General features: G+C 68.0%; 47 protein-coding genes (2 of these 47 only partly in view). 17 read left to right on the top strand and 30 right to left on the bottom strand.

Annotated elements, in window-relative coordinates:
* Nucleotides 1-391, bottom strand: the start of a protein-coding gene (locus KOR34_RS06245; protein ID WP_228714525.1) for a sugar transferase. Its footprint begins 719 nt before the window's first position; 391 of the gene's 1,110 nt are visible here — the first part of the coding sequence; the start codon lies at nt 389-391; its stop codon lies off the left edge, out of view.
* A 299-nt stretch (nt 392-690) separates the two neighbouring features.
* Here KOR34_RS06245 and KOR34_RS06240 point away from each other — a divergent pair, with 299 nt between their 5' ends.
* The 4 genes from KOR34_RS06240 (at nt 691) to KOR34_RS06225 (ending at nt 7,856) form a co-directional block, all read left to right on the top strand.
* Nucleotides 691-1,479, top strand: a complete 789-nt coding sequence (locus tag KOR34_RS06240; protein WP_146563188.1) for a GGDEF domain-containing protein — start codon at nt 691-693, stop codon at nt 1,477-1,479.
* Nucleotides 1,480-1,624: 145 nt separating this feature from the next.
* Nucleotides 1,625-4,669: a DUF4332 domain-containing protein gene (locus KOR34_RS06235; RefSeq protein ID WP_146563186.1), complete on the top strand. Its 3,045-nt coding sequence runs from the start codon at nt 1,625-1,627 to the stop codon at nt 4,667-4,669.
* Between the two features lie 715 nt (nt 4,670-5,384).
* Nucleotides 5,385-6,296, top strand: a complete 912-nt coding sequence (locus KOR34_RS06230) for a hypothetical protein (protein WP_146563184.1) — start codon at nt 5,385-5,387, stop codon at nt 6,294-6,296.
* A gap of 267 nt (nt 6,297-6,563) precedes the next feature.
* Entirely contained in the window at nt 6,564-7,856 is a 1,293-nt protein-coding gene (locus KOR34_RS06225) for a hypothetical protein (protein WP_197531189.1), read from the top strand.
* 174 nt (nt 7,857-8,030) lie between these two features.
* Here KOR34_RS06225 and KOR34_RS06220 read toward each other — a convergent pair whose 3' ends face one another.
* The gene (locus KOR34_RS06220; RefSeq protein WP_146563180.1) at nt 8,031-10,547 is read right to left on the bottom strand and encodes an arylsulfatase; all 2,517 of its coding nucleotides are present in this window, start codon (nt 10,545-10,547) and stop codon (nt 8,031-8,033) included.
* 315 nt (nt 10,548-10,862) lie between these two features.
* Here KOR34_RS06220 and KOR34_RS06215 point away from each other — a divergent pair, with 315 nt between their 5' ends.
* Nucleotides 10,863-13,193 (top strand): serine/threonine-protein kinase, encoded by a 2,331-nt coding sequence (locus tag KOR34_RS06215; protein WP_146563178.1) that lies wholly within the window; start codon nt 10,863-10,865, stop codon nt 13,191-13,193.
* A gap of 43 nt (nt 13,194-13,236) precedes the next feature.
* Here the strand turns inward: KOR34_RS06215 and KOR34_RS06210 are convergent, their stop codons facing one another.
* The gene (locus KOR34_RS06210; RefSeq protein ID WP_146563176.1) at nt 13,237-14,286 is read right to left on the bottom strand and encodes a glycoside hydrolase family 43 protein; all 1,050 of its coding nucleotides are present in this window, start codon (nt 14,284-14,286) and stop codon (nt 13,237-13,239) included.
* A 209-nt stretch (nt 14,287-14,495) separates the two neighbouring features.
* Between KOR34_RS06210 and KOR34_RS06205 the strand changes: the two genes are divergently transcribed.
* Both KOR34_RS06205 and KOR34_RS06200 read left to right on the top strand, forming a co-directional pair.
* Nucleotides 14,496-15,893, top strand: coding sequence for a glutamate decarboxylase (locus tag KOR34_RS06205; RefSeq protein ID WP_146563175.1), 1,398 nt, complete (start codon nt 14,496-14,498; stop codon nt 15,891-15,893).
* Between the two features lie 30 nt (nt 15,894-15,923).
* Complete coding sequence (locus tag KOR34_RS06200; RefSeq protein ID WP_146563173.1) at nt 15,924-16,775, top strand: hypothetical protein; 852 nt, start codon at nt 15,924-15,926, stop codon at nt 16,773-16,775.
* Here the strand turns inward: KOR34_RS06200 and KOR34_RS06195 are convergent.
* The 4 genes from KOR34_RS06195 to KOR34_RS06185 form a co-directional block, all read right to left on the bottom strand.
* A complete protein-coding gene (locus KOR34_RS06195; RefSeq protein WP_146563171.1) occupies nt 16,772-17,524 on the bottom strand; it encodes a DUF3826 domain-containing protein in 753 nt (250 codons plus the stop codon). The two genes, KOR34_RS06200 and KOR34_RS06195, sit on opposite strands and share 4 nt — an antisense overlap.
* Nucleotides 17,525-17,662: 138 nt before the next feature.
* On the bottom strand, nt 17,663-17,827 hold the full coding sequence (locus KOR34_RS26460; protein WP_197531188.1) for a hypothetical protein: 165 nt from the start codon (nt 17,825-17,827) through the stop codon (nt 17,663-17,665).
* 126 nt (nt 17,828-17,953) lie between these two features.
* Nucleotides 17,954-18,151, bottom strand: a complete 198-nt coding sequence (locus KOR34_RS06190) for a cold-shock protein (protein WP_146563169.1) — start codon at nt 18,149-18,151, stop codon at nt 17,954-17,956.
* Between the two features lie 397 nt (nt 18,152-18,548).
* Complete coding sequence (locus KOR34_RS06185; RefSeq protein WP_146563167.1) at nt 18,549-18,785, bottom strand: hypothetical protein; 237 nt, start codon at nt 18,783-18,785, stop codon at nt 18,549-18,551.
* A 373-nt stretch (nt 18,786-19,158) separates the two neighbouring features.
* Here KOR34_RS06185 and KOR34_RS06180 point away from each other — a divergent pair, with 373 nt between their 5' ends.
* Nucleotides 19,159-19,905: a hypothetical protein gene (locus KOR34_RS06180; protein WP_146563165.1), complete on the top strand. Its 747-nt coding sequence runs from the start codon at nt 19,159-19,161 to the stop codon at nt 19,903-19,905.
* Complete coding sequence (locus KOR34_RS06175; protein WP_146563163.1) at nt 19,853-20,461, top strand: transglutaminase-like domain-containing protein; 609 nt, start codon at nt 19,853-19,855, stop codon at nt 20,459-20,461. Before KOR34_RS06180 ends, KOR34_RS06175 begins: the two co-directional genes overlap by 53 nt.
* 9 nt (nt 20,462-20,470) lie before the next feature.
* On the opposite strand, the gene KOR34_RS06170 is transcribed toward KOR34_RS06175, so the two are convergent.
* Nucleotides 20,471-20,971 carry a methylated-DNA--[protein]-cysteine S-methyltransferase gene (locus KOR34_RS06170; RefSeq protein ID WP_146563161.1) on the bottom strand — a complete coding sequence of 167 codons (501 nt, stop codon included), beginning with the start codon at nt 20,969-20,971 and terminating at the stop codon, nt 20,471-20,473.
* Nucleotides 20,972-21,244: 273 nt separating this feature from the next.
* On the opposite strand from KOR34_RS06170, the gene KOR34_RS06165 reads away from it, so the two are divergent.
* Complete coding sequence (locus KOR34_RS06165) at nt 21,245-21,988, top strand: hypothetical protein (RefSeq protein WP_146563159.1); 744 nt, start codon at nt 21,245-21,247, stop codon at nt 21,986-21,988.
* A 223-nt stretch (nt 21,989-22,211) separates the two neighbouring features.
* On the opposite strand, the gene KOR34_RS06160 is transcribed toward KOR34_RS06165, so the two are convergent.
* The 3 genes from KOR34_RS06160 to KOR34_RS06150 form a co-directional block, all read right to left on the bottom strand.
* Complete coding sequence (locus KOR34_RS06160; RefSeq protein WP_146563157.1) at nt 22,212-23,879, bottom strand: sigma-70 family RNA polymerase sigma factor; 1,668 nt, start codon at nt 23,877-23,879, stop codon at nt 22,212-22,214.
* Between the two features lie 109 nt (nt 23,880-23,988).
* A complete protein-coding gene (dnaG, locus tag KOR34_RS06155) occupies nt 23,989-26,001 on the bottom strand; it encodes a DNA primase (protein ID WP_146563155.1) in 2,013 nt (670 codons plus the stop codon).
* A 104-nt stretch (nt 26,002-26,105) separates the two neighbouring features.
* Entirely contained in the window at nt 26,106-27,368 is a 1,263-nt protein-coding gene (locus KOR34_RS06150; RefSeq protein WP_146563153.1) for a S1C family serine protease, read from the bottom strand.
* A gap of 253 nt (nt 27,369-27,621) precedes the next feature.
* Between KOR34_RS06150 and KOR34_RS06145 the strand changes: the two genes are divergently transcribed.
* Together KOR34_RS06145 and aat are read left to right on the top strand one after the other, a co-directional pair.
* The gene (locus tag KOR34_RS06145; protein ID WP_146563152.1) at nt 27,622-28,740 is read left to right on the top strand and encodes an ATP dependent DNA ligase; all 1,119 of its coding nucleotides are present in this window, start codon (nt 27,622-27,624) and stop codon (nt 28,738-28,740) included.
* 61 nt (nt 28,741-28,801) lie between these two features.
* Nucleotides 28,802-29,512, top strand: coding sequence for a leucyl/phenylalanyl-tRNA--protein transferase (aat, locus tag KOR34_RS06140; protein ID WP_146563150.1), 711 nt, complete (start codon nt 28,802-28,804; stop codon nt 29,510-29,512).
* Here aat and KOR34_RS06135 read toward each other — a convergent pair.
* The 4 genes from KOR34_RS06135 to KOR34_RS06120 all read right to left on the bottom strand — a co-directional run bounded on the left by KOR34_RS06135 (nt 29,509) and on the right by KOR34_RS06120 (nt 33,395).
* Nucleotides 29,509-30,423: a CHAD domain-containing protein gene (locus KOR34_RS06135; RefSeq protein ID WP_146563148.1), complete on the bottom strand. Its 915-nt coding sequence runs from the start codon at nt 30,421-30,423 to the stop codon at nt 29,509-29,511. The two genes, aat and KOR34_RS06135, sit on opposite strands and share 4 nt — an antisense overlap.
* 49 nt (nt 30,424-30,472) lie before the next feature.
* Nucleotides 30,473-31,402 carry a sugar phosphate isomerase/epimerase family protein gene (locus tag KOR34_RS06130; RefSeq protein ID WP_146563146.1) on the bottom strand — a complete coding sequence of 310 codons (930 nt, stop codon included), beginning with the start codon at nt 31,400-31,402 and terminating at the stop codon, nt 30,473-30,475.
* A 37-nt stretch (nt 31,403-31,439) separates the two neighbouring features.
* Entirely contained in the window at nt 31,440-32,600 is a 1,161-nt protein-coding gene (locus KOR34_RS06125) for a trans-sulfuration enzyme family protein (RefSeq protein WP_146563144.1), read from the bottom strand.
* Nucleotides 32,601-32,702: 102 nt separating this feature from the next.
* The gene (locus KOR34_RS06120) at nt 32,703-33,395 is read right to left on the bottom strand and encodes a methyltransferase family protein (RefSeq protein WP_146563142.1); all 693 of its coding nucleotides are present in this window, start codon (nt 33,393-33,395) and stop codon (nt 32,703-32,705) included.
* Nucleotides 33,396-33,796: 401 nt separating this feature from the next.
* Here KOR34_RS06120 and KOR34_RS06115 point away from each other — a divergent pair, with 401 nt between their 5' ends.
* Nucleotides 33,797-35,386, top strand: coding sequence for a DUF1570 domain-containing protein (locus tag KOR34_RS06115; protein WP_146563140.1), 1,590 nt, complete (start codon nt 33,797-33,799; stop codon nt 35,384-35,386).
* 19 nt (nt 35,387-35,405) lie between these two features.
* On the opposite strand, the gene trpS is transcribed toward KOR34_RS06115, so the two are convergent.
* The 12 genes from trpS to KOR34_RS06055 all read right to left on the bottom strand — a co-directional run bounded on the left by trpS (nt 35,406) and on the right by KOR34_RS06055 (nt 46,808).
* Nucleotides 35,406-36,377, bottom strand: a complete 972-nt coding sequence (trpS, locus tag KOR34_RS06110) for a tryptophan--tRNA ligase (protein WP_146563138.1) — start codon at nt 36,375-36,377, stop codon at nt 35,406-35,408.
* An 89-nt stretch (nt 36,378-36,466) separates the two neighbouring features.
* Complete coding sequence (locus KOR34_RS06105) at nt 36,467-37,402, bottom strand: dihydroorotate dehydrogenase (protein ID WP_146563136.1); 936 nt, start codon at nt 37,400-37,402, stop codon at nt 36,467-36,469.
* A 119-nt stretch (nt 37,403-37,521) separates the two neighbouring features.
* On the bottom strand, nt 37,522-37,740 hold the full coding sequence (locus KOR34_RS06100) for a hypothetical protein (RefSeq protein WP_146563134.1): 219 nt from the start codon (nt 37,738-37,740) through the stop codon (nt 37,522-37,524).
* A 364-nt stretch (nt 37,741-38,104) separates the two neighbouring features.
* Nucleotides 38,105-38,554 (bottom strand): HU family DNA-binding protein, encoded by a 450-nt coding sequence (locus tag KOR34_RS06095; protein WP_146563131.1) that lies wholly within the window; start codon nt 38,552-38,554, stop codon nt 38,105-38,107.
* Between the two features lie 431 nt (nt 38,555-38,985).
* The gene (locus KOR34_RS06090; RefSeq protein ID WP_146563129.1) at nt 38,986-39,417 is read right to left on the bottom strand and encodes a YkgJ family cysteine cluster protein; all 432 of its coding nucleotides are present in this window, start codon (nt 39,415-39,417) and stop codon (nt 38,986-38,988) included.
* Nucleotides 39,418-39,463: 46 nt separating this feature from the next.
* Entirely contained in the window at nt 39,464-40,618 is a 1,155-nt protein-coding gene (locus KOR34_RS06085) for an aminotransferase class V-fold PLP-dependent enzyme (RefSeq protein WP_146563128.1), read from the bottom strand.
* 23 nt (nt 40,619-40,641) lie between these two features.
* Nucleotides 40,642-41,658 (bottom strand): GTP 3',8-cyclase MoaA, encoded by a 1,017-nt coding sequence (gene moaA / locus KOR34_RS06080; RefSeq protein WP_146563126.1) that lies wholly within the window; start codon nt 41,656-41,658, stop codon nt 40,642-40,644.
* On the bottom strand, nt 41,655-42,089 hold the full coding sequence (locus KOR34_RS06075) for a molybdenum cofactor biosynthesis protein MoaE (RefSeq protein ID WP_146563124.1): 435 nt from the start codon (nt 42,087-42,089) through the stop codon (nt 41,655-41,657). Before KOR34_RS06075 ends, moaA begins: the two co-directional genes overlap by 4 nt.
* A gap of 9 nt (nt 42,090-42,098) precedes the next feature.
* Nucleotides 42,099-42,344, bottom strand: coding sequence for a MoaD/ThiS family protein (locus KOR34_RS06070; RefSeq protein WP_146563121.1), 246 nt, complete (start codon nt 42,342-42,344; stop codon nt 42,099-42,101).
* The gene (locus tag KOR34_RS06065; protein WP_146563119.1) at nt 42,341-45,268 is read right to left on the bottom strand and encodes an anaerobic glycerol-3-phosphate dehydrogenase subunit C; all 2,928 of its coding nucleotides are present in this window, start codon (nt 45,266-45,268) and stop codon (nt 42,341-42,343) included. Before KOR34_RS06065 ends, KOR34_RS06070 begins: the two co-directional genes overlap by 4 nt.
* 119 nt (nt 45,269-45,387) lie before the next feature.
* A complete protein-coding gene (folE, locus tag KOR34_RS06060) occupies nt 45,388-45,939 on the bottom strand; it encodes a GTP cyclohydrolase I FolE (protein WP_197531467.1) in 552 nt (183 codons plus the stop codon).
* A gap of 185 nt (nt 45,940-46,124) precedes the next feature.
* The gene (locus KOR34_RS06055; protein WP_146563118.1) at nt 46,125-46,808 is read right to left on the bottom strand and encodes an LON peptidase substrate-binding domain-containing protein; all 684 of its coding nucleotides are present in this window, start codon (nt 46,806-46,808) and stop codon (nt 46,125-46,127) included.
* 190 nt (nt 46,809-46,998) lie between these two features.
* On the opposite strand from KOR34_RS06055, the gene nth reads away from it, so the two are divergent.
* The 3 genes from nth to nadE are packed head-to-tail and all read left to right on the top strand — an operon-like array spanning nt 46,999 to nt 50,342.
* Nucleotides 46,999-47,691 carry an endonuclease III gene (gene nth, locus KOR34_RS06050; protein ID WP_146563116.1) on the top strand — a complete coding sequence of 231 codons (693 nt, stop codon included), beginning with the start codon at nt 46,999-47,001 and terminating at the stop codon, nt 47,689-47,691.
* Nucleotides 47,692-47,744: 53 nt separating this feature from the next.
* Nucleotides 47,745-48,302, top strand: coding sequence for a dCTP deaminase (dcd, locus tag KOR34_RS06045; RefSeq protein WP_146563114.1), 558 nt, complete (start codon nt 47,745-47,747; stop codon nt 48,300-48,302).
* 45 nt (nt 48,303-48,347) lie between these two features.
* On the top strand, nt 48,348-50,342 hold the full coding sequence (nadE, locus tag KOR34_RS06040) for an NAD(+) synthase (protein WP_146563112.1): 1,995 nt from the start codon (nt 48,348-48,350) through the stop codon (nt 50,340-50,342).
* A gap of 302 nt (nt 50,343-50,644) precedes the next feature.
* Here the strand turns inward: nadE and rlmKL are convergent, their stop codons facing one another.
* Nucleotides 50,645-52,843, bottom strand: a complete 2,199-nt coding sequence (rlmKL, locus tag KOR34_RS06035; protein WP_146563110.1) for a bifunctional 23S rRNA (guanine(2069)-N(7))-methyltransferase RlmK/23S rRNA (guanine(2445)-N(2))-methyltransferase RlmL — start codon at nt 52,841-52,843, stop codon at nt 50,645-50,647.
* A gap of 162 nt (nt 52,844-53,005) precedes the next feature.
* Between rlmKL and KOR34_RS06030 the strand changes: the two genes are divergently transcribed.
* The gene (locus KOR34_RS06030; protein ID WP_146563108.1) at nt 53,006-53,923 is read left to right on the top strand and encodes a peptidylprolyl isomerase; all 918 of its coding nucleotides are present in this window, start codon (nt 53,006-53,008) and stop codon (nt 53,921-53,923) included.
* 34 nt (nt 53,924-53,957) lie between these two features.
* On the opposite strand, the gene KOR34_RS06025 is transcribed toward KOR34_RS06030, so the two are convergent.
* Entirely contained in the window at nt 53,958-54,428 is a 471-nt protein-coding gene (locus KOR34_RS06025; protein WP_197531187.1) for a TraR/DksA C4-type zinc finger protein, read from the bottom strand.
* A gap of 105 nt (nt 54,429-54,533) precedes the next feature.
* A protein-coding gene (locus KOR34_RS06020) for a beta strand repeat-containing protein (RefSeq protein ID WP_146563104.1) crosses the window boundary here: on the bottom strand, nt 54,534-56,783 show its 3' portion. The gene runs 2,226 nt beyond the window's last position; only the last 2,250 of its 4,476 coding nucleotides appear in the window; its start codon lies beyond the right edge, outside the window; it ends in the stop codon at nt 54,534-54,536.

Below are 56,783 nucleotides of genomic sequence, written 5' to 3'. Positions count from 1 at the left end.
CAATCTGGCAGTCGGGCCTTCCGTCATCGTCCCTTAGGAATGCGGACACCTCGGCCGCCACAACTTCCGCGCCCTCGCGTGGGGTGTCGGGCAGCAGCAGCCCGAGCCTGCCGTCGGGCCGCCAGCCCGCTGCGTCGGTCTGGCGCAGCCGCTCCGCCAGGTAGCCCTCCAGGATCGACACCCGCCGGGGCTGCCGCATCGCTTCCGTGAGCGATAGCGATACCACCGAAAGCACCGAACCGTTACGATCGACGCGCATCCGCTCGCACTCGGCGGCCCGCGACCAGAGGCCGGGCGAAAGGAAGTAAGAGTTTTCAGGAGGGCGATGCGCAGGGCGGGGACGCAGCCGCATCAACCAGGCGGGTAAGATCATCAGGTGCAGACGTGTCACAGGAGGGATTACGACCTCCTGTCACTGACGGGCGCCCCAAATGAGCTCCAACCCGAATCCTGGCAGGGGCGTTCGTCCCGCTTGCAGTGGCCGCACCGAACGCATAGCGAGCCTGATTGGCTCGCCGCCCTCGGTGCTCCACCCGGACACTCCCCCCCCAGGCGACGCAGACATCCTATTCAACGCGATCCCGATTATAGTTACGAAATACCCAGTGTCGATTTTCGCCCGTCTGATCCGGTGAAAAATGCTATACCTTTAATAGCATTACGCGCCGCTCCTCCCCTCACCTCCCAGGCATGCCGACCCCCCGCCCCGAACCCGACGGCGGTACGCCGCACTCACTCCCTTGGGAAGCGTGGCGGCACGCGTCCGACGGCGTTGCGATTGCAACACCGGACGGTCGATCCGTTCTAGCGCACAATCCTGCGTTCGAGCGACTCTGCCAGCACCTCAACCTCACGCCGCAGCAGTGCTTAGACGCGTTAGCGGCCGAGCTCGCCACGCTGTCGCCGAAGGGGTTCTGCTGGCGTGAGCTGCATTTCCCCGCCGCGGGCCTTCTGCGGGTCGGTCTGATGCGTCAGCACGGCGAGCCGCCGACGGTGCTCCTCATGCTGCCGGCGCCGGCCCACGATCCTGATATCGTCACCGGGTTGGCGGATCGCCGCCGCTTGGAGGAAGAGCTCGAAGCACGATTCCACGGCGGTCGACCGTTTGCGCTGCTGTTCGTCGATCTAGACGGGTTCAAGCTGGTGAATGACGAGTTGGGGCACGTCGCCGGCGACCTCGCCTTGCGCGAGATCGCGCAGCGGATGCGCGAGTCGCTCCGTGAGAGGGACATCGTTGGCCGCTACGGCGGCGACGAGTTCGTCGTATTGCTGGACGGCGCCGTGCAGCCCGAGGACCTCGAGCTGATCGTGCAGCGGATCGAGGACGCCGCCGCGCAGCCGCTCGAGTCGGTGCCCGGCGCCGGCCCGCTCTCGGCCAGCATCGGCTGGGCGTTCTCTGCTGACGGCTACCAGCGTCCTGCCGACATGCTCGACACGGCCGACCGCCGGATGTACGCCAACAAGCGGCAGGAGTGCTAGCACCCCTTCCCGCGGCGACCCGGCCAATCTGCGTAGGCTGGCGGACAAGATTGGCATCGCCAGCCTAGCGTCGATCGCGCAGAATAGGCGCTCCCGCGGAGGACCCACTCCCGCTCCTAGCAATGAATGCCGAGGACCGTTGATCATGAGGATCACCCGTCTGCAGCTGGACGACCGCAATCACGAGCCGCTCATCGAGGCGGCCGGCGTTTCCGACTCGCTCAACACCATCCCGCTCGCCGCCGACAACCACGGCGACTCCCTCCTCGACATGCTGCACGTCGTGCTCTACGGGCACGGCGGCCTCACGCGCAAGCCCAACTTCGACGCCGCGTTTGGCGAGGTCGACCTGGCCGCCGACGCCGGCCGCTTCCGCCTGCGGCGGGTCCGCAACCAGGACTCCGACGAGCGATTCACCGTCAGCCGCCTGGACGGTGGCCAGACCCCGCCCCACATCATCGAGCGGCTGCTGTGCGACCTGCCGGTCGGCGTAGTGCAGCGGGTGTTCCACGCCAACGGCCGCCGCGGCGACCAGCTCAGCGAGCTGCTCAGCGAGGAGGTCGCCGCCGCGTTCCTCGACCTGGACCGCGGCCAGTCTGCGACCGCCCCCGCAACTCCCCGCGAAGACGCCAACCGCGCCGACCTGCTCCGCCGCCGCGACGAGCTGGCCCTCGCGATCGAGGACCTGCTGGCCGAACGCCGCGGCCGCAGCGCCGACGCCGAAGAGGAGCTGCGCGAGCTGGAAGCCGACGCAGAGCGGCTGCTCCAGCGCCGCGAAACGGTTGACCGCCGCCGCATGGCGGTCGAGACCGAGCTCTCCTCGATCGAGACCCGCCTCCGCTACCAGGCGATCTCCGAAACCGTCCACCGCGAGCACGATGGCGCCGACCACGCCGCCAACCTCGGCCCCCAGCTCGACGAGCTGGAAAGCCAGATCGAGCGCTGGCGGCAGACGCTGGCCGAGTTGGAGCTCCGCGAGTCGCACGTCCGCTCCGAGCTGGCCGCCATCCATCCGGACGACGCCTCGCCCGCCATCTCGCTGGCCGACCAGCGGGCCGGCCTGGCGGTCGCCCGCCGGCTGATGCAGGACCTCGAGGGCGAGGTCGCTCGGCTGGCCCGCGCGGCCGACTCCCAGGCGTGCGTCTGCCGCGACGCCCACCCCCGCATCAACCCGCTCGCCGAAACGCTCCGCAACCAGATCGACCGGCTGACCGACCTGGCCGACCAGCAGCAGCGGGCCTACCACGCCCAGCAGCTCAAGGCCGAGGCCGAGCACCTCACCCGCAGCCAGCTCGACCTGCAGCGTCAGCTCGACCACCTGCTGACCCGCCGGCAGGAGCTGTACCGCACCACCCGCGCCAAGCGGACCGAGCAGGACCTGCTGCCCGCCGTGGCCGGTGCCTGCTGCCCGCAAACCCGCCAGGAGCTGGAGGCCGAGCTCGCCGAGCTGCAGAGCGAGCTGACCGCCATCAACGAGTCGCTAGAACGCCTGACCCGCAAACGCCGCGAGCTCGAAGACGAGCGTGACCGGCTGCTCTCCTCCAGCAAGCTCGAGTCGCTCCAGCGCGAGCTGGCCGACGCCGAGCGTCGCCTGGCACGCGCCGAGTCGCTCCCCTCCCGGCCCGACGAGGGACCCAACCGCTGGCGCGCGTCCGAGCTGTTCGCCCGCCTGACCGACGGCCAGTGGGTTGGCCTGCGGCTGGTGATGAACGGCCGCGAGCTGGCCGCCACCGACCAGCTCGGCCAGCAGCGGCTCGCCCGCGAGCTCGACCCGTCGGTGCGGCGGCTGGCTTCGCTGGCGCTGCGGCTGTCGCTGGTCTGGACCGCCGGCCAGCGGGGCGTCCGCCTGCCGCTGATCCTCGACGAGCCGTTCGCCGGCCTGACCCGCGACCAGATCGCGTCGCTCGCCACCACGCTCGACGATTTCGCCCGCGCCGGGCGGCAGCTGTTCGTCGGCACGGCCGACGCCGACGCGCTCGCGCGGTTCGCCTCGCTCGGCGCCCACAGGCTGGGACTGGCGGCCAAGTCCTCGCGCCGCGAGTTCGTTGTCGAGGCCGCGGCCCCGCAGCCGGCCGCCAAGCCGGTCACCGGACCGGTGCGGCACGTGTCGACCACCGAGCACGTCGAAACCTCCGAGTACCTCCTCTCGCCGGACGACAAGATCGAGCGGTTCCCGGTCCCCATCCACGACCGCGAGACCGTGTTCCTCCGCTCCCGCATCCGCACCGTGAGCGATTTGCTCGGCGCCGACCCCAGCGCCGTGGCCGAGGAGCTGGACCGCGACGACGTCACGGCCGAGCTGGTCGCGCTGTGGCAGACGCACCTCGGGTTCGTCTGCTTCGTGCCGCACCTCTCGTTCGACGACGCCGTCGTATTGACCGGCGCCGGCTGCTACGACGTCGACCAACTGGCCGACGCGTCGGCCGACGAGCTGCTCAAGCAGGTCGACGCGTACCTCACCAGCGACCGGGGCCGCCGCCACACCGACCGCGGCTACCGCTTCGACGCCGACCGCGCCCGCCGCTGGGTCCGCGACGCCCGCCGCGGCCGCGACCGCTGGCAGACCTCCGCCGCCTGGAGCGGCTGGCAGCGCTGTCGGGGTGAACGCCGCCAACGCGTCAGCCACAACAACTCGGCCAGCAGCCGCGGCGGCTCCCGCAACGGCGCCGCGTCCAGCAGCGGGCACCTGAGGCTCCGCACCGAGGCGCCGCACCACAACGGCGCCGCGCACGCCCCGAAGAAGCCGAAGAAGCTCAAGTTCTACCTCGAGACCTCCAGCCCGATTGTCGACGCGCCGTCCATCGGCCCCAAGACCGCGGCCAAGCTGCAGAAGGCCGGCGTCCGCACGGTCGGCGACCTGCTCGACGCCGACCCGGAGCTGCTGGCCGACAAGCTCGACTCCAGGCGCATCGACGCCGAGACGCTGGTCGCCTGGCAGCACCAGGCGCAACTCGTCTGCCGGATCCCCCAGCTCCGCGGCCACGACGCCCAGATCCTGGTCGAGTGCGGCTTCACCCGCCCGGAGGAGCTGGCGTCGATGAAGCCGGCCGAGCTGTTCGGTTTCGTGGAGCCGTTCTGCAGCACCGCCGAGGCGGAGCGGATCATCCGCGGCGGCAAGACGCCCGACCTGGCCGAGGTGACCGACTGGATCAACTGGTCCCGCCAGTGCCGCGTGCTGGGCGCCGCGTAGCGGCCGCCCGACTCTTGTCCCTCTTGGCGCTATCGATTCTTAGGGACAAATGTCGGCCCCCAACGTTGGCCGAGAATGGCGTTTCACGCTTGTATAGCATCGTCCGGCGCGTCCCGCCCGGTCAGCGGCAGCAGGACTTTTGTCCCCCCAATAAGCACGATAGGGACAAAAGTCGGGCCGGCCGCCCTCGCGGCGCCCACGCCCTGGTCGCTCTGTACTCGCCTCGCTTAAATGGCCCAAAGCCATGGCGCGCAGTGCGCTGCGTACCCTATTTGTAAGGCGTCAGGTGGCCGGTTTCTACTCAATTCTGGAGCGAAGAGAGGAAGGCAAGAGCACTGCCGCGGGCGGCAAGACTACCGTCCTGTTGGGCGCCAGGTGGTAAGCTGTGAGACAGCAGCGCAACCGGATGCGATGACCCTCGCGCGTCCTTGGGAGCGTGGTGACGTACCCCCATCTCACAGCAACATTCGCAGATCAATCCCACGGAGTGTCCGAGGTGGCTGAGCACGCAGACGGTTGCAAGCATCTGATTAGCTCCAGATCAACACCATGCACTTCGACCGTTAACTGCAACCCGTCACTACCTCTGCTTACATCACTCGCCGTTGCAATCTTTGCATGGCCTGGGTCCTGTACTGCTGAAAACTACGAAACCGTTCAAGACGCGTGGGAATCGAGGAACAGCAAGTATTCGACGCTCGACATTGCTGTTTCGATGAGCGAGCACCTAGCGTCACGCGAGGAGTACGACGAATCAGAGCTTCTCCGCGGGGATTCTCGAGGCGTCGAACGCGCAGTTGGAAGAGTCTGGCACAAGCTCCTTGACAACGGCTCCGAGGCGCGCGGCATGGAGTATCGGGTCTTGTTTGATGGCACCCGGATGCACGCCACATCCCACCAGCCTGTGTTTAACTATTCCACAGGGCATACCCGAATTGTCGACCGTGAAGAGGCGGTAGGTGACGGGACTCTTCGTATACTCAATCGGATTCAAGGAGAGGCTAAGCCACTTCAAGGAGTTATCGCAAGTGGGAACGCACTCAGCATCCAGACTTTGGCCGATTTCAATCCGCTGTTCTTCTTGATACAGCCTGAGTCTGTCATCCCCGCCGATCTTATCTCGAGCGTATCTGACGTCAACGACGACGGTCATCTCGTTCTCACAGCCAAGAACGGTAGGATCTGGGAAGTCGATCCTCATATGCAATACAGCGTTGTCCGCACTTTCCTACAGACCCCGGGCGGCTCGACATCAGAGATGCTGGTGTCGTACTCGTTCGACCAAGACCATGCGATATGGGCGCCAACGGCATGGACTAGCACTTCGATTCGAGACAAGAGGGTTAAGCGGCTCCACGCGAGAGTCGTTGACTGCGTCTTCAACCGAGAGATCCTGCCGCACGAGTTTGATGTCGTGTTTCAGGCAGGGACGCTCGTTCGCGCCGAGACAGACTCAGGCCGCGGGCGATTCTACCGAGTGGGGGCAAACGGCGAGGAGCTGGCCCCTCACGAACAATCTCGCAGCGATGGCTGGTGGGGGCCAACGGTATTCTGGGTGTCGCTAGTGGGGCTCGTCGTGACGATAGTGTCCGTAGTGCTTCGACACCGACGCTCCGAGAGTCGCTGAACGCCCGCTTTCTGCCTAATGCCTGACCAGGGGGCTCTCGCTAGAAACAGAGAAGTTGCCGACGAAAGTGCTAGGTCAAACCAACGAAGGAACGCTAGCAATCTGGCAGAGCGTTCGCGGTTGAGAACTGATACGATGGCGATCACTGTCCAACATTGACACGCCATCGCACACCGTGCCGGCAAGTGGCCGTGGCACTACACGAAAGCTAAGTCGATGGTCATTCGGATCAAATGCATTCGCCCCCGATTCCAGCTCCGGTTCCTCATGTTGTTGATGACCGTGACCTGTCTGTGGACGGGCCGCACAGCTTACCTAGCAAGCCGTCAGAGCGAAGCGATTAAGACGATATCCGACGCAAGAGGGATTGTTGGGTATCAACGCGAACAGAGCGTGGATGAGAACCCGAATAACCGCCTGAGGTGTTCTGCGCCGAAGTGGCTGATAAACGCCTTGGGCGAAGACTACTTCCGCACTCCGATTTCCGCAGAGTTCGCATCCCAGGTGAACCGGCAAGAAGCGCGCGGCGAAATCTGCATCAGTTCTGACGTGATCAGAGCTCTCGGAAACCTGCGAACATTGCAGGCTATTGGACTGAGTCGCAACAAATTGATTGATGACGCCGCACTTGGGCCGCTTTCCAATCTAAGTCAACTTCACACTGTCTCACTTAACAACACTGGGGTAACGGGCAGCGGCCTGAAACACCTGAAGGCCGTTCCGCTGACCTACTTGGAGCTCTCGCATTCCCCCGTGACGAACGACGGGATCGCAAGCATCCGTTCTCTCAGATCATTAGAGTGCCTCGGGTTGAACAACACCTTGGTCAGTGACTTAGGCCTCGAAAGGATAGCGCAATTTACGCGCCTGCGAGAGTTGTCGCTGAATAACACTGACGTCACTGACGTTGGCCTTGCCAGGCTTGGGCAGACCACCACGCTGCAGTTCGTCAGCCTAAAGGGAACCAAGGTATCCGCAGCTGGAGTAGGCGCCTTCAAGGCGGCGTTCCCAAGTTGCCGAGTGGCTGTAGACTTCGGGCTTGGGGAAGTGGCCGATGAAAACCCGCTCTTTCCAGAAGGCCATCTCCCCACAGCCGCGGAAATTCGAGACGTACTTGACACGCGGGGTCTTTCGCACGCTCTCTGGACCGGACCTTTGGGTCTCTCGGATCCAAGTACTGAATTTGAGATTCATTGCTGCCCGTTGGGGGCCAGGCCGTTGCTCCAGCTTGTAAAGGCGATGCCGCAGCTCGAGCGTCTTTGCCTGTATGGCTCGGTAGCAGGAGACAATCTGCTTGCGGGCCTCGGGAGATGCAAGAGTCTCGTTTGCCTAACGATTCATGGAAGTCGGCTATCAGATCAGGGGCTGGCCCACTTAATTAGCCTTCCTTGCCTTCGAGAACTAGATCTCAGCGGGCAGCACTTCACCGACAATTCCGTGCGTCATCTAGCGGCACTACGGAACTTACGTTCTCTAACTCTGTCCGAAACCAGGCTCACCGATGAAGGGCGGCAAAGGCTAATCGATTCCCTCCCGCTGTGCCAAATGAGTGTGCACTAGCGGTCATCAACGTGTGGCAAACTTCTAACACGAACATCTGGAAGTATCATTCGTCGCTTTGAATCACCTGTGTAGTTGAGCGGTCGCTACGCACAGCCGCCAGCCCTTGAATCCAACTCGATGCCACAGTCCGCCAGCGCACCTCGCTAGCAGACACACCAGCCGCCAATCCCGTCACTCACTCACGCGGTTGTTCCGCTGGGCGGCCTGCAGCTTGCTGATGTCCGCCGGCGTTAGCTCGGGGCGGTCGAGCTTAAGCGTCAGCTTGTGGAGCTTGCCGGTGAACTCGAACGGGACTTGGTAGACGCCGTCGTCGACCGGCGTGCCGGTGTCAGAGCCGATGTCGAAGGTCTCGTCCCACTGCAGGATCAGCGGGATAGTCCGCTCCATCTTGAGTGACGCCGCCTCCTGGCCGTCGACTCTGAGCACGCCCGTGCCGGGCTGGCCGATGCCGCTGAGGCTGTTGAACGCCAGCGTGCCGGCGCCGACGCCGTCGTACGTGAACTCGAACTCCACGACATGCCGGCCGGCGGCGAGGGGCTGTTTGGCCTCCCACCGCTGCCGCTCCAGGTCGACCAGGTTCCAGGTAAACACCGGCTTGCCCTTCAGCAGGTATAGGCCGTAGCCGCCGAATCGGCCGCCGGAGGTCAGCAGCACGCCCTCGCCGCCCCCCTCGGGGACCTCGATATCGGCCGTGATCTTGTACGAAGTGTTGAGCAGCAGGGGCGAGTCGCCCTGCGGCAGGCCGGTCATCGGCACGGTGTAGGTGAACTCGGTCCGCCCGGCGGTGATGTTGGGCCGCGGCGCCACCAGACGCGTGGCGACCGACGCGTCCAGCGGCAGCACCTGATACTTCTCGGCCTCCTGGAGGAACAACCGCTTCATCTCGGCCAGCTTCTCCGGGTGTTCGGCGGCGACATCGTCGTACTGGGTCCAGTCCTTGGACAGGTCGTACAGCTCCCACGTTACGTTGTCGTACGGGTCCTGGTTGACCGCGCCGACAATCTCCCAGGGCGGACGCACCACCTTGGTGCTGGCGATCCAGCCGTCGTGGTAGATGGCGTGGTCGCCCATCATCTCGAAGTACTGCGTCTTGTGGGTCGACGGCGCGTCGGCCTTTTCCTTGCTGAACGTGTACGCGAAGCTGACGCCCTCGATCGGCGCCTGCTGGATGCCGTCCACCTCCTGCGGCGCGGGGACGCCGCAGGCCTCGAGGATGGTCGGGACCACGTCGATCACGTGGTGGAACTGGTGGCGGACGCCGCCCTCGTCGCCGATGTGGCCCGGCCACGACACGCACATCCCCTGTCGGACGCCGCCAAAGTGCGACGCCACCTGCTTGGACCACTTGAACGGCGTGTCCAGCGCCCACGACCAAGGCACGGCCATGTGGTTGTAGGTCTGGTCGCTGCCCCAGACGTCGTAAAACTCCTTGAGCTGCCGCTCGACCGGCACGTCGACGCCGTTGAACGAGGCCACCTCATTGGGCGTCCCCAGCAGCGTGCCCTCGACGCTGCCGCCGTTGTCGCCGCTGATGTAGATGATGAGCGTGTCGTCCAGCTTCCCCATATCCTCCACGGCCTGGATCACGCGGCCGATCTCGTGGTCGGTGTAGGCCAGGTAGGCGGCGTAGACCTCTACCTGCCGGATGAACAGTTTCTGCTCGTCCGACGTGAGCTGGTCCCACTGCTTGAGCAGGTCGTCAGGCCAGGGGGTCAGCTTGGCGTCCTGGGGGATCACCCCCAGCTTCTTCTGGTTGGCGAAGATCCGCTCGCGGAGCTTGTTCCAGCCCTCGTCGAACAGGCGCATGTCGCGGATCTTCTCGATCCACTCCGGTGTGGGGTGGTGCGGCGCGTGCGTGCCGCCGGGCACGTAGTAGCAGAAGAACGGCTTGTTGGGGTCGATCTGGTTGACCTCGTTCAGCCACTTGACCGCGTCGTCGGCCATGGCGGTGGTGAGGTTCCAGTTCTCCTTGCCAACGTACGGGTAGATGGCGGTCGTGTTGCGGTACAGGTTCGGCTGCCACTGGCTGGTGTCGCCGCCGACAAAGCCGTAAAAGTACTCGAAGCCCATCCCGATCGGCCACTGGTCGAACGGGCCGATTTGGCTGGCGGTGAAGGTGGGGGTGTTGTGGTCCTTGCCGAACCACGAGGTCGCGAAGCCGTTGTCGAGCAGGACGCGGCCGATGGTCGCCTTGTCCTTGGCGATGATGCTGTTGTAGCCCGGGAAGCCGGTGGACTGCTCGGAGATCACGCCAAAGCCGGCCGAGTGGTGGTTGCGGCCGGTGATGATCGCCGCGCGGGTGGGCGAGCAGAGCGATGTAGAATGGAAGTTGGTGTAACGGAGCCCGGCCTTGGCGATCCGGTCGAGCGACGGCGTGGGGATCACGCCGCCAAACGTGCTGGGCGCGCCGAAGCCGACGTCGTCCGTCATGATCAGCAGCACGTTGGGCGCCTGCTTGGGGGGCACGATCCGCGGCGCCCACCACGCCTTCGACTCCGCCGCGTTCTTTCTGATAACGCCGCCAAACTTGGGGTCGGGGGCCGGCAGTTGATTGCCGGGGATGGTGGTAGTGGCGCTGGGCGAGCCCGGCGCGTCCTCCTGGCCCCGCACTCCGTCGACCAGCAGCCCTGCGCCGCAAGCCGCTACCAACGCCAACGCCCACCGGCGACCGACAATCCAACCGGACATGACTTCCCCTTTCAACGACGATGTACCCTCAATGTTCCGACGCTGCTGGACCAAACCAAGAATCGGCCCGGCGGCAGCGCGATTATGGGCGCGGGTTGGTCGCCGGGCAACCATCTTTTCGAGAGCAGGTCGGAGGCGCCACGCGACTCGGCGCGCCCAAACGGCCATCTGGCACAACCATCGGCCCCGCTCCCCGCGGAGAACGGCCGTTCGCCTGCAATGACCGCCTTTTTTCACTCGGGCGAGCGGGCTGGTAGAATAAAGGTTTGGCCGCTGGCTTGCCCACATTGATGACCTCTTTGGCTGGTTCGAACGATGGCAGAGGACGCTCGAGAACGCGGGGCGGGCGGGTCGCCCGACGACGACCTGTACGCAGCGACGCGGCTCTTCGAGCCGGAGAACACGCTCTCCCGCGAGGAGGAGGACATCGCCTTCGCGGCGCAGCTGCTCAACTCCGGGCTGGTGAATGACCGCGAGATCAGCGCGGCGGTATCCGACTGGTCGATGCACGGCAGCGTGCGGCTGGCGCAGCACATCGAGCGGAAGTCCCTGCTGACCGCCGAGCAGATCGCCCGCCTGCAGCAGCAGGCCTCCGCCCGAATCGACCGCGCGCGGCGGAGCATCGCCGCGGGTTCGCAGTCGCCCTCGGCCGGCAAGAGCATGATGCTGGCGACGCTGGAACGGCTGGACGGTTCGGGCCGCGTGGCCAAGCTGTTCGGCGTGACGCTCGCCGCCAGCGGCGCCGACCAGCACGCCCGCGTCTCGCAGGGTCGGTACGAGATCATCCGCAAGCTGGGCCAGGGCGGGCTGGGCCGGGTGTGGCTGGCCCGCGACACGAACCTTAACCGGCACGTCGCGCTGAAGGAGATCAGCCACGCCGCAGAGGCCAGCTCGGTCGCCATCGAGCGGTTCCGGCACGAGGCGGAGATCACCGGCCGACTGGACCACCCCAGCATCGTGCCGATCTACCAGCTCGGCGAGGACGCCGACTCCGGGCGGGTGTTCTACACGATGCGGTTCTTGGGGCGTTCCACGCTGCAGGACTCGATCAGCGAGTACCACGAGCGGCGCGAGGCCGGCGACGACGACCCGATGCTCCTGCGGCACCTGCTGACCGCGTTCGTCAGCGTGTGCCACGCCATCGGCCACGCCCACTCGCGGAAGGTGATCCACCGTGACCTGAAGCCCGAGAACGTGGTGATCGACAGCTTCGGGCAGGTGATCGTCATCGACTGGGGCCTGGCCAAGGTGATCGGCGACGCCGCGACCGCGAGCCTGACGGACTCGGCCGGGCCCGACAGCGCCGACCGGACCAGCGAGGGGCAGGTGCTCGGCACGCCGCTGTACATGGCGCCGGAGCAGGCGGCGGGCCGGCTCGACGAGCTGGACCACCGCACCGACATCTACGGGCTGGGTGCCATCCTGTTCGCAATCGTGACCGGCTACGCGCCCCACGAGAAGACGCAGCGCGAGGCGATCGACTCCGGCGACGGCGCGCGGGGCATGATCAGCGCCATCGCCGCCGGCGCGCCGCCCGCCGCGCACGACGCCAACGCCGACGCCGACCCCGTGCTCGAGGCCATCTGCCGCAAGGCGATGGCCCGCCGCCGGTACGCCCGCTACCAGGCCGCCGCCGAGCTGGCCGAGGACGTGCAGAAGTGGATGGCCGGCGAGCCGGTGTCCGCCTACCAGGAGACCAACTGGCAGCGGGCCAGCCGCTGGGTCGCGCAGCACCAGCGGATGTCGCAGTCGCTGCTGGCGGCGGCCATCGTGGCGCTCGTGGCGTTGACCACGCTGGCGATGTCCGCCCGGCAGAGCCGCCTGGCCGCGGTCGACGCCCGCTACTCGCAGCTGGTCGGCGACGTCCGCGAGGTGGAGCTCCAGCTCGAGGGGATCGCGTCGGAGCTGTCGAAGGACGCAAGGTTCATCGCGTCGCTCCCGCCGATCCAGGGGATCGTCAACGCCCGCAACGGCGTCGACGGAGACGACGAGCAGGTCTGGCGGACCCGGCTCGAGACCATCTTCTCCGGCATGCTGCGGTCGAACCCCGACTACCTGGCCCTGTCCTACGAGGCCCAGACCGGCGAGGGCGCGCAGGACGTCGTGCGGGTGGAACGCAACCCGTCGGACCGTTCGCTGGTGCGGGTGCTGCCCGCCAGCCGTCTGAAGAGCGTCGCGGACGACGCGCTGATGTCGGTGGTCGGAGCGTTGGAGCCGGGCGATGTGCGGTTCTCGCTGGCGCCCCGCGCACGCCGCGCCAGCGCAGGGTCCTCGGTGGCGGAGCGACTATCCGTGGCGACCCCCGTGTACAACGACGCCACCGGCGAGCTGTTCGGGATGGCCGTGATCGAGACCGACGTCGCCAAGCAGGTCGCCGACGCGGTGCTCGGCCTGGGCGCCATCGACTGCGAGATCTTCGTGGCCGACGGCGAGGGTCAACTGCTGGTGTCGGCGGACGCGGACCGGGGGGTGCGTGTGGCGCGTGAAGGGGAGTCGATCCCGGACCTGCCGGCCGCGGTGCAGCAGGAGATGGCGCAGGAGCACGAGCCGTTCGACCTGCGTCGGGATGGCGAGTTTGTCGCGCAGCGGTTCTACGTCGACCCCACCGGCCGCGGGCTGATGATCTTCGGCCGCCTGCCCGAGTAGCCTCCGCTCCGCGTAGCGAGCGGCCGCGTCGGCTGGCATGCTACTACCCGCCCTTGATGGTCTGGATCTTGCCGTCCGGCCCGTGCCGCAGGGGGCTGACCTTGACGCTCCGCAGGTGGGTCTGCCCGCCGGAGGGGACGCTGTCGTGGTGGAACAGATGCCACTTGCCCTCGTGCTGCACGATGCTGTGGTGCGTGGTCCAGCCCAGCACCGGGGTCAACACCACGCCCTGGTAGGTGAATGGGCCGTACGGGCTGTCGCCGGTGGCGTAGCAGATGCGGTGGGTGTCGCCGGTGGAGTATGAGAAGTAGTAGCGGCCGTCGTGCTTGTGGACCCAGGCGGCCTCGAAGAAGCGGCGGTCGTGGTCGCCGGCGTCGAGCGGCTTGCCCTGGCTGTCGACAATCACCACGTCGCGGGGCGGCTCGGCAAACTCGGTCATGGACGGCGCCAGCTTCGCGACCTTCGCGCACAGGGCCGGCGTGCCTGGGGTCGGCTCGCTCGGGACTGGGGCGCGATCGGACACGATGCGTTGGTTGTCGCGGTACTGCTGCAGCTGGCCGCCCCAGATGCCGCCGAAGTACAGGTAGTACTCGCCGCCGTCATTGAAGACGGCCGGGTCGATCGAGTAGCTACCCTCGATCGGTTTTGGGTTCGCCTTGAACGGCCCCTCTGGCCGGTCGCCGACCGCGACGCCGATCCGGAACACGCCCTCGGGGTCCTTCGCGGGGAAATACAGGTAGTACCGCCCGTCCTTCTCGGCGCAGTCGGGCGCCCACATCTGCCGCTCCGCCCACGGGACGTCCTTCACGTCGAGCGCCACGCCGTGGTCCGTGACCGGGCCGTCGACCGAGTCCATGGAGAACACGTGATAGTCCCGCATGTCGAAGTGGTCGCCGTTGTCATTCTGTTCAACGCCCGACTCGATGTCGTGCGACGGGTAGAAGTAGAGCCTGCCGCCGAACACGTGGGCCGACGGGTCGGCCGTGTAGATCCCCTTGGTCAGGTACCGCGGCTCCTGGGCCTGCGACAAAGCGGAAACCGAGGCTAGCGTGAGGATTGCGACAGAGAGTGTGGACGGGCCGTGAGAGTTCATGCGACAGTCTGCCGGTTGCGGGGAAGAGGGAGCGGCGCGTCCGACAGCCGAACGGCCGCCGGAATGACTGGGGCCAGTCTACTCGATCGACGCGGGCCGTGCACGGCAGTCGCGGCGGCGCCTGCCACCGTGTTCAGGCGCCGCGTCGGGCGCTACAATCGCCAGCACAGTACCTTTGGTTAACTCATTTCCCGGCGGGAGGAAATCGGATGGCGTTGCACGACAAGGGCGCGGTGCGGGAGAACCTGGAGGACGACATCTACGCGTCCGCCGACCTGTCCGTGCGGATGCCCAAGTACAGGTTCCCCCAGGACGAGCACAAGGCCCGCCACGCCTACGCCATCGTGCACGACGAGCTGACGCTGGACGGCAACTCGCGTCAGAACCTGGCCACGTTCTGTCAGACGTGGGTGGAGCCCGAAGTCGCCCAGCTGATGAGCGAGTGCCTAGACAAGAACATCGTCGACAAGGACGAGTACCCCCAGACCGCCGAGGTCGAGGCCCGCTGCGTTCACATGCTGGCCGACCTGTGGAACTCGCCCGCCGAGGCCAACACGGTCGGCTGCTCGACCACCGGCTCCAGCGAGGCGGCCATGCTCGGCGGCATGGCGATGAAGAGGCGGTGGGAGGCCAAACGCAAGGCGGAGGGAAAGCCGATCGACAAGCCGAACCTGGTCACCGGACCAGTGCAGGTCTGCTGGCACAAGTTCGCGCGCTACTGGGACATCGAGCACCGCGAGATCCCGATGTCGCCCGACCGGCTGATCATGACGCCCGAGGAGGCGCTCAAACGCTGCGACGAGAACACCATCGGCGTGGTGCCGACGCTGGGCGTCACGTTCACGTGCCAGTACGAGCCGGTCAAGGCGGTCGCCGACGCGCTCGACAAGCTGCAGTCGTCCAGCGGGCTGGACATCCCGATCCACGTCGACGCCGCGAGCGGCGGGTTCCTGGCGCCGTTCTGCGCGCCGGAGCTGGCGTGGGACTTCCGCCTGCCGCGGGTCAAGTCGATCAACGCCTCCGGCCACAAGTTCGGACTGGCGCCGCTCGGCGTGGGCTGGGTGATCTGGCGCGAGGCGTCCGACCTGCCGGACGACCTGGTGTTCTGGGTGAACTACCTGGGCGGCAACATGCGCGACATCGCGCTGAATTTCTCACGCCCGGGCGGGCAGGTCGCCTGCCAGTACTACAACTTCCTGCGGCTGGGTCGCGAGGGCTACCGCAAGGTGCACTCCGCCTGCTACCAGACCGCCCAGTTCCTGGCGTCTGAGATCGCCAAGCTGGGCCCCTTCGAGGTCCTCTACGCGGGCGACATGCACCAGGGCATCCCCGCGTTGAGCTGGCGGATCAAGGAGGGGACCGACCCGGGCTTCAGCCTGTACGACCTGGCCGACCGCCTGCGTTCCCGCGGGTGGCAGGTGCCCGCGTACTCGCTGCCGGCCGACTGCCAGGACCTGGTCATCCAGCGGGTGCTGGTCCGCCACGGGGTGAGCCGCGACCTGGCCGGGATGCTGCTGGCCGACATCAAGCGGGCGCTGGAGCACTTTGAGCAGCACCCCACCCACGCCGCGATGACCGCTGCCGAGGCTTCTGGATTCCACCACTAGGAGCAGCCGATCCCCGACTCCGAAGAACCTTTGCCCGCCAATCCCGATGCCTCCCACGACCAGCCTCCCTGCGTCGAGCGGGCCGGCGCGTGGCCGTTCACCACGCGGCGCGTGCACCGGATGCCCAGCGGCGAGCTGCGGGCGTGGAGCTCCCGCCACGACCGCAAGCGGCTCGCAATCCCTGGCGAGGCCCCGCCCTGGCGGCCCTGGGCGCCGCGTCTGTGGCTCCCGCGGAGCCTGAACTGGTGGATCGGCGGCGTGTTCGCCGTGGGGGCATCGTTGTTTGTTGTGGGTAGCCTGCTGACATTGGCGCCGGGGTGGGCCGATCGGCTCGCGCTCACGCCGGCCGAGGTGAACAGCGTCTACTTTGCGGGTTCGATCCCGTTCACCGCCGCGGCCTACCTTCAGCTGTGGCAAGCGGCAAACACCGGGGGGCCGCCGCGAAGATTCTTTGGCTGGCGCCCGCGAGACGCGGGCTGGCTGTCCTGCGCGCTGCAGTTTGCCGGCACGGTGCTGTTCAACCTAAACACCTTCGACGCGATGCTGCCCGGACTCGGCTGGTTTGCGCAGGACCTGCTGGTGTGGACGCCGAACCTGGTGGGTTCGGTTCTGTTCTTGGCCTCGGGCTACCTGGCTTACATCGAAGCCGGCCACGCCCACCTGTCGTGGCGGCCGCGGGACCTGTCCTGGTGGGTGGTCGCGGTGAACCTTCTCGGCTGCTTCGGGTTTATGGCGTCGGCTCTGCTGGCGGCCGTTCCGCCGGGGGCGGATGGACCTTGGGCCTCAACGCCGTCGGTTGTGTGGACGCTGTTCGGCGCCGTCGGGTTCCTGATCGGCGCACTCTTGATGCAGGTCGAGGCGGCCCAGTACGAACGGCCCTAGCGCCCGCCGCTCGCCCACGCCTTGTAACGCTCGCGGTACCCGTAGCCAAAGTAGTCGATCGAGAACTCGTTGCGGACCTTCTGCTTCTTGAAGATCTTGATGATCCGACCGCCGGTCCACGCCGCCATCGACTCCTCGCGTGCCTGGGCCATGCGGTCCCACAGGATCGCCCGCTCGTCGGCGGTCATCTCGGGCACCATCCCCAGGTACGCGTTGTACGTCCGCTCGGCGCCAGGCGAGCGGGTGTAGCGGTCCATCAGCTCGGTGGCCTTCTCTTCGCCCACCTCCGCCCGCAGGTCGCGCAGCAGGCCTTGGATCTGCGGGGTGAACTCCGCGTAGATTGGGTCGATCTGCTCGGTCGCGATCGCGAGAGCGCGGAGCTCGTCCTTCTCCTTGCCGTCGGCGTTGCTGCGGGCGGCGTCCCAATCGGCCCAGGCCGCGTCGAGCCGGTCGTCCACCTGCTGGTGCCACGCCCAGACGCGGGCGAAGTGCTGACTGACGAGCGCGGCGACCCGGTCGGTCTGGGCGTCGTCTTCAAGCTTGAGGCCCTCGGCCAGACCGCGGCCCTTGCGGTCGACGTCGCGCTGCACGTCGGCGGGCAGCTTGGGGGTCCACCACTCGGGCACGTCGCCCTGATCGATCGACCGCTGCGCATTGGCGGCGACGGCGGCGGCGGACTCGGCCCGCGCATGATTAGAGGTCAGCGCGAGCATCAGGATGAAGAGGAGGGGCAAAGCGCGCCTGGACATCGCGGACTCCGGTGGGGTGCGGGGAGGGGTACGCCATCGTACCCCCCGCCCCACCGGGGGCGCCGCGCGGTCGCGCCCGCTTTTCGGTCACGCCGCCTCGGCACTGTGACTTGCGCCTATCTGAGGCGTGCCTTTAGCCTAATAGTCGCCCATCAGGTCGAAGCGGTCGACCACCTGCGCGGGCTCGGTGTTCTCACCGTCAGATTCCTTGCGGGCGTCGCGACGCTCACGCTTTTCCTTCGCCTTGCGTTTCTTTTCTTGCTCGCGACGCATCTTCTCAAACGTGTTCTGATTTTTCGCCAAAACGGTTGTCCCTAAGGGGTTAGCAGTGGAACGGCCGGCCACACGCCGGCGGCGTCATCAAAAAAGCCGCCCGGCAGCCAAAGCGGCGCCGGGCGGCTTTGTGTCTTCTCGGTTGAATCGGCTAGATTAGCCAATCACCTTGACGTTCTCGGCGCGGGGACCCTTGGGGCCCTGGCCCTCGGTGTACTCGACCGACTGCCCCTCGCGGAGGTCGTCAAAGTTGGCGCCACTGACCGACGAGTGGTGGAAGAACAGCTCTCCACGATCGCCCTGAATGAAGCCAAAACCCTTTTCCGTCAACTTCTTGATCGTACCCTGTGACACGACACAGCTCTCCTAGCACGTAAATCGAAGATCGAATCGAGCGAAGCCCGCGTCGCCGTGCTGTACGACCGGACCAATCGGCGACGCCCTCACACGCGGGCGACGGTCACCGAGGAGAGCAAACTGGTCCGGCACCCGGCGGGGCGGAACAACATCCGGGGGCGGCGCGTCCTAGGGATCGGTAGCCGTCCAGCGAAAGGTCGAGTCGAAAAGAATTGCCGTGGGCTGGTCGACTTTCGTCGTGGTTTAGGGCCCGGCCGGCGAAGCGTCTCGCTTCGGCTTTACTTCCTGAGTACCGGAAGCGTAGTTCAGCCGGGCGGTCGCTGTCAATGCCCCCACGGCGTTCAGCCGCCGTCCATCAGGAGCGAACAGCCGGCAGAAGCGGAAAAAACGGATGCTAGCGGGGCTTTGCGGGCGCCGCGAAGCTCTCATCCCGCATCGCCTGAAAGCCCGATTCGGTCAGGGAGTACCCGCCGGCCCGACCTTCTGGCACAACCATCTCCTTGCTCTCCAGCAACGCCAGCCCGTCGCGGTGCCGGTCGAGGGCGGGGCCCCAGAAGCAGAGCATCTTGTTGGGGGTCATCAGGAACTGGCGGAAGGTGGCCAGCGTCTTCTGCTCGGGGGGAGACAACAATTCAGGGCCTCATTCGTTTCGGAGGACATCGCACAACCGGCGCCCCGTCGGCGCCGCAACCCGGGGCCAACCCAATCCCGCTGCGGAGGGGGGGGCCAGCGAGAGCAAACTGCGTCAGCGACCAGCACGGCCAACGCAACATCCGGGGAGCGGCCTGATCCTCAGGGGCCGCTCAGCGAAGGGTCGATTCCGAAAAGAAGTGCCGGACTACGCCGCCTCCAGGGCGGCGCTTCCGACGCAGCGTTTCGCTACGGCTTTACTTCCCAAGTACTCTAAAGCCTATCCCTTTCACCCCACGGCGTCAAACTCCCAAGGCCGGTCGCGCGGCATAGAACGCTGTGAACCGAGCTCCCCGCATTGCCGTAAAGCGGCTATGCGCGCCGGCCGCACCGTTACCGTCTACGTCCCCACGCTCGCGGAGTGGTCGCTGGGGATGATCTGCCTGTCGGTTGCGTTTGCGATCACCAGCCATGGCGGAGTCCTTGGACACGGCCGCCCGAACTGTGTGTCCGCCCGCGTGGTTCACGACGGCCTGGTCGCGGGATGCCTGTCATTGAACGGTGCCGGCGTGGTGTTCGTAGGCGCTGAGGTGGACTCCGGCTACTGGAGCCCCGCCGCTAGCTGGACCGAACGAGCCGATGGGCACTGGTGCGGGTTTGCTGTTCCGCCGTTCGGTGGCCTACATCAACCCGGCGGAATAAACCTCCACGTGAGCACCCGCGCGGCCTCGTGGGAGTGCTCGTACGTTGTCACAGCACTGATCTGGATCGCGGTCTGGCTGATGGCGCGGCGCGGTGCGTGCTTTGGGGTCAAGCAGTCATTGGTGGCCACGTCGGTTGTCGCTGTCGTGTTCGCGATGATCGGCGCCGGGGTCGCGCTGCCCCTGGTGTTGCTGCTTCACCTGAGCACGGCAACACTACTGGTGGCGGTCGCCATCCGGCTAGCCCGGTACGCGCTGGCACAGATGAACCTGCCGTGGCCGCTAGGCGTCAATGGGCAGGATGGCGGGGCCGCCCCTCCTTCCTCCAACCGAGAGCCTCCAGACCGCCCGCAACCGCCACCGCCCAATGACGCCGCGCCCCCCAGCAGCCGCTTACCTGAATCCGTGCAAGTCGATTGACTCGACGAACGTCGATGTCGCCCGGGTCGCGATGGATCTACGCGGCGTGGATACGTTCGCCACCATCGACGCTTGCTTCCGGTTCGTGCGTGACGAGGTCCAGCACAGCGGCGATTACCGGCGCAACCCGGTCACCTGCTCGGCGTCGCAGGTGCTGCTGCACCGCACCGGATACTGCTACGCCAAGAGCCACCTGCTGTGCGCGCTGCTGCGGGCCAACGGCGTGCCGGCTGGACTGTGCTACCAGCGTCTCTGCATCGACGACCACGGTCCGCCCTGCTGCCTGCACGGGCTCAACGCGGTGTGGTTGCCCGACACGGGCTGGTTCCGACTCGACCCACGCGGCAACAAGGCCGGGATCGACGCGCGGTTCGAGCCACCGGCGGAGCGGCTCGCATTCATTCCAAGGCTGTCCGGCGAGCGCGACCTGCCGGGTGTGTTCGCGCGGCCGCTGCGGCAGGTGGTTGCGGCTCTCGAGCGGCACGACTCGTGGGATGCGCTGCTGGCCAACCTGCCGGACGGAGAGTGGGACAAGTATTCGCTTCCGAACGATTAGCCGGCCCGGCTAGAACATCCACGAGCCTTCCATCTCGAGCAGCCGGCGCTTCATCGCCACGCCCTGCGGCGCCGAGAAACCGCCCAGCCGCCCGCCGGCGCCCAGCACGCGGTGGCACGGCACCGCCAGCGGGGTCCGGTTGCCCGACATCACTGACCCGACGGCCCGTGCGGCGGCGGGCCGGCCCGCCTGCTTGGCCAGCTGGCCGTAGCTGCGGGTCTGCCCGTACGGGATCGCCGCGCACGACCGCGAGACGAATTTACCGAACGGGGTGAGGTGGTCGCGGCAGACGGGAATCGCCTCGAGCGACAGCGGCTCGCCCGCTGCGTAGCGTTCCAACAGGTCGACCCACTCGGCGACGGCGTCGGGCGGAGCGGTCGACGTGTCGGGCCCGATCGACGCTGGGTCGTCCGCACCCAATCGGCGCCGCGCGGCGGCGGCCGAGGTGTGTCCAAACACCAACGAGGCGAGCGTCCAGACCCCGCCCCGCGGCGCGGCGGCAAGGGCCATCCAGCCCAGGTCCGTGGGAAAGCAGGCATGGCAGGTTTCAACCGTCACGACCGTCACGGGGACCTCCAGTCGGGTGGTGCGGGGCGCCCGCCGGCGTGGTTTGCGGCCTTTGACACCCCGAGAACGCCGATCGTATACTTGCCGGAGGGCGGTTGGCAACCTGCGCAGTTTGGTTCCAACCTGGCAATGACGCCCCTCGCGACGCGGCCACACCCCGCGGCGCCAGCAACCGAACGGATACCGCACCCCAGCAGCGAAAGAGGTACTAGCGGCATGAACCCGTATGCTTCGCTAGCCGATGACTTCTACGTCAACATGAACCTCAACACGGAGATGGAGCTCTCCAACAGCCGTGAGACGCTGCTGCACTTTGCCGAGCAGATGCAACGCAAGTACCCGGAGATGCGGAACTTCTACGGGCGGGACAAGGGCGACTTTGTCCTCGAAGGGGACAAGGACAGCGGCGTCTACCGGTGGTGCTCGCTGGAGCCGCGGCGGGTCGCGTCCGGGCACGTGAACCCGGACAACGTTCAGACTGCCTACGAGCAGCACGTGCACGCCCTGGAGCTGGCGCCCTACGGGCTGTCAATCAGCGGGCTGGACTGCGAGGCGCTCGACTTCCTGATGGGCTTCGACTTCAACTACCGCGGCAACCACAACGCGCTGGTGGCCGAGGCGATCGGCGTGCCGCCCGGCTTCGCCAAGGCGACCCAGATGCCCGGCGCGTCGTTCATCAACTTCGAGCCCAACCTGACGTTCGCTGTTGACGAGGACTGCCGCCTGCAGTGCCGGCTGAGCGTCGAGAACCGCACCACGCCGTACCACATCCGCACGGGCGAGTTTCAGGAGGAGCAGCTCAGCGTGTACGTAACGGCCCGGCGGTACGGCAGCCTGGACCCCGGCATGACGTTTGTCGACGCGCTCAAGCAGCTCAAGAAGCTCTGCCTGGAAGTGGTGGACGACTACGTCGCCGGCGAGGTGCTCGAGCCGCTCGCGCGGGCGATCGCGATGGAGTAGTTTGCGACCGTTCGAGTTCAGCCATCAGGCTTGAGGCACAGGCTGGGCACGCTGTGGTGTGGGCTCCAGCGGCCGCGTCACCTGCGTTAACACAATCGAGCCGTCCATGGCGCCGGCCATGGGACCAAATCAGAAAGAGCCCTGCAGGGATTCCCCTGCAGGGCTCTGTTCGTTTCTCGCTTAGCCGCTCCCACGGCTGGCGCCGTGGGCTCTGGCGCACGCGCTAGGCCGCGGCTTCCAGCGGGTCGTAGCCCTCGACCAGCTCGGCGCCCTCGGGCACGAAGCTGTTGAGCATCTGGCTGCGGACCGGGTTCTGCAGCTTGCTGACGGCTTTGGCCTCGATCTGGCGGACCCGCTCGCGGGTCACCTTGAAGATGCGGCCCACTTCTTCCAGCGTGTAGCTGTAGCCGTCGGCCAGGCCGTAGCGGAGGCGGATGATCTCTCGCTCGCGGAAGGTGAGGGTCTTGAGCAGCTCCTCGATCCGCTCACGCAGCAGGCCGTTGTTGGCCAGCTTCCAGGGGTTCTCCACAGCGTTGTCCTCGACGAACTCGCCGAAGCTGCAGTCGTCGCCGTCGCCGACGGGGCGGTCGAGGCTGACCGGGTGGCGGCCGATGTCCAGCACGCGCTCGGTCTCTTCCAGCGGGATGCCGGCGGCCAGGGCGGTCTCTTCGGTGGTCGGCTCGCGGCCCATCTCCTGCTGCAGCTGCTTGGCCGTGTTGCGGAGCTTGGTCAGCACGTCGATCATGTGCACCGGAATACGAATCGTGCGGGCCTGGTCGGCGATCGCCCGGGTGATCGCCTGGCGGATCCACCACGTGGCGTAGGTGCTGAACTTGAAGCCACGGCGGTACTCGTACTTATCAACCGCACGCATCAGTCCGGTGTTGCCCTCCTGGATCAGGTCCAGGAACGACAGGCCACGGTTGCGGTACTTCTTGGCGATCGACACCACCAGCCGCAGGTTGCCGCTGGAGAGCTGCCGCTTGGCGCCCTCGAAGTCGGCGAACTGGCGCCGCAGCTGGCTGGCCCGCTTGCGGAGGCTCGACGGGCTCTCCAGCGTGCGCCGCATGAGCTGCAGCAGCTCGGCGCGGACGCTGGCGATCTTGTCGGCCGGCGCGCCGGTGGCCTTGAGCTCACGCAGCTCGCGGGTGACGTCGTCCATCCGCTGGGCGTACTCTTCGAGCTCGGCGATCAGCGGCGTGATGCGGCGGCTGCGGAGGCTCAGCTCCTCGACGAGAACCAGCATCTTCTCGCGGCGGCGGAGGTAGCGGGCGCGGGCCTCGGCCTTGACCTCGTCACTCTGGCGGTGGTCCACCATGGCCGCGAAGTCACGACGCTGCAGGTCCATCAGGCCGCGGAGCGACGCCAGGTTGGCCGGCATGCGGGACGACACCTGCTCCTTGGTCAGCCGCTCGGTCAGCGAGACCTTGATCGTGCGGTCGAACGGCAGCTCGCCGGAGTGCACCTTCTCGAGCGTCTTGACGGTGGCCTCCAGGGCGTAGAACGAGCGGAGCAGGTTGCGGCGGAACCGCTTGCGGGTCAGCTCGATCTTCTTGGCCAGGCCGATCTCCTCGTCGCGTGACAGGAGCGGGATCTCCGCCATCTGCGACAGGTACATGCGGATGGGGTCGCTGTTGCCGCTGGGCAGCACGTCCTGCAGCAGGTGCGAGCGGTCGCCCTGCTCGCTGGCGCGGGTCTCGGCCAGGGCGGGCGGGGGGCACTCGTCGTCGAGCTCGATGCCGAGGCCGTCGAGCACATTCAACAGGGCCTCGATCTTCTCGACGCCCTCGGTCTCGTCCGGCAGGTAGGGGAAGACCTGTTGGTAGGTGAGGCGGCCGGTGGACTTGGCCAGGTCGATCAGGTCGTTCAGCGTGGTGGCTGCTTGGGTCATATCGCTTCGACTCCTCCGCACTTCCTGTGCGTTTAAGTGAGGTGACGCTCCACACGGTCGTCGCGCGCCGCACGGGTAACGGCGCGCCCGCGTGTCCCGGCAAGACCCCCTACCCTTCCGTGGGCAAGGACCCCGTCTGCCGGTTCTTGAGGTTCGCAAAGATGTTGTTGAGGGTCTCCAGTTCCTCGGTTTCGGTGAGCGACCGCTGCGCGATCGCCGCTTTCTGTTGTGAACGCATGGCCTGCTGGGCGAGCCGCGCGTGGCGGGCCAGCAGGTCGGTCAGCCGCTGGGGCAGGTCGCCCTCGCGTTTGGCCTGGGCCTCCTCATCGATGGCTACCAGCGCGCCCTTGAGTCGCTCGTCCGAGAGCGTGCCGAGCATCCAGTGGAAGTCGACCTGGCCCTCGACCTCCAGCGCGTCGCGGCAGGCCAGGAACAACGCCCGGCCGGTGGAAGACTCGAGCGCGTCGACCGCGATCGATTCGGCGATGCGGCGGGCGCACTCGGCATCCAGCAGCATCAGCTCCAGCAGCTCGCCGTCGTGGGTGGTCAGCTTGACAGGCAGGTTGCTGGGCGCCGCCTCGGGGGCGATCGGGTCGGCCGACTCGCCGGGGAAGCCGGGGTCCTCGAGCTCTTCGTACGCGGAGTCGAGCAGCGCCGCGTTCGGGTCGATGTCGGCCGGCGTGGCGGGCCGAGGGGCGGTCGGCTGCGGCGCCGGGCTGCTGGCCAACGGCTTGCGGACCAGCGGCTTGGCGGCGTGCTCCCGACGCAGCACCGCCAGGCGGGCCCGCAGCGGCTCCTGCGGCATCCGCAGGCGGTTGGCCAGGCTGCTGAGCAGCGACTGCTCGCGGAGCATCGACGCACCGCCGGCCAGGCCGTCGGTGGGGACCTTGGCCAGCGTGGCCAAGACGTCTTCTGCAGCGCGCGTCGCGGCGTGCGTGTTGAGGGGAGAAACCAATCCGTTGGTCGCTGTATTGAGTTTGTGTTGCAGGGCGTCCGGGGCCTGCCGGAGCAGCTCGCGGAACGCCTCAACGCCGTACCCATCCTTGGGCCCTTCCTTAGGCGTAGCAATAAAATCACATGGATCGAGGTTTTCAGGCAAGGTCAGAATCCGCAAATCAACCTGATTTGTGACAAACAGTTCAAGGACCTCGCTAGCACGCCGCTGCCCGGCGTCGTCGCCGTCGAGCACCAGCGCGACGCTGTCGGTGAACCGTTGGATCAGCTTCAGGTGCGACTCGACCAGGGCCGTGCCGCAGCACGCCACCGCGTTCGCTAGGCCGTGCTGGTGGGCCATCACGACGTCCGTGTAGCCCTCCATAACGGCGATCTGCCCCTCCCGCTGCACCGACTCGCGGGCCAGGTGCAGCGCGTACAGTTGGTTGCTCTTGGAGTAGAGCGGGGTTTCGGGCGAGTTGACGTACTTGCCGCCCCCCTTGTCCGCTAGCTGCGGCAGGATCCGCCCGCCGAATGCGATCGGACGGGACTGCAGGTCGTGGATCGGGAAGATCACCCGGCCGCGGAAGAAGTCGTAGCAGCCGCCGCCGTCCCGCTCGCGCACCAGACCCACCCGCGCCAGCACCGCCTGCGAGAACCCCTGCGCCGACGCCTGGTTCTTGAGCCAGTCCCAGCTGTCGGGCGCGAAGCCGATGCGGTGCCGTTCGATGCTCTCGCGGCTGATGCCGCGGCCGGCCAGGTAGTCGCGGGCGGGCGCCGCGTCGGGGCTCTCCAGCAGGCAGCGGTGGAACCGCTGCTCCGCGTAGGCCACGGCCTCGTACAGCGTCTTCTTGTCGCCCGGGCCCCCCGGTTTGGCGGGGCGGCCGTGGGCGGGCGCCAGGCTGACCCCGGCTCGGTCGGCCAGCAGTTCGAGCGCCTCGCGGAAGCCGATGCCGTCACGCTTCATGACGAAGCTAAAGATGTCGCCGCCGATGTCGCAGACCCAGCAGCGCCAGCTCTGCCGCTCCTGGTTCACGGTTAGGCTGGGCTTGGTGTCGTCGTGCCAGGGGCAGCGGCAGACGTAGTTGCGGCCCTGCCGGCGGAGCTCGTACGACTCGCCCACCAGGTCGACGATGTCGACCGATTGGCGGACAATCTCCTTGGCGTCGAGGGGGCTGGCGCTACTCATCCGTGGGAGCGGTTAGTCGGGATCGGGGCCGGCGGACATCCGGCCCGCTAACCTACCAAACAATGACAGTAAGCGTGAGGAGCCCGGGCCGCGGATGCCCGGCGTCAGTCGAGCTGGGCCGGGGCCTCTTCGGCGTACGGCTTCAAACCGACCTCGACGTTTAGCCGTTTTTCGACGACCTCGCCGCGTTCCTTGCGTTTTACCAGCACGGTGGCGGTCGAGCCGATCTCGGTGTTGGCGATCGTGCGGCTGAGCACGGTCGGGTCGGTCGCCTCGTGGTCGTTCCAGCGGAGGATCACGTCCCGCCGGCGGATGCCGGCGATGCCGGCCGGCCCGTCGGCCACCACGTCGGCGATCAGCACGCCCTTGCCCTGATCGAGCGCCAGCTCGCGGCGGACCCGCTCTGGCACGGTGCTGGGCTGCACGCCCAGGTAGCCGCGCTCGATGTAGCCCTTGTCGCGGAGTTGCTCGTACTTCTCGCGGGCCAGCGCCGACGGGATGGCGAAGCTGACGCCCTGGTAGGTCGGTCCGAGGATCGCCGTGTTGATCCCCACGACGCGGCCCTCGAGGTCCACCAGCGGCCCGCCGCTGTTGCCCGGGTTCACCGCGACGTCCGTCTGCAGGTACTCCTGGTACACGCTGGCGGTCACGATGCCGCTCGAGCTGCTGCGGTGCTTGGCGCTGACAATGCCGAACGTGATGCTGCGGCTCAGCCCGAACGGGCTGCCCATCGCCCAGACCAGGTCGCCCAAGTCGAGCAGGTCGCTGTCGCCCCAGCTGGCGGCGACCAGGTTGTCGGCGTTGATCTTGAGCACGGCCAGGTCGGTGGCGCGGTCGAAACCGAACACGGCGGCCTCCACGTCGCGGCCGTCATCCAGCTGGACGCGCAGGCCCTTGGCGTCCTCGACCACGTGGAAGTTGGTGAGGATGTAGCCCTCCTCGTCCATGATCACGCCCGAGCCCTGCCCGTCGGTGCCGCGGAAGTGGGGGCGGTAGATGTTGACCACCGACGGTCCAACCTTCTTGGCGACCATCCGCGAGGCGAGCGCAAAATCTTCCAGCCGGGGCCGGAGGTCGCCCAGGATCTCGTCGGCCGCGTCGTGCTCGGCGATGAGGGTGTTGTAGCGGCCCGAGTACTGGAACTGGCCCCACAGGTAGGGGCCGGCGGCCACGGCGCTCAGCACCACAAACACCAGCGTCAGCCGCCAGATGCGGTTGGCGAACGCGTACGGGTCCGGGTCGCGCAGCTGCAGATTGGGCTTGTCGAACATCTGCCGGTCGAGGTCCGCGACTGGCTCGGCGGCGGAGGGCGCCGCGGGGTCCGCAGAGGAAGCCAGGGGGGCCTCCTCGGGTGGCGTGTGAGACATCGGCTGGTGATCTCTTGTTCTGTCGAGTCGGCGCGAGGCCCAGCGAGAATAGAGCAGCCTGCATTATAGCGGTCGGCGTGCGGTGGGTCAGCATTCGGCATGAATGACTTGCGTGCGTCGTGCGCATGGCCTGCACAATCCCTAAATCCCGGACAGGTTTCCGCAAATTGCTACCCGCCGGGCAGCCGTAGCGAGCTAGGTTTTCCAGAACGACCATAACTCCCAAACGACCAGCGACCGGGGACCCCTCGACATGTCGGAAACCCTAGACAGCCTGCCCGGCTTTGACGGCGGCGCCATCGAACTAGAAGAGGCGCCGGTCGGACCGGTCTGCGAGAAGTGCGAAGCCGCTCTGCCCGACGGCAAGCTGTCGGCCTGCCCGTCGTGCGGCTGGTACGCTTCGCTGGGGATCCACGTGGACATTGCTCCGGAATGGGAACAAGCCTGCAACGGCCAGGCGCCAGCCACGCCGGCCAAGTCGCACGCCGAGGTGTGGGCGACGCTCATCCCCGCGTGGGGCTGGAAGCTCATCGGCACCACGCTCGCGGTCATCGCGGCCAGCGTCGCGGTGAGGATCTACACGGCCGATGACCAAACCCTCCGCACCATCTGGGCCGTATGCCAGCTGCTGATCGGCGCCAGCCTGCTCGCGGCGTGCCACCTGCTGGCGTTCTTCATGGCCGCCTCGGCCGACCCCGACATGGGGGTGATGGACCTGGTGGTCAGCCCGCTGAAGGGCTGGTTCAAGATCTTCCGCAAGCTGCCCGAGCGGTTCTGGGTGGTCAACTCGGCCAACGTCACGCTGACCGCCACGGTCTGCTCCGCCCTCGTGATCGGCGGACTGCCGTACGAGGCGATCTGGGACTGGGGCTTCAAGCAGCCCGCCAAGAAGAACCTGCTGGGCGCGATCGCCGACAAGGCGGGCGGAAAGGACAACGGCATGGACATGGAAGAGGCCATGGAGTCGTTCGCCGACAACGCGGCGGTCAACGGCGCCCTGCCCGACCGCGGCGACGGGCTTGGCCAGGCCCAGGGCCCACCCGAGCGGCAGACCATCGACGCGCTGATCGTCGGCTACGAGCTGGCACAGGACGGGTCGATCGACCGGCTGCTGCTGGCCACCGAATTCAACGGCAAGCTGTACTACGCCGGCCGCGTCCGTCCGTCGTTCACGGAGGACGAGGCCCTGGAGTTCCCGGCCAAGCTGGCGGCCGCCTACTCGCCCCGCCCGTTCATCACGGTGCCCGGCTCGGCGACCTGGGTCAAGCCGCGGTTCACCTGCCGCGTGACCTACTCGCGACGCGTCGAGTCAGGCATGCTGCAGGGGATCATCTGGGAAGACCTGCTCGGCGAGGTGAAGACCGCCTGGTAGCGGCGCGGGGCGAACCGCGGCTGGCTTGCGTCCGCTCGGCCGGCGCGGCTACGCTCGTGGGATGAACCCGCAGGCGCCCAGCATCTTCCCCCCGGTACACGAGGCCGGCCCCGAGGGCCTGATCGCGATTGGCGGTCGGCTGGAGCCGGAGTGGCTGCTGGACGCCTACCGCCACGGCATCTTCCCCTGGCCCGACGACGACCACTCGCCGCTGCTGTGGTGGTCGCCCGACCCCCGCGCCGTTATCGAACTCGACGGGCTGTACGTTTCGCGGCGCCTGCGGCGGCGGCTTCGCTCGGGGCGGTTCCGTGTGACCCTCAACCAGGCGTTCGCCGAGGTGATGCACGGCTGCGCCACGGCGCCCGACCGTAAGGGGGGCACGTGGATCACACCGCAGATGCGGGCGGCGTACACCCGGATGCACGAACTGGGACACGCCCACAGCATCGACGTGTGGCTCGAGAACCGCCTGGTGGGCGGGGTGTACGGGGTCGCGATCGGCGCCGCGTTCGCCGCCGAGTCGATGTTCCACCTGGAGACCGACGCCTCGAAGGTCGCGCTCGCGAGCCTGGTGAGCCACCTCGCCGCCCGCGGGTTTGAGCTGCTGGACATCCAACAGTGGACCGAGCACACCGGCAGCATGGGCGCGGTGGAGGTCCCACGGGAAGCGTTTCTGCGAAGGTTGGCCAACGCGATCGACAAGCCGGTCACGATGGGCGAGCGGCTGGAAGGACGCCCGGCGGAAACGCCGCCGGCCACCACTGCCGACTAAGCTTGCTTATCCTCGGCGCCCAGCAACGCCGCCAGCCGGCGGGCCCGGTCGGGGTCCCACCATTCGAGAACGGCCTCCGACTCGCGCCGCAACCGGCGTTTCTCGTTACGCAGCATTTCGTTGAGCGCGTCTCGCTCGCTGCGCGAGGTGTCTTTCAACGCCCGCTTCAGCCACGCGAGCAGTGAGGCGCTGTCGTTCACGTCGCCGAGGTGGTTCTGCAGGTCCCGCAGCTGGGCGTAGGCCTCCTCGCTCTCGTCGCGGGTGATACCCAGCGTGAGCACCTCGAGCGAGTACCGCAGCCGCTTGGCGGCAATGCGGAACCGGTGCAGCTCTTCGATCTCCGCGTCCACGCCGGGCGCGGCGTCCAGGAACCGCGACGCCTCGCGGCGGAGCGTCTTGCCCGCCCAGGGGGCGAACGGCCGCTTGCCAAGCCGTCGCGCCCGATTGTACCCGGCCGGGATCCGGCGGACGAGCTTCTCCGCCTGCCGGGCGACCTTCTTGCCCCCCTTGAGCTTGTCGCAAGCACGCTGCAGGTCGGACTGCACCACCTCGCGTTGGGCGTACAACCTGCCCTGCAGCCCCGGCAACGCCTGCTCCTGTTGCAGCCGCATGAGGAACACGTCGAGGTCACGGGCCGGTCCTGCGGCGCGGCGGGCGATCCGCAACGACCACTTCAGCCGGTCGGCCTGCTTCTCCGGGAGCGTCCGCCGGAAGATCTTCAGCGCCGCCGCGGTGCGCCGCGCAGCGACCCGCAGCTGGTGCACGTGCTCGGGGTCCTGGTCCATCCCCTGCGCCGCCAACGGGAGCCGGGCGACAACCTCGGCCGAGCGCGTCGCGACCGCGATGCGGGCCGCGTCGGCGACCGTCGCGTCAGCAGGCAGGCCGTCCAGCCACTTGTCGAACTTGGCCATGCGGGGGCGGTGGTTAACAGGATGGGGGCACGAAAGCCCCCATTCTAATTCAACCGCGCAGCCCGGTGTTGGGTATCAGCGGCCGCAGCGTGTCCCGGGCAATCCGCAGGCCCTGGGTGCGTCGCGGCAGCGGTCCGCCGAAATCGGCGTCTTCACATTCGACGCAAACCGCGCCCCCGTAGCCGGTTTCGCACAGGGTGGCAACGAGCGCCGCCCAGTCGATGTCCCCCCGGCCGGGGATCTTGGCGGCGCTGCGGTCCATTGGCAGCGCGAGCGAGCCGACGTCGTTCAGCCGGTCGGGATCGACCCGCATGTCCTTGGCGTGCACGTGCAGCACACGGTCCGCGAATTCGCGCAGAGGTGCGATCGGGTCCATCAGCTGCATCGCCATGTGCGAGGGGTCGTAGTTCAGCCCCAGGCTGGCGGACGGGATCGCGTCGAACATCCGCCGCCAGACGGCCGGCGAGTGCGCCAGGTTCACGCCGAACGGCCACGTGTTTCGGTTGAGCACCGGGCAGTTCTCAATGCCGATCCGCACGCCCTGGTCCTCCGCGTGGCGGACGATGTCGGGCCAGACCTGCTCGTAGAGCTTGAGGTTCTCGTCCATCGATAGCCGGTAATCAGCGCCGACGAACGTGTTGATGAGCGTCTGCCGCAGGAGCGGCGCGGCGTCGATCAGCGTGTGCAGGTACGCGATTGCCGCTTCGGCCTGCTCGCGGTCCGCGGAGAGCGGCACCGAGTAGAACCCCAATGCTGAGATGCTGACCCCGTGGCGGTCGCACACGCCGAGGATGTCGTCGGCCATGGCCGGCGTCAGGTTGGTCAGGTCCAGGTGCGTGACGCTGCCGAACTTCTTGTCCGGCCCGTCCGGGGGCCAGCACATCACCTCGACGCAGTCGAAGCCTTCGCGCGCGGCCAAAGCCATCACCTCGTCGAAGCCGAGGTCGTTCAGCACGCCGGATACGAAGCCAAGCTGCATGTTGTCGCGTGTCCGTGGGTCAGCTCAGGGCGGGCCGTTAGCCTGCCAACGCGGCGTCCATCGCCTGCTGCAGGTCGGCCTGCAGGTCGTCGGCGTCTTCCAGACCGACGCTCAGCCGGATCAGGCCGTCGGTGATGCCGTGCTTGGCGCGGTCGGCCGCGTCGTAGCTGGCGTGCGACATGCTGGCCGGCTGCTCGATCAGCGACTCGACGCCGCCCAGGCTCACCGCCAGCTGGAACAGCTTGGTCGCCCCCACCATCCGCTGGGCCGCTTCGTAGCCCCCCTTCAACTCGAGCGAGAGCATGGCGCCGAACCCGCCCTGCATCTGCCGCTTGGCGACCTCGTGTCCGGGGTGCCCCGGCAGGCCCGGGTAGAGCACGCGTTCGACCTGCTCGTGGCCGTCGAGCCACTGGGCGAGCTTCAGCGCGGTGCGGCACTGCTCCAGCACGCGGAGCTCCATGGTCTTGATGCCGCGGGACACCAGGAAGCAGTCCATCGGTCCCAGCACGGCGCCGGTGGAGTTCTGCAGGAAGTAGAGTTCATCACGCAACGCCTTATCCTGCACGGCCAGCAGCCCGCCCAGCACGTCGCCGTGGCCGCCGTAGTACTTGGTGGCCGAGTGCATCACGATGTCCACGCCGAGCTCCAGCGGACGGCAGAGCACCGGCGTGGCGAACGTGTTGTCGCACCCCATCAGCGCGCCGTGCTGGTGCGCCAGCTCGGCCACGGCGGCGTAGTCGCAGATCGTCATCCGCGGGTTGCCGGGCGATTCGACCCACACGAGCTTCGTGTTCGGGCGGAACGCCTTGGCGAAGGCGGCCGGGTCGGTCGCGTCCGCCAGCGTGATCTCAATGCCCGCGCGGTTCATCACTTTGTGGAACAGCCGGTAGGCGCCGCCGTAAATGTCGCTGCCCGCCAGCACGTGGTCGCCCGACTTAAGCAGCCCGGTGACACAGTGGATGGCGGCCATGCCGCTGGCGAACGCCAGGGCGCCCCCTTCGCCGCAGCCCTCGAGCGACGCGACCGTGGTCTCCAGCGCGGTGCGGGTCGGGTTGCCGCTCCGCGAGTAGTCGAACTGGCGCCACTTGCCCGCTTCGTGCTGCACGAAGGTCGACGACAGATAGACCGGCGGCGTCACGGCCCCGGTCTGGGGGTCCTTCTCTTGCCCGTGGTGGATGGCGCGGGTGCGGAACTTCATTCGGCTAGGCGTTGGCAGATGGGGAAGGGTCGGCGCCCTCGTCGAGGGGGCAAACCAACCATTACCGCCGACACTCTGCGGTTCGTCAACCTGCCGGCGCCGCTACCAGAGACCGGGCGCCAGCCGGTAGCGGACCCGCGTTGCGTAGCGGCTGAAGCCGGCCAGCTCTTCGCTCAGCACGCGGTCCTCGAACTGGGCCCGCCGGGCGTAAAGCGCGACGAACGCCAACGCCGGGATGAGCGACCAGTACGACCCCAACGCGAACGCACTGGCCACGGCGCCCACGCTCAACCCCAGGTACGACGGGTGCCGCACCCAGCGGTAGGGGCCCGCGGTGATCACGCGGTGCCTGCGTTCCCGCTGCACCCGCACCACCGGCGAGAAGAACGGGTTGAGCAGCATCGCCCAGGCGGCTAGGCCAAAGCCGGCGATCATCACGGCCAGGCCAACGACTCTCACCCAACTAGGCGTCACGCCCGACCAGTGGAAGTAGCTCGCGTCCGCCACGCCAACCACGAAGTGCGTTGTCAGCAGCAGGCCGCCGCCGACAAAGGTGAGCTTGTCCGTCAGCGACACGCCGGGCCGCATCAGCTCGCGCAGCACGCTGGGGTGGTGGCGCCGCAGCACGCGGTCGAACAACGTGAACCCCATCATCACCGCCAGGTAGGGCGCCAGGTACCTGAGCTCTTCGCGGCGTGACACCGCCGCCACCAGCCAGACCGCCACGGCGCACTGCAGGAGCGACCCCGCCCAGAAGTAGCGGTGGCCTCCAACCTCGGGAGATTCGGTTCGCACGGCGACGCCTCAGCGGGCTGGCGGTGCGCCTCCGTGCCGGGTGGTCAACGCCGCTCCCTTCCGTGGGCGGCGTGTGAGGGACTCAGGGCGAACTTCGGCTGCCCGTGGCGGCCGCCTGAACAGAGTGAACCGCGTTGGGCCACATTCGCGCGGCGACCCTGCCGGTCGGAGTGATAGTGCTAGTTGTAGGACCGCGGCCGGCGCCTGCTGACCGCCGCGCAGGCCGACCCTGCGGCTCGTGCGGCGTTGGTGTCATTGGACTCAGGTCGGACGGCGCGGTTGTCGTGGAATATGGTCGACCCGTTCGTTCGAGTTCCTTAGACTAGACAGCGGGCAGCCGCCTCCCGTTACGGTCCCCGCCCTTGCTCTTCTCGCCCCCACTCCGCCACCGAGGCTCCTGGATGCGTCCCGTCCGCCCCGCTGCGCTGCTGCTCTTGCTGCTTGCGTGTGCCCTGCTCTGCCCCGCCCCCGCCTGCGCGCAACGGAGGTCCGCCGAGGACCTGCGGGAACGGGCCCGCGAGCGTGCCCGCGACTTCGAGGACATGCGTGAGCGGCTGGAGAACCCCAACGCGCCCCGCGGCCCCAGCCGCCGTGGGGGCGACGGCCTCGAAACCGCCGGCGAGGACGACTACGACGACGAGGGCCCGGGCGTCTCGCCGGCGCAGGGGGTCGTCGAACGCAAGCTGTCCGGCCTGGCGAAGGTCAAGTCCACGCCCGCCAAGGCCCGCACCACCTACGTCCGTGACGCCGACGGGCAGACGGTCGTGGCCCAGGTGTCGTGCGAGCTGGGCGACAAGCGGATGATCGTGCTGCCCGACGGCCGCGCGGACTTTGTCTCGCGGTCGGCCACCCGCCCGTGCGACCAGCCGTTCCGCTCCGCCACGCTGCAGCAGCTCGAAGACAGGCTGCGGGACGAGGGCTTCAACGACTACACCTTCGTGCACGACGGCTACTACCTGTACGCCTACAAGTGCTCCGAGGGCTTCTACCACCACACGCGGTCGATCCTGTCGTCCATGCTGTCCGGCGTGGTGACCCAGCTCCGCGACTGGGGCCTTGAGGTCGAGCGCCCGAAGACGCCGCTGGTGGTGGTGATCTTCCCCGACCGCAAGTCGTTCGACGCCCACGACCGCATGCCGGCGGAGGTCGCGGCGTACTACAGCGCGCTGAGCAACTGGGTCTACCTGTACGAGGACACCCGCCTGTGGGACGCGGCGCCGGAGTTCGCCATGAAGCAGTTTGCGTACACCGTCGCGCACGAGGGCATCCACCAGGTACTGCACAACACGGGCATCCAGCAGCGGCTCTCCCGCTGGCCGGCCTGGGTCAGCGAGGGCCTGCCGGAGTACTTCAGCCCGCTGAACGTCAGCAGCAAGGTGGTGCGGCAGGGTAAGAGCGAGATGCCCGAGCGGGTGCTCCGCTGGCAGGGCCCCGGCCGGGTGAACGACATCCGCATGCACGAGCTTATCGGCGGCGACTCCGGCGGCAGCGGCCGGCTGGTCAAAGAGGCGGTCAGCTACCAGAACCTCACCTCCTACGGCTATGCCATCAGCTGGGGCCTCGTCCACTACCTCGCCAGCCGCGAGACCGACGCCTTCGCCGCGTACCTCCGCGACCTGGCCGAGACGCCGCCGCTGCAGGGCGACCACAACCAGCGGTCCGGGCCGGACCCGCTGTTCGTCAAGCACTTTGGCGAGGACTTCGAGTCGGTGGAGAACCGCGTCAAGCGGCACCTCACCGGCTCCAAGATCCAGAAGCAGTACAAGGACCCGATCGAGAACCAGACCTACTACGTGATCAAGCGGATCTACAAGAAGCAGCGGACCTTCTACACCACCGTGGTGCTGACCCGCTCGCCCGACGCGGCCCGCAACTGGCGCGACAAGGAGATGAAGCGGATGGAGGAGATCGGCGAGGAGGCCGCCTTCTACACCATCATCTGCGACAACGCCGACGAGGCGCGGTACCAGATCCGCAAGCTGTCGCAGTAGTCAAGCTGCAGTCCGAAGGCTACGAGCGGTACAGACCGGCCGCGTCCTGCGCCCGCTTCAGCACGCCGGCGGCCTTCGCCCGGGCCTTCTTGGCGCCGGCGGCCAGCACATCGCGCACGTCGTTGGGGCGGGCGGCCAGCTCGGCCCGCTTCTCGCGGACCTCGGCCCAGTAGTTCTCGGCCGCCTCGGCGAGGGCCTTCTTGATGTCGCCGTAGCCGAAGCCGCCGCGGCGGTACAGCGCGGCGATCTCGTCGACCTGCTCCTGCGGGGCGACCAGCTTCAGGAGGTCGTACAGCACGTCGCCGTCGGGCTCCTTGGCCTCGTCCATCGGGCGGCTGTCGGTCTGGATCCGCATGATCTGCTTGCGCTGCTTCTTGGCCTCGTCGAACACGGCGAGCGTGTTGCCGTAGCTCTTGGACATCTTCTCGCCGTCGATGCCGGGCACGCGGGCCGACTGGTCGAGCACCTTACCCTTGGGCATGGTGAAGGTCTCGCCGAAGTGATGGTTGAAGCTGCCGGCGATGTCGCGGCAGACCTCGATGTGCTGCAGCTGGTCCTCGCCCACCGGCACGACGTCGGCGTCGTAGGCCAGGATGTCGGCCGCCTGCAGCACCGGGTAGGTGAACAGGCCGGCGTCGGCCTTCAACCCCTTGGCGAGCTTATCCTTGTAGCTGACGCAGCGTTCCAACAGGCCCATCGGGGTGCCGGTCATCAGCAGCCAGCAGAGCTCGCTCACCTCCGGCACGTCCGACTGTACGAACAGCACCGCCTTGTCCGGGTTGAGCCCCAGCGCCAACAGGTCGAGCGCGCCATCCAGCGTGTACTGCTGCAGCAGCTCCTTTTCACGCACGGTGGTCAGCGCGTGCAGGTTGGCGATGAAGTAGTACGACTCGTCCGCCACGTCCTGCAGCTCGATGTACTGCCGGATGGCGCCGAAGTAGTTGCCCCAGTGGAACGGGCCGGTGGGTTGGATGCCTGAGAGGACGCGCATGGGGTGGTGTGTAGTGGCTGGTGGGTGGTGCAGCGGATTTGGGTGAAGCGAGCTTCCAGGCGCCTCCCCTTCGGGGAGGCGGAGGTGAATCACTTGTTTGTGCTAAGGGTTCCGACCGCGTCGCTTACCGTGCTGACTCCAAGCTCTGCCAGCGCGTCCGGCAGGGCGTCCAGCACTTCCATACTGGCCGTCGGTCGGTAGAAGTTAACGGTGCCAAGCTGCACCGCCGTGGCGCCGGCCACGAGGAACTCCATGACGTCGTCGATGTTCTGGATGCCGCCGATGCCGATGATGGGGGTCTGGGCCGCCTGCGCGGCCTGGTAGACGCACCGCAGGGCGATCGGCTTGATGGCCGGGCCCGACAGGCCGCCGACGCCGTTGCCCAGGATCGGCTTCTGCTTCCGCCAGTCGACCACCATGCCGAGCACGGTGTTGATCAGCGACAGCGCGTCGGCACCGCCCGCCTCGGCGGCCTTGGCCATCACGGCGATGCTGGTCACGTTGGGTGTCAGCTTGGCGATGATCGGCAGGCCGCACGCCGCGCGGCAGTCGGCCACCAGCCGCTCGCACATCTGCGGGTCGACGCCAAAGTCGACGCCGTGAGACACGTTCGGGCAGGAGATATTCAGCTCGATCGCCGCGGGGCCTTCGACCTCCGACAACCGGCGGCACATCGACACGAACTCGTCGTGCGTGCGGCCCGCCACGCTGACGATCACCGGCGAACCGACCGTCCGCAGATACGGCATATGATGCTGGATGAACGCCTCGATGCCGTCGTTGTCCAGGCCGATGGCGTTCAGCATGCCGGCGGAGGTCTCGACCGTGCGCCACGGCGCGTTCCCCTGACGGGGCTCGTGCGTGATGGTCTTCGGTACGATGCCGCCCAGGCGGCCGAGGTCGACCAGACGCTCCATCTCACGGGCGTACCCGAACGTGCCGGAAGCAACCAGCACCGGGTTGGGCAGCCGCAGGCGGCCAAGCGAGACCTCCAGCGAGGCCGCGGTAGCGGTATCAGCAAGCATGCGCGCAGACAGGGGTGGCGGGCGGCGATGGGTACAGCCAGCCATGCTATCGGGCCGGGCGTGCGCGAACAATCCGCGCAGCGGCCCCGGCCAGCCGTCTAGGTTTCAGCCAGCCGGCCTTAGATGACCAGGCCGTTGGTGCGGTACGGCTTCATGTGGCTGGGCTGGTCCAGGAACCAGATGCGTTCCCACTCGTCCAGGAACGTACGCAGGTCCTCGGATGTGTAGATCAGCTCCTGCGCACGGCGCGCCGGGTCTGCCGAGTAGATCGGCAGCAGGCAGCCGGTGCTGCTAGCCAGGCCACAGGCCGCAACGACGATTAGAATCCACTTACGCATTGCTGCTGCGCTCCTCCGTGAGTGCCCGCCGACCGGGGTAGCCGATCAGCGGCGCGAAGTTAGCCGGTCCCACCGACTTCTGCTAACGCCCGGGGTCCGGGCGTACTCTCGAAACACTTTCGCCTCAACGGGTTAGCCCCGCCGGGGCGTGCAAAGTCAACACTAGCCGCTTCGGGCCGCCGCTCCGCGACGCGTCGAGCGTCCCGGGGGCGCTGCCCTGGTTGAATTGGTTGACGCCGGACCACGCGGCCGCGGGACGGTAGCGTCCGCTGCGGGTGGTGTCCAGCGCAGTTGGCCCGGTCAGGCGGCCTGAGCAAGCGACAGAAGAGAGCGGGCGAAGGCCCGGGTGGCTGCTGGCGGCGACTCAGCTGCCCGCGTCGTAGCGGGGCGGCTGATCGTAACCGCTTGCGGCGTCAGGGGTTGGCGACGCCGGCGTGTGTGAGTGAGAACCGTTGGCTGCGGGCGGTGCATTCATCGCGGCCTCGCGGGCGGCGGCCTCCGCCTCGCGGCGGGCCTGCTCTTCGGCCGCCCGTCGCTCGAGTTCGCGGACCCGTTCCTCCATCTCTTTGCCGGGCTTGAAGGTCACCACAAACTTCTCGGGCACCGAGACTTTCTCGCCCGTGCGTGGGTTGCGCGCCTTGCGAGCGGCACGCTTCTTGACCTCAAACACGCCAAAGTTGCGGAGCTCGATCCGGTGATCTTCGACCAGCGTCTCGACGATGGCGTCGAACGTCTTTTGGACGATCTCCTTCGTCTTGAGCTGCGTCAGTCCGATCTCCTCGGAGATGGTTTTGACGATCTCTTTCTTAGTCATAGCCGACTCCTGGAGAAAGGCGGCGAAAAGCCGAATCAGCCCCCTCGAAACAGGACTCCCTTAATGACCCAAGTGTAAGTCTGGCAAGCACTAGTGTCAACATCGGGCATCGCCAGCGAGCGTCGGAGCGGCCTGGAATCGACCTCTCTCACGCGGCGTGGCGCGCCTTCGTTGATTTTCGTAAACCCAAATTTCCAAAGACCTTACATCGCTTGTTGGCGACGCGACCACCGATGAACAGCGGCTGAGCTGCGGAAACCGTTCATGGCAAAAGACTTACGCCACTTCTGGACCGACCGCACAGCCGACGACGGTGAGTCGTTGTAATGGGTATCGGCCGCCTGACCGGCAAGCTTTACCTAAACGGCACATTCCCAAGAAACGGCGCCACGCAGCGCCAGCAGCGGACTACAAGCAACGTCCGGGCGGACTCAGACGTGGAACGTCTTGCGGGCGGTCTCGATAGCGTCCAGCTGGTACAGCTTCCCACGGCCCGCCCCCGGGCATTCCTCGCAGGTCGCCTGCCAGGCCTCGGGGGACTTGAGGTTGGAGTCCCAGAAGGGCCAGGTCCGGCATTGGCGGGGCCGGGCGGCGTACACGCGGCACCCGCGGGACTCGGGATCGAAGAACACGCAGTCGCCGTCGGCGTACTCCACGAGGCTCTTGCGGATGCCGATTTTGCGGACGTACTTCCGCTCGAAGTCGGCGACGCTCAGCTCAACCTCCGCCGCCAGCGCGGCGATCTCCGCCTTGTTGACCCACACGTAGCCGGGCGCGCCGGTGCAGCAGTCGCCGCAGCCCGTGCACTTGAAGCGGAGGCCGTCCTGGTACCAGGGGGTTTTGTCGCCTGCGGCGGTGGACATGCGGTGGATGTGGTTTGGTCTGGCCGGTGCGGTCGATGCGCGGGCGTCAGCTGCTAGCGACCGCGGCGATGGCCGCAACCGTGAGGGCGATCTGATCGTCCGTGGTTGCGAAGCCGGGGCTGAGCCGCAGGGCGCCGCCGTCGGACGTGCCCAGCCGGCGGTGCATCTGCGGCGCACAGTGCAGCCCGGCGCGGCACTCGATCCCGGCGGTCATCTCGAGGATCGACGCTAGCTCGTGCGGATCATAACCATCGACGAGCAGGCTCACAACGCCCACTCGCGGGGCGTCGGCCGGGGGCCCGAGCACTCTCACCGCGGAGGTTGCGGCAACGCCCGCCAGCAGGCTGGCCGATAGCCGCTGCTCGTGCTGGGCGACCTCAGCCACGCCGGCGTCCAGCAGGTGCTCGACCCCGGCGGCCAGGCCCGCCAACGCGACCGCGTTGGCGTTGCCGCATTCCAGCAGGGTGGGCATCTCTGCCGGCTGCGTGGCGAGTTCGCTCTGCCCGCCGGTGCCGCCCTGGCGGAGCGGCGAGAGCTGCCGCTCGAGCCCCGGGCGTACGTACAAGAACCCCGTGCCGGTCGGGCCGAGCAGCCCCTTGTGGCCCGACGCCGCCAGCAGGTCGGCGCCCAGTTCGCGCACGTCGACCGGCGTGTGGCCCGCGGTCTGGGCCGCGTCGACCAAGAGCAGCGCCTCGCGGTCCCGCAGCGCGGCGCCCACCTCGGCGACCGGCTGCACGGCGCCGGTCACGTTCGAGGCGTGCGTCATCACTACCAGCCGCGTGTCGTCCCGGACCGCGGCCAGCAGTCGTTCGGCAGCGACGCGTCCGTGGTCGTCGCTGTCGACGACGGTCAGCTCGCACCCGAGCCGCCGCTGGGCGTGGTGCAGCGGCCGCAGCACCGAGTTGTGCTCGCACACGGTGGTGACCACGTGGTCGCTGCGGCCCAGCAGGCCGTGGATCGCGGCGTTGAGGGCGTCGGTGCCGTTGTACATCAGGGCGACGCGGCTAACGTCCTCGGCGTTGATCAGCGTGGCGACCAACCGCCGCGCACGCTCCACAACCGCCTGCGCGTCGAGCGCCGACGCGTGCCCTCCCCTGCCGGCCGAGCCACCCTGCTCTTCCAGAAAGCGGCGCATGGCGTCCACGACGCCGGGCGGCTTCGGCCAACTGGTCGCGGCGTTGTCCAGGTAGATGCGGTCCATCGTTGGCGCCTGGCGACGGCGGTTCAGCCGCCGATCTGGTACATGGCCCGCTCGGGGCGGTGGAAACCGGGCAGGTCGATGCCGTGGCCGGCCCGCTTCGCGGCGACCGCGTCGCGGACCTGTTGGGCGAGCTGCGTGTCGGTCCCGCCGGACCGCATCACGGCGCGGGCGTCCCATTCCTCCGTGCTGAACAGGCAGTTGCGGATCTGCCCCTCCGCCGTCAGCCTTAGCCGGTTGCAGTCGCCGCAGAAGGGCTGCGTGACCGGGTTGATGAACCCCACCACGCCGCCGCCGTCGACAAACCGGTAGTCGCGGGCGGGCTGGCTCGGGTCCTCGCGGTGCGTGGGCTCGAGCGCCCCGAACGCCTGCTCGAGCCGGCTGAGGATCTCGTCGCCGGAGAGGACCTGGTCGCGCCGCCAGTTGGCGTCGGCGTCCAGCGGCATGTACTCGATGAACCGCAGTTCCAGGCCACGCTCGCGGGCGAAGCGGCCCAGCGGCACGACCTCTTCCTCCGTCACGCCCCGCATCGCGATGGCGTTCAGGCGGATCGGTTCGAACCCGGCGTGCTGCGCCGCTTCGATCCCGGCCAGCACCTCCGGCAGCACGTCGCGGCGGGTGAGGCGGACGAATGTCTCCTGGCGGACGCTGTCGAGGCTGACGTTCAGCCGCGTGAGCCCGGCGTCCTGCAGCGCGGCCGCGTGCCGCTCCAGCAGCACGCCGTTGGTGGTCAGTGCGACCTCGTCGATGCCGTGGATGCCGGCCAGCCGCCGCACGAGCGCCGGCAGGTCGCAGCGGACCAGTGGCTCCCCGCCCGTCAACCGAACCTTGCGGACGCCGAGCCACGCGGCGACGCGGGTAAACCGCTCGATCTCCTCAAACGTGAGGACCTCCTGGCGGGGCAGGAACCGGAGCTGCTCGTCCGGCATGCAGTACACGCAGCGGATGTTGCAGCGGTCCGTGACGCTCAGCCGCAGGCTGGTGTGGCGCCTGCCGAAAGAGTCGACGAGCGGCGCCCGGTCGGGGTGGTCGGCTTCGCTCACTGGTTGGGCGCCTCGTTGGATTCGGTCGGGTGCACCCAGTCAGTCGTGCCGTCGGCCCAGCGTTCCTGCTTCCAGATGGGCGCCGAGAGCTTGAGCTCGTCGATCAGCCAGCGGGCCGCCTCAAACGCGTCGGGCCGGTGGGGCGAGCTCACTACGACCGCCACGCTCGCTTCGCTCAGCGGAACGACGCCGACGCGGTGGGCCAGGCAGCATTCCTCGAGCGGCCACCGGTCACGCGCCTCGCGTTCGAGCCGGGCCAGTTCGCGGCGGGCCATCTCCGGGTACGCCTCGTAGGTCAGCTCGGCGGTCTGGCGGTCGCCGGTGAACTCGCGGGTGATGCCCAAGAACACCACCACCGCGCCGGCGGCGGGGCGCTGCGCCTGGGCGATCAGCGGCGCGAGGTCGATCGGCTGGTCGGTGAGCTGGATCATGGCAGGTCTTCAGCCGCCGCTGACAGGCGGAATCAGTGCAATCTCGGCGGCCAGGTCGACCGGCTCGCTAAGGTCGACGTAGGCGGCGTCGGCGGCGAACCGGGCGGTTGTCGCCAGGCGCTCGAGCGGCGGGAACGCATGCCGCAGCGCTTCCGCCAGTCCGGCGTATGTGGCGCCGTCAGGCAGCTGTACATCCACCTGGTCGGCGCCGGCCGCCTCGCGGGCGCCGGCGAACAGCAGCACGGTGACTCTCACTGCGGCTCCCCCGTCATTCTCGCCCCGCTCAGCCCTGCATCAAGCCCGGGCGCCAGCCCGTAGCTGGCCGCCAGCACCTTGATGGGGTGAAGCGTCGGCTTCGGGCTGGCCTGCCGCATCTGGATGGCGCAGGTGCTGCACTCGGAGACCGACAAGTCGTAGTCGCCGGTGCGGAGCTCGGTCAGCAGCGGCAGCCCGGCCCGCAGGCTGCGGCGGTAGTTCTCCTTCCGCAGCCCAAACATGCCGGCCATGCCGCTGCAGCCCTTCTCTAGCTGCTTGACGCGGAGCTGCGGCACCAGGTTCAGTAGATTCCCGGCCGGCGAGCCGACGCCCAGCGCCCTCACGTGGCACGGGACGTGGTAGGCCACGCGGCGGTCGACGGGCTGCAGGTCGAGCTTCAGCCCGCCGCGCTGGTGGAGCTTCCAGAGGTAGTCGCACGATTCCTGCGTGCTCTCCGCAACCAGCTGGGCGTCCTCGTCGTCGGCCAGCAGCTGCAGGTACTCGTGTGTCAGCGCGAGCACCGCGGAGGGCTCGGTCGCCACGATGGCGTAGCCCTGGCGGGCGAGCTCCGACAGGACCTCCACATTCCGCCGCGCGACCCGGCGGGCGGCGTCCACCGCGCCCTGGCTGAACATCGCCATGCCGGACTGCTCCTGGTCGCCCGGCACGATCACGCCGACGCCGTTGTGCCTGAGCACCGCGACAAAGCACTCGGCGAGCTGGGGGTCGTAGTAGTTTGCGAAGGTGTCGACAAAGTACGCCACCTTCTCCACCGGCCCCGGCACCGGCTTCTGCGACCGCCGCCCCGCGCCGCGAAGGAACGGGCGTGTCGAGAACCGGGGCAGCCGGCGCCCGGGCGCAACGCCTAGCGTGCGGCCCAGCACCCAGCGGGCGCGGGGGCTCTCGAGGATGAAGTTGGCGACCGACGGGAACCGCGAACCGATCTGGCTGATCAGGTCCATGCGGGTGAAGCTCCAGTCCCGCGGACCAAGCCCATTCTGCTTCAGGTGGGCCGCCTTGGCCTCGACCATCAGCCTGGGGATGTCCACGTTCGCCGGACACTCCAGGCGGCACTGGTGGCAGTGCACGCACAGGTCGGCCACCTCACGGGCGGAGTCGAGCGTGAGTGAGTCGGCGGGCAGCTGGCCGGTCAGCACGCCGCGGACCAGGTTCGCCTTAGCGCGGGGCGAGGACTCCTCGCGTGGTGCGAAGCGGAAGATCGGGCACATCCGCACCCCCGGCGCTTGGGTGCGGCAGCTCGCGCAGCCGTTGCACGCCCAGGCCGCGGCGTTCACCTCCTCGTGCGTCCAGTTCAGGCTGAGTTCGACGATGGGCGGCCCGTCCGGGTCGGTCTTGGCGAGGGCCGATGGGCGGAGGTGCTGGGTCATCCGCTCGCCGGGCGTCGGCGTGATCTTGCCCGGGTTGAGGATGCCCTTGGGGTCAAACGCGCGTTTGAGCTCGCGGAACACGTTGATCAGCGGCCCGTGCTGCCGGCGGAGGAAGGGCGTGCGGCTGAGCCCGTCGCCGTGCTCGCCGGCGACCGTGCCCCCCAGCAGCCAGACCTTCTCGTACAGCTCGCTGGCGAGCAGCTCGACCCGGCGGACATCCTCCTTCGAGCGGAGGTCGAGCAGCGGGCGGATGTGCAGCTGCCCGTGCGCCGCGTGGGCGAACAGCGACGCGGTGACCTGCTGCCGCTTGAGCACGTCCTGCAGGTGCCGCACGAAGACCGGCATCGCCTCGGTCGGCACGGCGATGTCCTCCACGCAGGGCGCCGCGCGGCGGCGGCCCTTCAACCCGTGCAGCGTCTGAGTGAACCGCCGCGAGAGTTGGCCCAGCAGCAGCTCGTCCTCCTCCTCCTGGGCCGCGTAGTAGCCGGCGGCGAGGCCGAGCTCGTTCTGCGTCAGCGCGATCACCCGCTCCACCTGCGTCTGCGTCTCTTCAGGCGAGTCGCCGAAGAATTCCAGCAGCAGCACCGCCTCGGCGGCCGCGGGGATGATCAGGTCGTAGCGGACGTCGGACTCGCGGGCGATGGTCAGGTGCCGCCGGTCCATCAGGTCGCATGCGCTGGGACGCAGCGGCGTTATCTCCCTGACGCACCGCACGGCCTTGTCCAGGCTGTCGAACATCAGCATCACCCGCCCTACCGAGTTGGGCAGCGGCAGCGTGTGCAGCTCGGCCTCGGCGATCAGCGCCAGCGTCCCCTCGCTGCCCACCAGCAGCCGCATCAGGTCGACCGGCTCGGCGAGAGCGTACTGCATCGCGTAGCCGCTGGCGTTGACCAGCGACTGCGGCTGGTGCGTCTCGATGACGGTGCGGTGCAGCTGGCCCAGCTCCTGGACCGACAGCTCCAGCTCCGCCAGCCGGGGCGGCCGCGGTTCAGCGGCCGCGGGCCCACCCAGCTCCAGCACCTCGCCGTCGGCCAGCACGATCTTCATCTCGCGCACGTGGTCGCGGGCCGAGCCGCACCAGGGCCAGTGGCTGCCGCTGGCGTCGACCGACAGCACGCCGCCCATCGTGGTGACCTCGGTGGTCGCGGGGTCGGGGCCGAACACCCGGCCGTGGGCGGCCAGCGTGCGGTTGAGCTCGGCGTGCACCACGCCGGCCTGGACGCGGACGGTGTCGTCGTTGATCGCGACGATCCGCCGCATGAACCGCGAGAAGTCCACCACCAACCCCTCGCCCACCACGCCGCCCGCCAGTCCCGAGCCGGCGCCGCGGGCGTGGACGGGGATGCCGTGCTCGGTGGCGTACCGCAGCGTGGTCGAGACGTCCTGCGTATTGCGGGGCCGGACCACCCCCAGCGGCGTGCGCTGGTAGATGCTGGCGTCGCCCGCGTAGAGGGTGAGCGTCAGCGGGTCGCACAGGATTTCGCCAGCCAGCTGACCGCGCAGGTCCTGCTCGATGCGTTGGCGGTCAAAATCCATAGGCGACTATCGCGGTTAGGTCGGCTGTGCCGGCGGGGCGAACGTCAAACGCCCCCACCCTGTTCATCGGCGCCCACCCGATCTACCGCCAGACTCGCCGGGGGCACGCTCCCAACCGGCTACTTGCCGTAGATGAGGGTCATGATCTCCGCCCTGCTCGACACGCTCGACCGGAACACCCCCTTCATGGCCGACGTGACCGCCATGCTGCCGGGCTTCTTCACGCCGCGGATGGTCATGCAGGAGTGGCTCGCCTCGATCACGACCGCCACGCCCTTCACGTTGAGCTGGTCGACCAGCATGTCGGCGATCACCTCGGTCATGCGTTCCTGCACCTGCGGGCGGCGGGCGACGCTGTCCACCACGCGGGCCAGCTTGCTGAGCCCCACCACGCGTCCGTTGGGCAGGTAGCCGATGTGGGCCTTGCCGGTGAACGGCAGCAGGTGGTGCTCGCACATGCTGGTGAAGCCGATGTCCTTGACCAGCACCATCTCGTCGTACTTCTCGGTGAAGAACTTCTCGAGGTGCACCCGCGGGTCCTCCCGCAGGCCGGAGAACATCTCGGCGTACATCCGCGCGACGCGGCCCGGGGTCTCCAGCAGCCCCTCGCGGTCGGGGTCCTCGCCGACGGCGGCCAGCAGCTCGCGGACGGCGTTCTGCAGCCGCGGCATGTCGACGCCCTGGCTGTCGGCCGGGGCGTCCTCGGCGCCGCAGCACGCCGGTTCGGGTAACTCTTGCAGGTGGTCTTTCATGGCGCCGTTGTCGGTTCGGGAGGGCACAGTCAGCTCGTGGGAGAAGTCGGTTCGAAAGCACTCAAGCGGTCCGGCCGCGTTCCAACGCCGCCGGTTGGGGTCGATTAGTTGCTGCTGAAACGGGGCGGGAACGCGTCGCCGGGCTCGGGCGCGTCGATCGCCGCCACCAGCAGCCGGCACCGCGTCACGGCGTCGCCTTCGCCCAGCAGCCGCAGCTTCAGCTCTGGCGAGATCGGCAGGCTGTGCGCCGCTAGGTCCGCCACGGCGCCCAGCGCGGCTGTCGCCGACAGGGCGTGCGTCAGCTCTTCGGCGGCGCCGCTGGACGCCAGCCGGTCACGCAGCAGGCCGACCAGCTGCTCCCGCAGCGTCTCCGGGTGCGGGTCCTGGTTCGGCTCCCGCTCCTCAATCAATTCTATCCGCGACCGGCGGTATGCCAGGGGCGGCTCCAGCTCCTCGGCCAGTCGGACCCGCCGCAGGCCAAGCAGCAGCAGGTTGTAGCGTCCCTCGGACGTCTTGTGGTGCGAGATCACCTTGCCCAGGCAGCCAACCTCCGACAGCGGCGGCCGGCCCGCGTAGTCATGCTCCCAGCCGGGCTCCAGCACGGCCATCGTGATCAGCTTGTCGCTGGCGAGGGCCTCGGCGGTGAGCGCCACGTAGCGTTCCTCGAACACGTGCAGCGGCGTCACGACATGCGGGAACGCGGCGACCTGCGGCAGCGGGAACAGCCGACCCACCCCCGAGAAAGTCTCTGGGTCGAACGGCGGGTCGGCGGGCATCCAGGCGCTCATCGTCGCGGTCGGCTGAGGGTTGGACAGAAAGGAAATCCGAAGCTTGAGTCAACACTCAAAACTAATTGTGCGAAGCACTTAGATCAAGCCGCCGTCGCCCCGCTACGGGCCTGTCCCGGGCGTTGACACCGGTCGCCGGCCCCCCAAAATGAGGCCTTTCCCCGGCCGCCCCCATCCCGAAGCCCGCCGCATGGCCAAGAAGAAGACCGCCGCCAAGCCAGCCGCGTCCAAGACGCCGGAGCTCCCTGCCGAGGAACGGAAATCTCAGGCCAAACGGGTCGTGCGGCGGCTCAAGGCGGACTACCCAGAAGCGCCCTGCGCCCTGGTCCATGAGACCCCGTTCCAGCTGTTAATCGCGACCATCCTGTCGGCCCAGTGCACCGACGAGCGGGTCAACATGGTCACCGAGAAGCTGTTCGCCACGCACCCCGACGCCCACGCGATCGCCAAGATGTCGATCGCAAAGCTCGAGAAGGCCGTGCAGAGCACCGGCTTCTTCCGCAACAAGGCGAAGAACGTCAAGGCGTGCTCCGCTGAGCTGGTCGAGAAGTTCGACGGCCAGGTGCCCGAGGATCTGGACACTTTGGTTGGTCTGGCGGGGGTTGGCCGCAAGACGGCCAACGTTGTGCTGGGGACCGCCTACGGCATCCCGACCGGCGTGGTCGTCGACACGCACGTCGGGCGGCTGAGCCGCAGACTCGGCCTGACCGTTCAGAAGGACGCGGTCAAAGTCGAGAACGACCTCATGGAGCTGCTGCCCAAGAAAGAGTGGATCGACTTTTCGCACCGCATGATCCATCATGGGCGGGCGGTCTGCAACGCAAGGAAGCCCGACTGCGGAGCGTGCTCGATGAACAAGTTCTGCCCCCAGATCGGCGTGTAGCGCAGCCCAGCGAGTCGCGCGGAACGCGCCCCGCCCACAGCACCCGGCCCCCCATGATCCTCTCAGGCAACGAAATCCGTCGGCGGCTCGACGGCGAGATCCAGATCGAGCCGTACGACGAGGCCAACCTCAACCCCAACAGCTACAACCTCTGCCTGCACAACGAGCTGATTGTGTACGAAGAGGTCGTGCTGGACATGGCCAAAGAGAACCGCGTCCGGCGGATCGAGATCCCGTCCGATGGGCTGGTGATCAGCCCCAACCACCTGTACCTGGGCCGCACGGTCGAGAAGACCACCACGCACAACCTGGTGCCGCAGATCGAGGGCCGCTCGTCGATCGGGCGGCTCGGCATGTTTGTGCACGTGACCGCCGGCTTCGGCGACGCCGGCTTCTCCGGCTACTGGACGCTCGAGATCTCTTGCATCCAGCCGGTGCGGATCTACCCCGGCGTGCCGATCTGCCAGATCTTCTACCACGAGCTGACCGGCGAGGTGAGCGAGTACGCCAGCAAGTACCAGCACAACCGCGACATCCAGCCGAGCAAGCTCTTCCAAGAGTTCGGCCACGCCCACGACCCGCAGCTGCCGCTGCAGTTCGACAACAAGTAGCGCGGCCGGGCCGCCGCTCTTTTTGCCCCTAGGGACTACTGCGCCGTGAAACTCATCCGCCTGGGATCCGCGTCGGTCAACCAGACGCCCATGGACTGGGACGGCAACCGCCGCCGGATCGAGGCCGTCATCGCCGACGCCCGCCAGAGCGGCGTCGGGCTGCTCTGCCTGCCGGAGCTGTGCGTCAGCGGCTACGGCTGCGAGGACATGTTCTTCAGCACCGGCGTGCAGCAGGCCGCCTACGAGAACATGCTCGCGCTGCGCCCGGCCACCGAGGGGATGGCCGTGGCGGTCGGGCTGCCGGTGTTCTACGACTCGGCCCTCTACAACGCGTGCGCTCTGCTGGTGGACGGCGAGCTGGCGGGCATCGTCTGCAAGCAGTTCCTCGCGACCGACGGCATCCACTACGAGTCCCGCTGGTTCCGCCGCTGGACGCCCGGAGTGGTCAGCATGCTGGGCGACCCGATCGGCGACCTGCTGTTCGACCTGGGCGGCGTGCGGGTCGGCTTCGAGATCTGCCGCGACGCGTGGGTGGCCGACCGTTCCGGGCCGGGCCTGGCCCAGCGCGGCGCGGACATCATCCTCAACCCCAGCGCCAGCCACTTCGCGTTCGGCAAGCAGCAGACCCGCCAGCGGATCGTGATCGAGGGCTCGCGGGCGCAGTGCGTCAGCTACGTGCACTGCAACCTGCTGGGCAACGAGTCGGGACGCTCCGTGTACGACGGCGACACGATCATCGCCAGCGGCGGCAAGATTGTCGCCAGCGGGCCGCGGCTGTCGTTCGCCGACTACGTGCTAACCACCGCGGTCGTGGACATCGACGCGGTGCGGCGGAGTCGGGCGCAGTCGTTCGACGCGGGCGTGACGCGGCCCCTGCCGCCCGACGGGCTGGTGCAGTGGTCTTTTGCGTGGCCTGATCCGGGCGCCGACGCGCCCGACGAGCACTGTGCGCCCCCCACCAACTGGGAGGCCGGCCCCGACCACAAGGAGGAGGAGTTTACCCGCGCGGTTTCGCTGGCGCTATTCGACTACCTGCGTAAGAGCCGCGCGAACGGGTTTGTGGTGTCGCTGAGCGGCGGCGCCGACTCGTCCGCCGTGGCCGTGCTGTCGGCGATGATGGCCCGCCTGGCCGTCGATGAGCTCGGCATGCCGGAGGTGCTCGAGCGGATCCAAAGTGTCGCCGCCGCCGCGGGACTGGACGAGTCGGCCAGCGTCGAACAGCTGGTCGCCGGGCTGCTGGCGTGCGTCTACCAGGCGACGGAGAACTCCAGCGACGAGACCCTCAACTCGGCCCGGGCGGTGGCCGAGGGCGTCGGCGCTGCGTTCCTCGACTGGAGCGTCGACGAGCTCGTCAAAGGCTACGTCAGCACGGTCAGCAAGTCGGTCGGCCGGGAGCTCACGTGGGAACAGGACGACATCGCGCTGCAGAACATCCAGGCCCGCGCCCGCGGGCCGGCGGTGTGGATGCTGGCCAACCTCCGCGGCGCGCTACTGCTGGCGACCAGCAACCGCAGCGAGGCGGCCGTGGGCTATGCCACCATGGACGGCGACACCTGCGGCGGGCTCTCGCCGGTGGCCGGCATCGACAAGGCGTTCCTGCGGCGGTGGCTGCAGTGGATGGAGCAGGTCGGCCCGCACGGGGTGGGACCGCAGCCGTATCTGAAAGCGGTCAACGGCCTGGAGCCGACCGCCGAGCTCCGCCCCGCCGATCAGGACCAGACCGACGAGGGCGACCTGATGCCCTACCCGGTGCTCGACGCAATCGAGCGCTCGGCCATGCGGGACAAACGCCTGCCGCTGGAGGCGTTCCGCGCGGTCGCCGCGCAGTTCCCCGAGCACGACCGCACGCAGGTGGGCCGCTGGGTGATCCGCTTCTTCCAGCTCTGGAGCCGCAATCAGTGGAAGCGCGAACGCTACGCGCCCAGCTTCCACCTGGACGACGAGAATCTTGATCCCAAATCGTGGTGCCGCTTCCCGCTGCTCTCCAGCGGCTACGAGAAAGAGCTGGCCGAGCTGGAAATGCTGCTCAGCAACAAGTGAATAGCCGGCGAGCTACGCCTCGGCGGATTCAGGGAGGATTCACCACGAAGAGCACAAAGGATTGCTTGCCTCGCGAATCATCGCGGGGCAATGGCTTTGTGCCCTTTGTGACCGTCGTGGTGCATCAAATCGGATCCGCGAGGCCTTGCTTAATGCAACGGGATTCTTTTCACCACCAAGGTCACAAAGAGCACAAAGAGCTGTTTGCCCGGTTGGCGCCACCCCTTCGTGGCTTTGTGCCTTGGTGGTTGGCCAAGATGAACACCGCCGAGGCGTAGCTCGCCGGCTACCTAGACGACCGTCTACTCCTTCACCATCCGCCAGCAGCGGTGGATGCGTTTGTTGCGGAAGTCTTCGGGGACCGTCTGCCGACTAATTTCACGGATGGCTAGCCCGGACAGCTGGTCCTCGTCCAGCTTGAAGCGGCGCGAGTTCGTGGAGAAGTAGATCACCCCGCCGGGCGGCATCCGTTTGGCCACTTCGACCAAGAGCGGCGCGGCGTGCTGCTGCACGTCCCAGTCGTCGGCGCCCCGTTTGGTGTTGCTGAAGGTCGGCGGGTCGACGATTGCCAGGTCGAACAGCGGCTCGGCGGGGAGCGACTCGACGAACTCCTGGCTGTCGCCCTCCACGAAGTCGCACCGAGACGCGTCCAGCTTGTTGAGCCGCACGTTGTCGCGGGCCCAGTCGAGGTAGGTGGGCGAGAGGTCGACCGTGGTGACCCGCTCGGCGCCGCCGGCCAGCGCGTAGACGCTGAACGCGCCGGTGTAGGCGAACAAGTTCAGCACCCGCTTGCCCTCGGCCTCGTCGCGGAAGCGGCCGCGGGTGACGCGGTGGTCCAGGAACAGCCCGGTGTCGACGTAGTCCGACAGGTTCACTCGGAAGGTGAGGCCCGCCTCCTTCACCAGGCGGACCGCCTGCTGTTCGGCGACCCGCTGGTACTGGGTTTCGCCCCGCTGGCGGAAGCGGCGTTTGACGAACACCAGCTCGCGGGGCGTCTCGAGCGCGTCGGCCGCGGTGCGGACCATGTGGTCCAGCCAGTCGGCGTGCTCGGCCGGCGTGCGGTCGTGCGGCCGCTCGTACTCGGCGATGTGCAGCGCGTCGTCGTAGCGGTCGATGGCGAACGGCGCCTCGGGGATGTCGCGATCGTAGATCCGATAGCACGTGATCCCCCGCTTGGTCGGCCACTTCCGCAGGTGACGCGCGAGCTTCTTCAGGCGGTTGCTGAACTCCTCCGCCTGGCGGGCCGCCTCGGGCTTGAGGCCGCCGAACGCGCGCTGGGGTGCATCAACCGAGGCCTTGGGAGCGGGTTCGACTACTGACGTCTTGGCGGCCGACGCTGGTTCGGCGCCCTGCTTCCGCCCTCCCCCTTCCCCCTTCGGAGGCTTCGGGCCCTGGTACTGGAACAGCGTGCACTCCAGCCGGCCGTTGTACAGCTTGCGGCGTTTGTCGGCGGTCTGCCCGACGAGCTGCTCGAAGTCGAGCCGCGAGGTCAGCACGTAGTGCGACCAGGTCGGCAGCCGCCGCAGCACCAGCGGCATCGCCTGGTACAGCTCCTCGATCTCGCGCTGCTCGCCCAGACGCTCGCCGTACGGCGGGTTGGTGATCAGGCAGCCGTACTCGCGCTTGCTGAGCGTGTCGGCGAACGCGCGCTGCTGGAAGTGGATGTCCTCCAGCACTCCGGCCCGCTCGGCGGACCTGCGCGCGGTGACCAGCACCTGGTCGTCGGCGTCGGTGGCCAGGATCCGCTCGTCGAGGGCCGGCAGCATCCGCTGCTGGGCCTGCTCGCGGGCGGCCTGCCACACGTCGGCGGGGACGGCCGGCCAGTCCTCGGCCGCGAACACCCGCCGCAGGCCGGGCGCGATCTGGCGGCCGATCATCGCGGCTTCGATGGCCAGCGTGCCGGCGCCGCAGAAGGGGTCGAGCAGCGGGCGGCCGTTGCGCCAGTAGCTGAGCTGCACGATGGCGGCGGCGAGCGTCTCGCGGAGCGGCGCCGACGAGGTAACCGGTCGATAGCCCCGCTTGTGCAGCCCCACGCCTGTGGTGTCGAGCGTCAGAGTCGCGACGTCGTCCACCAGCGCGACCTCAACGCCGTATAGTCCGGCGGTCTCCGGCAGTTCCTGCACGCCGTGCTGCTGGCGGAGCCGCTCGACGATGGCCTTCTTCACGATCTTCTGGCACGCCGGCACGCTGGAGAGCTGCGACCCGCGCGACCGCCCGCGGACGGGGAACTCGCCGTCGGGCGGGATCCAGGCGGCCCAGTCGAGGGCGGCAACGCCGTCGAACAATTGGCCGAAGTCGGTCGCCGGGAAGCTGGCCAGCTCGACGACCACCCGCTCCCCTGCGCGGAGCCACAGGTTGGCCTGGGCGATGGCCTGCGGGTCGCCCTCGAACGCGACGCGGCCCGGCGCGGTGATCTTGGCCGGGTAGCCGAGGGCCTCCAGTTCCCGGCGCACGACCGCCTCGACGCCGAACGCGGTGGTGGCGGCGAGCGGCAGCGGCATGGGCGGGTTTCTGGGGCGGAGGGGGCGGTGGGGAGCGGTTGTAGCGGCTGCCCGAATAGCGAAATCTGTGCGAATACGCGCACGATCCGGGGGCGGCAATTACTATGAAGGTTCACCGAACCCTCAACTGCGTAAGCACCTCAGACTACCGAGCAGACCTGCATGTTGCGACCCTCCTCCCCGTGGCCCGGCCTGCTGGCCACCGCTGTCGCTGCCCTGGCGTTCGCCCTCCCGCCCGCCGAGTCTTCCGCCCAAACGGTGCGGTTCTTGACCAGCGTGGGCGACTTCTACATGGAGCTGAACCCGGAGAACAACCCGGACCTGCAGGGCCACGTGGACAACATCCTGGCGTACATCGGCTCCGGACGGTACCACGACACCGTGCTGAACCGGGCGCCGGACGGGTTTGTGCTGCAGATGGGCGGCTTTGACCTGGGCAACTACCGCCCCAGCACGCTCCCGGTTGGAGGGTTCGACAGCATCGAGAAGTACGACGACGTGATCGTCGACGCGGACGGCGACGGCCAGGTCGACTTCGAAGCGCTCAGCAACACCGAGGGCACCGTGGCTTTGGCGCTGCAGTCGGGCCAGCCGAACAGCGGCACGAGCAGCTTCTTCGTGAGCCTGACCGACAACTCGTTCCTCGACAGCCAGGGGTTTGTGCCGTTCGCGCAGATCACCGACATGTCCGACCTGGCCCCGATCACGGGCGCCAACAAGGTCGACCTCAGCAACCAGGTGGGCCAGCCCGGCAGCCTCGCCTACACCGACGTGCCGCTCACGCCGGACGGCGAATTCATCATCCTGGAGAGCATCATGGTGGTCTCCAACCCGTACTTGGACTTCGCAGGGCCGATCCGCAACGTCTCATCGCTGGTGGTGGACGGCGCCGAGCTGCTGTCGACCGACGATGACAGCTCTGACCCGAGCGGCGGCTCAACCGCGCCTGGGGGTGGAGGGAGCAGCTCGGGCGGCAGCGGCCTGCCCGCGACTGGCGCCCCCCACATGCCGGAACCGACCGCGGCCCTGCTCGGCCTGATGGCCGGCGCCGGCGTGCTGCTGCGTCGGCGGCAGCGGTAGCGCGCCCCGCAGGAAACTCACGAGCCGCGCTGCGCTACAGACGGCAGGGCGGGTCGCCCGTGCAGAACCGCTTGTAGCGGGTCAGGCCCGCGCCGCGGCTGACGCGGAGCTCGACCAGCGATCCGCACCGCGGGCAGAAGTCGGGCTCTTCCGGCAGGGTCCCCTGCTCGGCCTTCTCTTGGCAGCCGACGCACCGCTTCGCGTCGGGCGCGAACTCCAGGCGCTCCTCCGGGATCGGCTGTCGACAGACCTCGCACAGCACGGCCGCCTGCCAGTCGTCCGCTTCGTCCTGTGCGGCGGTGTCGCTTACGCCCAGCCCGACGCTCTTGCAGGTCGGGCAGGTCATGTTCTGGGCGGAGCTGGCGAGCAGTTCCGCCAGCACGCCCTCGTCCGGGTCGGCGTCCCGCCGGAGGTGGCCCAAGAGCCGTAGGCGGACGGCGATGTCGTCGGCGCCGAGCGTGGTCTGGTAGCCGCAGCCGGTGCAGTGGAGCTGTTTGGAGAGCATGGTGACAGCCAATGTGGACCGTGGGTGGCAGGTCATTCTACGAAAAAAGCCGCTCCCCGCAGGGGGAGCGGCTTTTGGGTGCTCGCGTCGCTTCGCGGACGATTCCTACGGGTTCGGCAGGTCCGGGTTGACGTTGGTGTCCGTGAAGGCGCCTGCATTCGGTGTGGGAACAAACGTTCCACTGTTTTGGAAGTCACCGTTCGCGTTGGCCAAGTCGAACACCTCGAATGACACGCCATCGGTGTTGTCAAACTCGTAGTTGCCGGCGGCCCCGTTGTGGGAGTTGCCGTTGTACCGCATATCGACCGTGGAGCCGGTGTTCGCGGTGAGAAGGAACTGAGAGGTTGCGTTGGCGTTGTTGGTGAAGGAGTTGCCCGAACCTCCCGAATCCGAGATGCCAACCGTGATGTCGAGCGCGCCGGCTCCAACGGTCAGATCGGCCGCGGCGAGCGTGGCGCTCTCGTTCTCGAAGTCGTTGTTGTCCAGCCAGAACCGAACCGAGCCCGTGTTGGCCGGGTTGTCAAAATCAAAGGCCACAGCATCGTTGGTATCGAACGACGAGTTGGCGATTTGGATGTCCGAGGTCGACGGGCCGTCGTCCAGCAGCAGGGCGAACGCGACGGTGTTGTCGCCGGTGGTGACCGAGTCACCGTTCACGTTCAGCCCGAACGCCTGGCTGTTGTCGGCAGCGATGCTCACCCCCGAGTCGTACGTGTTGCCAACGAAGTCCAGGCTCGCGTTGTTAACCGAATCACCGATGCTCACGTCGAGCGCCGTCGCCGCGGCGCCGGCGGTGACCGTTGAGCTCGACATCTCGAAGTTGAAGTCCTCAGTGTTCGTCGCCGCAACCGTGACCTGGTCGCCGAACGTGCCATCCAGATCGACGTTCGCGGCGCCGGTGTTGCCGGTGTTGATGGTGGTCACGCCGGTTACCGAGCTGTTGCCGTTGACGTTCACCGTGGCGGTGCCGGTGTTGGTCGCGTTGACGGTCAGCGAGTCGTCGATTGTGCTGCCCCCGTTGACGGTCACGGTGGCGTTGCCGGTATTCGTCGCCGTCACGTTGACCGCTCCGTCGATCGTACTGGCGCCGCCGACCGACACGGTCGCCACGCCGGTGTTGCCTGCGTTGACATCCAGCGTGCTGGCCAGGTCGGCGCCACCGTTGATGGTGGCGGTGAAGGTGCCGGTGTTCGCCGCGTCGGCGGTCACCGCGCCGTTGTAGGCGCCGCCGGTCACCGTCAGGGACGCGGTGCCGCCGGAGGCGGCGTCGAAGTCGAGCGTCGAGCTCGTCTCGACGTTGCTCAGCAGCGCGGACACGTTGCCGGAGCCCTGGTCGTTGACCGTGATGGCGCCGAACTCGTTGGTGTTGCCGGAGTCGGTCATCGTCAACGCCAGGTCGCCCGACGCCGCGCCCGAGCTCGTCGCGGACACCGTGCCGCCGTTGGTGTCGACGTCGCTCATGGCGAGCGACCCGTCGCCCGCGCCGGTGACGTCGAGCGAGACGGCGCCGCCGGTCGAGCCGGTGACGTCGTTCAGGATGGCGTCGAGGTCGCCGGTCCCGTTGTTCGTAAAGGTCATGGCGCCCGCCTCGGTCGTCGATGACACGGAGACGGTCGTCCCCGCGGCCGCGGCGGTCGTGTTGGCGGTGACGTCCATGGCGCCGTCGTTCATGTCGACATCGTTCAGCGACAGGCCGTTCGCCACGTCGTTGCTGTAGCTCGCGGTGACCGCCGTGGCGCCGCCGCTGGCGAGCTGCACGTCGTTGAGCGTCAGGCCGGTGGCGTTGTCGATCTGCACCGCGGCGTTGGCCGCCGTGTTAAGCGTGCCGCCGTTGACCGTGACGTTACCCTCGACGTTGGCCAGCACGATCGCGTTGGTCGACCCGGCCGCCGTGTCGACCGAGGCGAACGTGACGCCGCTGGTCGACGTGATCGGGTTGGCCGGCGTGCCCTGCAGCACCAGGCCGCCGGTGGTGGCGGCCGTGGTGGTGATGGTGTTGGACGAGCCGGTGACGTTCACCTCGCCGGAGTCGGCGAAGAAGCCGCGGCCGCTGCTGGTGGTGATGTCGAGCCCCGCGGCGGCGCCGTCGAACGTGACGACCGCGTCGTCCGCGTTCGAGGTGATCGCGACCGCGTCGGCCGTGCCGGTGTCGGAGGTCACGCCGCCGCTGAAGGTCACCTCGCCGCCGGTGCGGTTGGTCACCCGGATGCCGCCGGTGTCCTCGATGGCGCCGAGGAAGTTCACCTCGTCGTCGCCGCCGTTGATCACCACGGCCATGCTGCCGCCGTTGCTCTCGATGGTGCTGGTCGGATCCGAGAACGAGATCACGATGTCGTCGTTCGGGTCGTCGTCGCC

This window comes from Posidoniimonas corsicana, assembly GCF_007859765.1.
In the GTDB taxonomy this organism is placed as follows: Bacteria; Planctomycetota; Planctomycetia; order Pirellulales; family Lacipirellulaceae; genus Posidoniimonas; species Posidoniimonas corsicana.
The sequence above is the reverse complement of the archived record's forward strand: the minus strand, read 5'-3'. Positions and strand labels throughout refer to the sequence as shown.

What these genes read in the sequence shown, in the direction of transcription:
- KOR34_RS06240 (WP_146563188.1), top strand. Translation starts at nt 691, where the DNA reads ATGCCGACCCCCCGCCCCGAACCCGACGGCGGTACGCCGCACTCACTC.
- KOR34_RS06235 (WP_146563186.1), top strand. Translation starts at nt 1,625, where the DNA reads ATGAGGATCACCCGTCTGCAGCTGGACGACCGCAATCACGAGCCGCTC.
- KOR34_RS06230 (WP_146563184.1), top strand. Translation starts at nt 5,385, where the DNA reads ATGAGCGAGCACCTAGCGTCACGCGAGGAGTACGACGAATCAGAGCTT.
- KOR34_RS06225 (WP_197531189.1), top strand. Translation starts at nt 6,564, where the DNA reads ATGTTGTTGATGACCGTGACCTGTCTGTGGACGGGCCGCACAGCTTAC.
- KOR34_RS06220 (WP_146563180.1), bottom strand. Translation starts at nt 10,547, where the DNA reads ATGTCCGGTTGGATTGTCGGTCGCCGGTGGGCGTTGGCGTTGGTAGCG.
- KOR34_RS06215 (WP_146563178.1), top strand. Translation starts at nt 10,863, where the DNA reads ATGGCAGAGGACGCTCGAGAACGCGGGGCGGGCGGGTCGCCCGACGAC.
- KOR34_RS06210 (WP_146563176.1), bottom strand. Translation starts at nt 14,286, where the DNA reads ATGAACTCTCACGGCCCGTCCACACTCTCTGTCGCAATCCTCACGCTA.
- KOR34_RS06205 (WP_146563175.1), top strand. Translation starts at nt 14,496, where the DNA reads ATGGCGTTGCACGACAAGGGCGCGGTGCGGGAGAACCTGGAGGACGAC.
- KOR34_RS06195 (WP_146563171.1), bottom strand. Translation starts at nt 17,524, where the DNA reads ATGTCCAGGCGCGCTTTGCCCCTCCTCTTCATCCTGATGCTCGCGCTG.
- KOR34_RS06180 (WP_146563165.1), top strand. Translation starts at nt 19,159, where the DNA reads ATGCGCGCCGGCCGCACCGTTACCGTCTACGTCCCCACGCTCGCGGAG.
- KOR34_RS06175 (WP_146563163.1), top strand. Translation starts at nt 19,853, where the DNA reads ATGACGCCGCGCCCCCCAGCAGCCGCTTACCTGAATCCGTGCAAGTCG.
- KOR34_RS06170 (WP_146563161.1), bottom strand. Translation starts at nt 20,971, where the DNA reads ATGGCCCTTGCCGCCGCGCCGCGGGGCGGGGTCTGGACGCTCGCCTCG.
- KOR34_RS06165 (WP_146563159.1), top strand. Translation starts at nt 21,245, where the DNA reads ATGAACCCGTATGCTTCGCTAGCCGATGACTTCTACGTCAACATGAAC.
- KOR34_RS06160 (WP_146563157.1), bottom strand. Translation starts at nt 23,879, where the DNA reads ATGACCCAAGCAGCCACCACGCTGAACGACCTGATCGACCTGGCCAAG.
- dnaG (WP_146563155.1), bottom strand. Translation starts at nt 26,001, where the DNA reads ATGAGTAGCGCCAGCCCCCTCGACGCCAAGGAGATTGTCCGCCAATCG.
- KOR34_RS06150 (WP_146563153.1), bottom strand. Translation starts at nt 27,368, where the DNA reads ATGTCTCACACGCCACCCGAGGAGGCCCCCCTGGCTTCCTCTGCGGAC.
- KOR34_RS06145 (WP_146563152.1), top strand. Translation starts at nt 27,622, where the DNA reads ATGTCGGAAACCCTAGACAGCCTGCCCGGCTTTGACGGCGGCGCCATC.
- aat (WP_146563150.1), top strand. Translation starts at nt 28,802, where the DNA reads ATGAACCCGCAGGCGCCCAGCATCTTCCCCCCGGTACACGAGGCCGGC.
- KOR34_RS06135 (WP_146563148.1), bottom strand. Translation starts at nt 30,423, where the DNA reads ATGGCCAAGTTCGACAAGTGGCTGGACGGCCTGCCTGCTGACGCGACG.
- KOR34_RS06130 (WP_146563146.1), bottom strand. Translation starts at nt 31,402, where the DNA reads ATGCAGCTTGGCTTCGTATCCGGCGTGCTGAACGACCTCGGCTTCGAC.
- KOR34_RS06125 (WP_146563144.1), bottom strand. Translation starts at nt 32,600, where the DNA reads ATGAAGTTCCGCACCCGCGCCATCCACCACGGGCAAGAGAAGGACCCC.
- KOR34_RS06115 (WP_146563140.1), top strand. Translation starts at nt 33,797, where the DNA reads ATGCGTCCCGTCCGCCCCGCTGCGCTGCTGCTCTTGCTGCTTGCGTGT.
- trpS (WP_146563138.1), bottom strand. Translation starts at nt 36,377, where the DNA reads ATGCGCGTCCTCTCAGGCATCCAACCCACCGGCCCGTTCCACTGGGGC.
- KOR34_RS06105 (WP_146563136.1), bottom strand. Translation starts at nt 37,402, where the DNA reads ATGCTTGCTGATACCGCTACCGCGGCCTCGCTGGAGGTCTCGCTTGGC.
- KOR34_RS06100 (WP_146563134.1), bottom strand. Translation starts at nt 37,740, where the DNA reads ATGCGTAAGTGGATTCTAATCGTCGTTGCGGCCTGTGGCCTGGCTAGC.
- KOR34_RS06095 (WP_146563131.1), bottom strand. Translation starts at nt 38,554, where the DNA reads ATGACTAAGAAAGAGATCGTCAAAACCATCTCCGAGGAGATCGGACTG.
- KOR34_RS06090 (WP_146563129.1), bottom strand. Translation starts at nt 39,417, where the DNA reads ATGTCCACCGCCGCAGGCGACAAAACCCCCTGGTACCAGGACGGCCTC.
- KOR34_RS06085 (WP_146563128.1), bottom strand. Translation starts at nt 40,618, where the DNA reads ATGGACCGCATCTACCTGGACAACGCCGCGACCAGTTGGCCGAAGCCG.
- KOR34_RS06075 (WP_146563124.1), bottom strand. Translation starts at nt 42,089, where the DNA reads ATGATCCAGCTCACCGACCAGCCGATCGACCTCGCGCCGCTGATCGCC.
- KOR34_RS06065 (WP_146563119.1), bottom strand. Translation starts at nt 45,268, where the DNA reads ATGGATTTTGACCGCCAACGCATCGAGCAGGACCTGCGCGGTCAGCTG.
- folE (WP_197531467.1), bottom strand. Translation starts at nt 45,939, where the DNA reads ATGCCGCGGCTGCAGAACGCCGTCCGCGAGCTGCTGGCCGCCGTCGGC.
- KOR34_RS06055 (WP_146563118.1), bottom strand. Translation starts at nt 46,808, where the DNA reads ATGAGCGCCTGGATGCCCGCCGACCCGCCGTTCGACCCAGAGACTTTC.
- nth (WP_146563116.1), top strand. Translation starts at nt 46,999, where the DNA reads ATGGCCAAGAAGAAGACCGCCGCCAAGCCAGCCGCGTCCAAGACGCCG.
- dcd (WP_146563114.1), top strand. Translation starts at nt 47,745, where the DNA reads ATGATCCTCTCAGGCAACGAAATCCGTCGGCGGCTCGACGGCGAGATC.
- rlmKL (WP_146563110.1), bottom strand. Translation starts at nt 52,843, where the DNA reads ATGCCGCTGCCGCTCGCCGCCACCACCGCGTTCGGCGTCGAGGCGGTC.
- KOR34_RS06030 (WP_146563108.1), top strand. Translation starts at nt 53,006, where the DNA reads ATGTTGCGACCCTCCTCCCCGTGGCCCGGCCTGCTGGCCACCGCTGTC.
- KOR34_RS06025 (WP_197531187.1), bottom strand. Translation starts at nt 54,428, where the DNA reads ATGCTCTCCAAACAGCTCCACTGCACCGGCTGCGGCTACCAGACCACG.